Annotated in this window: 48 protein-coding genes and 2 pseudogenes (1 of these 50 running past the window's edge); 33 read left to right on the top strand and 17 right to left on the bottom strand. The window is 70.7% G+C overall.

Annotated elements, in window-relative coordinates; genetic code table 11:
• The 10 genes and pseudogenes from AB0903_RS13885 to AB0903_RS13840 all read left to right on the top strand — a co-directional run.
• A protein-coding gene (locus tag AB0903_RS13885) for an alpha/beta hydrolase-fold protein (RefSeq protein WP_366702326.1) crosses the window boundary here: on the top strand, window positions 1–1,001 show its 3' portion. The gene continues 28 nt to the left of window position 1, outside the view; 1,001 of the gene's 1,029 nt are visible here — the last part of the coding sequence; its start codon lies off the left edge, out of view; its stop codon occupies window positions 999–1,001.
• Window positions 1,002–1,205: 204 nt separating this feature from the next.
• Window positions 1,206–2,321: an alpha/beta hydrolase-fold protein gene (locus AB0903_RS13880; protein ID WP_366702324.1), complete on the top strand. Its 1,116-nt coding sequence runs from the start codon at window positions 1,206–1,208 to the stop codon at window positions 2,319–2,321.
• 35 nt (window positions 2,322–2,356) lie between these two features.
• Window positions 2,357–3,445 (top strand): RICIN domain-containing protein, encoded by a 1,089-nt coding sequence (locus AB0903_RS13875; protein ID WP_366702322.1) that lies wholly within the window; start codon window positions 2,357–2,359, stop codon window positions 3,443–3,445.
• 271 nt (window positions 3,446–3,716) lie between these two features.
• The gene (locus AB0903_RS13870; RefSeq protein WP_366702320.1) at window positions 3,717–4,139 is read left to right on the top strand and encodes a hypothetical protein; all 423 of its coding nucleotides are present in this window, start codon (window positions 3,717–3,719) and stop codon (window positions 4,137–4,139) included.
• Entirely contained in the window at window positions 4,129–4,794 is a 666-nt protein-coding gene (locus tag AB0903_RS13865) for a hypothetical protein (protein ID WP_366702318.1), read from the top strand. The genes AB0903_RS13870 and AB0903_RS13865 overlap by 11 nt, the downstream gene beginning before the upstream one ends.
• A 2-nt stretch (window positions 4,795–4,796) precedes the next feature.
• Window positions 4,797–9,569, top strand: coding sequence for a putative T7SS-secreted protein (locus AB0903_RS13860; protein ID WP_366702316.1), 4,773 nt, complete (start codon window positions 4,797–4,799; stop codon window positions 9,567–9,569).
• Window positions 9,570–9,582: 13 nt separating this feature from the next.
• Window positions 9,583–10,341, top strand: a complete 759-nt coding sequence (locus AB0903_RS13855) for a hypothetical protein (RefSeq protein WP_366702314.1) — start codon at window positions 9,583–9,585, stop codon at window positions 10,339–10,341.
• 34 nt (window positions 10,342–10,375) lie between these two features.
• Window positions 10,376–11,131 (top strand): hypothetical protein, encoded by a 756-nt coding sequence (locus tag AB0903_RS13850; RefSeq protein ID WP_366702312.1) that lies wholly within the window; start codon window positions 10,376–10,378, stop codon window positions 11,129–11,131.
• Between the two features lie 279 nt (window positions 11,132–11,410).
• Window positions 11,411–11,629 (top strand): annotated as a pseudogene (locus AB0903_RS13845) (transposase); the annotation flags it as partial.
• A gap of 61 nt (window positions 11,630–11,690) precedes the next feature.
• Window positions 11,691–12,422 (top strand): annotated as a pseudogene (locus AB0903_RS13840) (IS3 family transposase); the annotation flags it as partial.
• Here the strand turns inward: AB0903_RS13840 and AB0903_RS13835 are convergent.
• Window positions 12,414–13,178 carry an IS5 family transposase gene (locus AB0903_RS13835; RefSeq protein ID WP_366702310.1) on the bottom strand — a complete coding sequence of 255 codons (765 nt, stop codon included), beginning with the start codon at window positions 13,176–13,178 and terminating at the stop codon, window positions 12,414–12,416. The pseudogene AB0903_RS13840 and the gene AB0903_RS13835 overlap by 9 nt on opposite strands.
• Here AB0903_RS13835 and AB0903_RS13830 point away from each other — a divergent pair.
• From AB0903_RS13830 to AB0903_RS13815, 4 genes are all read left to right on the top strand, one after another.
• Window positions 13,177–13,497 carry an IS3 family transposase gene (locus AB0903_RS13830; protein ID WP_366702308.1) on the top strand — a complete coding sequence of 107 codons (321 nt, stop codon included), beginning with the start codon at window positions 13,177–13,179 and terminating at the stop codon, window positions 13,495–13,497. The genes AB0903_RS13835 and AB0903_RS13830 overlap by 2 nt on opposite strands.
• A gap of 63 nt (window positions 13,498–13,560) precedes the next feature.
• A complete protein-coding gene (locus AB0903_RS13825; RefSeq protein WP_366702306.1) occupies window positions 13,561–13,965 on the top strand; it encodes a hypothetical protein in 405 nt (134 codons plus the stop codon).
• 28 nt (window positions 13,966–13,993) lie between these two features.
• A complete protein-coding gene (locus AB0903_RS13820) occupies window positions 13,994–14,506 on the top strand; it encodes a hypothetical protein (RefSeq protein WP_366702304.1) in 513 nt (170 codons plus the stop codon).
• 122 nt (window positions 14,507–14,628) lie between these two features.
• Window positions 14,629–14,985 carry a contact-dependent growth inhibition system immunity protein gene (locus AB0903_RS13815; protein ID WP_366702302.1) on the top strand — a complete coding sequence of 119 codons (357 nt, stop codon included), beginning with the start codon at window positions 14,629–14,631 and terminating at the stop codon, window positions 14,983–14,985.
• Between the two features lie 42 nt (window positions 14,986–15,027).
• On the opposite strand, the gene AB0903_RS13810 is transcribed toward AB0903_RS13815, so the two are convergent.
• The 4 genes from AB0903_RS13810 to AB0903_RS13795 form a co-directional block, all read right to left on the bottom strand.
• Entirely contained in the window at window positions 15,028–16,845 is a 1,818-nt protein-coding gene (locus AB0903_RS13810) for a hypothetical protein (protein WP_366702300.1), read from the bottom strand.
• A 197-nt stretch (window positions 16,846–17,042) separates the two neighbouring features.
• Entirely contained in the window at window positions 17,043–17,369 is a 327-nt protein-coding gene (locus tag AB0903_RS13805) for a hypothetical protein (RefSeq protein WP_366702298.1), read from the bottom strand.
• Between the two features lie 46 nt (window positions 17,370–17,415).
• On the bottom strand, window positions 17,416–18,294 hold the full coding sequence (locus tag AB0903_RS13800; RefSeq protein WP_366702296.1) for a helix-turn-helix domain-containing protein: 879 nt from the start codon (window positions 18,292–18,294) through the stop codon (window positions 17,416–17,418).
• 353 nt (window positions 18,295–18,647) lie between these two features.
• Window positions 18,648–19,079 carry an ATP-binding protein gene (locus AB0903_RS13795; protein WP_366702294.1) on the bottom strand — a complete coding sequence of 144 codons (432 nt, stop codon included), beginning with the start codon at window positions 19,077–19,079 and terminating at the stop codon, window positions 18,648–18,650.
• Window positions 19,080–19,223: 144 nt separating this feature from the next.
• Between AB0903_RS13795 and AB0903_RS13790 the strand changes: the two genes are divergently transcribed.
• The gene (locus tag AB0903_RS13790) at window positions 19,224–20,072 is read left to right on the top strand and encodes a helix-turn-helix transcriptional regulator (protein WP_366702292.1); all 849 of its coding nucleotides are present in this window, start codon (window positions 19,224–19,226) and stop codon (window positions 20,070–20,072) included.
• On the top strand, window positions 20,069–20,275 hold the full coding sequence (locus tag AB0903_RS13785; RefSeq protein WP_366702290.1) for a DUF397 domain-containing protein: 207 nt from the start codon (window positions 20,069–20,071) through the stop codon (window positions 20,273–20,275). The genes AB0903_RS13790 and AB0903_RS13785 overlap by 4 nt, the downstream gene beginning before the upstream one ends.
• A 57-nt stretch (window positions 20,276–20,332) precedes the next feature.
• Here the strand turns inward: AB0903_RS13785 and AB0903_RS13780 are convergent, their stop codons facing one another.
• Window positions 20,333–21,604 (bottom strand): LCP family protein, encoded by a 1,272-nt coding sequence (locus AB0903_RS13780; protein WP_366702288.1) that lies wholly within the window; start codon window positions 21,602–21,604, stop codon window positions 20,333–20,335.
• Between the two features lie 108 nt (window positions 21,605–21,712).
• On the opposite strand from AB0903_RS13780, the gene AB0903_RS13775 reads away from it, so the two are divergent.
• On the top strand, window positions 21,713–22,261 hold the full coding sequence (locus tag AB0903_RS13775) for an acyl-CoA thioesterase (RefSeq protein ID WP_366702286.1): 549 nt from the start codon (window positions 21,713–21,715) through the stop codon (window positions 22,259–22,261).
• Window positions 22,262–22,442: 181 nt separating this feature from the next.
• Here AB0903_RS13775 and AB0903_RS13770 read toward each other — a convergent pair whose 3' ends face one another.
• Window positions 22,443–23,807, bottom strand: a complete 1,365-nt coding sequence (locus tag AB0903_RS13770; protein WP_366702284.1) for an LCP family protein — start codon at window positions 23,805–23,807, stop codon at window positions 22,443–22,445.
• Between the two features lie 265 nt (window positions 23,808–24,072).
• On the opposite strand from AB0903_RS13770, the gene AB0903_RS13765 reads away from it, so the two are divergent.
• Complete coding sequence (locus tag AB0903_RS13765; RefSeq protein ID WP_366702282.1) at window positions 24,073–25,086, top strand: glycosyltransferase family 2 protein; 1,014 nt, start codon at window positions 24,073–24,075, stop codon at window positions 25,084–25,086.
• A gap of 189 nt (window positions 25,087–25,275) precedes the next feature.
• Here AB0903_RS13765 and AB0903_RS13760 read toward each other — a convergent pair whose 3' ends face one another.
• From AB0903_RS13760 to AB0903_RS13745, 4 genes are all read right to left on the bottom strand, one after another.
• Window positions 25,276–26,979 carry an LCP family protein gene (locus tag AB0903_RS13760; RefSeq protein ID WP_366702280.1) on the bottom strand — a complete coding sequence of 568 codons (1,704 nt, stop codon included), beginning with the start codon at window positions 26,977–26,979 and terminating at the stop codon, window positions 25,276–25,278.
• Window positions 26,980–27,029: 50 nt separating this feature from the next.
• Window positions 27,030–28,811, bottom strand: coding sequence for an LCP family protein (locus AB0903_RS13755; protein ID WP_366702278.1), 1,782 nt, complete (start codon window positions 28,809–28,811; stop codon window positions 27,030–27,032).
• 221 nt (window positions 28,812–29,032) lie between these two features.
• The gene (locus AB0903_RS13750) at window positions 29,033–30,634 is read right to left on the bottom strand and encodes an LCP family protein (protein ID WP_366702276.1); all 1,602 of its coding nucleotides are present in this window, start codon (window positions 30,632–30,634) and stop codon (window positions 29,033–29,035) included.
• 184 nt (window positions 30,635–30,818) lie between these two features.
• The gene (locus AB0903_RS13745) at window positions 30,819–31,571 is read right to left on the bottom strand and encodes a TIGR03089 family protein (protein WP_366702274.1); all 753 of its coding nucleotides are present in this window, start codon (window positions 31,569–31,571) and stop codon (window positions 30,819–30,821) included.
• 138 nt (window positions 31,572–31,709) lie between these two features.
• Between AB0903_RS13745 and AB0903_RS13740 the strand changes: the two genes are divergently transcribed.
• The 3 genes from AB0903_RS13740 (at window position 31,710) to AB0903_RS13730 (ending at window position 35,392) form a co-directional block, all read left to right on the top strand.
• Entirely contained in the window at window positions 31,710–33,170 is a 1,461-nt protein-coding gene (locus tag AB0903_RS13740; RefSeq protein ID WP_366702272.1) for an N-acetylmuramoyl-L-alanine amidase, read from the top strand.
• A gap of 93 nt (window positions 33,171–33,263) precedes the next feature.
• Window positions 33,264–34,355, top strand: a complete 1,092-nt coding sequence (locus tag AB0903_RS13735) for an NDP-sugar synthase (protein WP_366702270.1) — start codon at window positions 33,264–33,266, stop codon at window positions 34,353–34,355.
• A 23-nt stretch (window positions 34,356–34,378) separates the two neighbouring features.
• On the top strand, window positions 34,379–35,392 hold the full coding sequence (locus tag AB0903_RS13730) for a DNA-3-methyladenine glycosylase 2 family protein (RefSeq protein WP_366702268.1): 1,014 nt from the start codon (window positions 34,379–34,381) through the stop codon (window positions 35,390–35,392).
• A 33-nt stretch (window positions 35,393–35,425) separates the two neighbouring features.
• Here the strand turns inward: AB0903_RS13730 and AB0903_RS13725 are convergent, their stop codons facing one another.
• The 3 genes from AB0903_RS13725 to AB0903_RS13715 are packed head-to-tail and all read right to left on the bottom strand — an operon-like array spanning window position 35,426 to window position 38,202.
• Window positions 35,426–36,724: a coenzyme F420-0:L-glutamate ligase gene (locus AB0903_RS13725; RefSeq protein ID WP_366702267.1), complete on the bottom strand. Its 1,299-nt coding sequence runs from the start codon at window positions 36,722–36,724 to the stop codon at window positions 35,426–35,428.
• Window positions 36,721–37,677: a 2-phospho-L-lactate transferase gene (gene cofD / locus AB0903_RS13720; RefSeq protein WP_366702265.1), complete on the bottom strand. Its 957-nt coding sequence runs from the start codon at window positions 37,675–37,677 to the stop codon at window positions 36,721–36,723. The genes AB0903_RS13725 and cofD overlap by 4 nt, the downstream gene beginning before the upstream one ends.
• A gap of 30 nt (window positions 37,678–37,707) precedes the next feature.
• The gene (locus AB0903_RS13715; RefSeq protein ID WP_366702261.1) at window positions 37,708–38,202 is read right to left on the bottom strand and encodes a cysteine dioxygenase family protein; all 495 of its coding nucleotides are present in this window, start codon (window positions 38,200–38,202) and stop codon (window positions 37,708–37,710) included.
• A 639-nt stretch (window positions 38,203–38,841) separates the two neighbouring features.
• Between AB0903_RS13715 and AB0903_RS13710 the strand changes: the two genes are divergently transcribed.
• The 3 genes from AB0903_RS13710 to AB0903_RS13700 all read left to right on the top strand — a co-directional run bounded on the left by AB0903_RS13710 (window position 38,842) and on the right by AB0903_RS13700 (window position 44,736).
• Entirely contained in the window at window positions 38,842–39,105 is a 264-nt protein-coding gene (locus AB0903_RS13710; RefSeq protein WP_053557226.1) for a WhiB family transcriptional regulator, read from the top strand.
• 259 nt (window positions 39,106–39,364) lie between these two features.
• A complete protein-coding gene (locus tag AB0903_RS13705; RefSeq protein WP_366702259.1) occupies window positions 39,365–43,180 on the top strand; it encodes a glycosyltransferase family 2 protein in 3,816 nt (1,271 codons plus the stop codon).
• Window positions 43,177–44,736 carry a DUF5719 family protein gene (locus AB0903_RS13700; protein WP_366702257.1) on the top strand — a complete coding sequence of 520 codons (1,560 nt, stop codon included), beginning with the start codon at window positions 43,177–43,179 and terminating at the stop codon, window positions 44,734–44,736. The genes AB0903_RS13705 and AB0903_RS13700 overlap by 4 nt, the downstream gene beginning before the upstream one ends.
• 258 nt (window positions 44,737–44,994) lie before the next feature.
• On the opposite strand, the gene AB0903_RS13695 is transcribed toward AB0903_RS13700, so the two are convergent.
• Window positions 44,995–45,423 (bottom strand): metallopeptidase family protein, encoded by a 429-nt coding sequence (locus AB0903_RS13695; RefSeq protein ID WP_366702255.1) that lies wholly within the window; start codon window positions 45,421–45,423, stop codon window positions 44,995–44,997.
• 274 nt (window positions 45,424–45,697) lie between these two features.
• Between AB0903_RS13695 and AB0903_RS13690 the strand changes: the two genes are divergently transcribed.
• From AB0903_RS13690 to AB0903_RS13655, 8 genes are all read left to right on the top strand, one after another.
• Entirely contained in the window at window positions 45,698–46,126 is a 429-nt protein-coding gene (locus AB0903_RS13690; protein WP_366702254.1) for a DUF3499 domain-containing protein, read from the top strand.
• Between the two features lie 195 nt (window positions 46,127–46,321).
• A complete protein-coding gene (locus AB0903_RS13685) occupies window positions 46,322–47,683 on the top strand; it encodes a phosphomannomutase/phosphoglucomutase (RefSeq protein WP_366702252.1) in 1,362 nt (453 codons plus the stop codon).
• 747 nt (window positions 47,684–48,430) lie between these two features.
• Entirely contained in the window at window positions 48,431–48,613 is a 183-nt protein-coding gene (locus tag AB0903_RS13680) for a Trm112 family protein (protein ID WP_366702250.1), read from the top strand.
• Between the two features lie 146 nt (window positions 48,614–48,759).
• Window positions 48,760–49,902, top strand: coding sequence for an SIS domain-containing protein (locus tag AB0903_RS13675; protein WP_366702248.1), 1,143 nt, complete (start codon window positions 48,760–48,762; stop codon window positions 49,900–49,902).
• Between the two features lie 92 nt (window positions 49,903–49,994).
• Window positions 49,995–51,173 carry a mannose-6-phosphate isomerase, class I gene (gene manA, locus AB0903_RS13670; RefSeq protein ID WP_366702246.1) on the top strand — a complete coding sequence of 393 codons (1,179 nt, stop codon included), beginning with the start codon at window positions 49,995–49,997 and terminating at the stop codon, window positions 51,171–51,173.
• Window positions 51,174–51,266: 93 nt separating this feature from the next.
• The gene (locus AB0903_RS13665; protein WP_366702244.1) at window positions 51,267–52,241 is read left to right on the top strand and encodes a cation diffusion facilitator family transporter; all 975 of its coding nucleotides are present in this window, start codon (window positions 51,267–51,269) and stop codon (window positions 52,239–52,241) included.
• A 520-nt stretch (window positions 52,242–52,761) separates the two neighbouring features.
• Window positions 52,762–54,219 carry an adenosylhomocysteinase gene (ahcY, locus tag AB0903_RS13660; protein ID WP_366702242.1) on the top strand — a complete coding sequence of 486 codons (1,458 nt, stop codon included), beginning with the start codon at window positions 52,762–52,764 and terminating at the stop codon, window positions 54,217–54,219.
• Between the two features lie 193 nt (window positions 54,220–54,412).
• Window positions 54,413–55,027: a hypothetical protein gene (locus AB0903_RS13655; protein WP_366702240.1), complete on the top strand. Its 615-nt coding sequence runs from the start codon at window positions 54,413–54,415 to the stop codon at window positions 55,025–55,027.
• Between the two features lie 78 nt (window positions 55,028–55,105).
• Here the strand turns inward: AB0903_RS13655 and AB0903_RS13650 are convergent, their stop codons facing one another.
• The gene (locus AB0903_RS13650; protein WP_366702238.1) at window positions 55,106–56,041 is read right to left on the bottom strand and encodes an RDD family protein; all 936 of its coding nucleotides are present in this window, start codon (window positions 56,039–56,041) and stop codon (window positions 55,106–55,108) included.
• A 145-nt stretch (window positions 56,042–56,186) separates the two neighbouring features.
• Here AB0903_RS13650 and AB0903_RS13645 point away from each other — a divergent pair, with 145 nt between their 5' ends.
• Window positions 56,187–57,194, top strand: coding sequence for a stage II sporulation protein M (locus tag AB0903_RS13645; protein WP_366702446.1), 1,008 nt, complete (start codon window positions 56,187–56,189; stop codon window positions 57,192–57,194).
• Window positions 57,195–57,440: 246 nt separating this feature from the next.
• On the opposite strand, the gene AB0903_RS13640 is transcribed toward AB0903_RS13645, so the two are convergent.
• The coding region (locus tag AB0903_RS13640; protein WP_366702236.1) for a hypothetical protein at window positions 57,441–57,671 on the bottom strand (231 nt) is incomplete at its 5' end.

The raw sequence follows: 57,671 nt of genomic DNA, 5'->3' as shown, positions 1-57,671 counted from the left end.
ACATCCTGAAGGCCGTCGGCGGGGTCTCCGCGGCGGTGGCCCTCGGCGGCGCGGGAGTCGTCGCGTCGGCTTCGACCGCCGGCGCTGCCGCCAAGGGCGCCGAGGGCGCCAAGGGCGCAGCGGCCGGTGACGGCTTCGGCCTGCACATCGTGGACCGCATGGAGACCGACCCCCGCATGTGGTACTACCGGTTCCAGACGGGTGCGATCGGCGGCTGGGCCCCCGCCGTCAACGTCCTGCTCCCCGACGACTACCACTGGAGCGGACGCACCTACCCCGTCCTCTACCTGCTCCACGGCGGCAAGGAGGACTTCATCTCCTGGGACCGCAAGCGCATCCGGGAGATGACCGCCGGCAAGCCCATCATCGTGGTGATGCCCGACGGCGGACAGGCGGGCTGGTACTCCAACGCGGTCAGCTCCAACGTGGGCGCCCGGAACTGGGAGCACTTCCACATCGAGCAGCTGCGCCCGTGGATCGACGCGAACTTCCGGACGTACGACGAGTACGACGGCCGGGCCGTCTCCGGCTTCTCGATGGGCGGCTTCGGCGCGCTGAAGTACGCGGCCAAGTACTGGGGCCACTTCGCCTCGGTGAGCTCCCACTCCGGTCCGGCCAGCCTCCGCGGTGTCGCGATGGGTATCAGGGGCGGGGTCGTGCACTGGGCCAACGTGTCCTCCGCGGCCGTGGAGCTGGGCGGTGGCACGGTCTACGGCGTTCCGTGGGACCAGAACAGGGTCAGCATGGACAACCCGGTCGAGCGGGTCGAGAGCTACCGGAACAAGCGGGTCTTCATGGTCGCCGGCACCAGTCCCGAGCCGACCTTCTGGGACACCTTCAACGAGGTCGGTGTCCTCGACACCCAGCGGGAGTTCCGCGGCTTCCTCGACCGGGCCGGCATCCCGCACGAGTCGCACGAGGTGGGTGGAGGCCACTTCGTCCGCGAGGACCTGTTCATCCACGACCTCAACGGCATCATCGGCCGCCTCCGCAAGGCGTAGCGCTGCCCGGCAGCGGCGTTGCCGGCGGCTGCCCCGGGTGCTGCCCGGGGGCGGCCGCCGTGCCCTGCGCCGTGCTGGGCCGCCGTGCCCTGCGCTGCCCGGGGGCGGCCGCCGTGCTGCCGGAGCGGCCGGCGCCGGCTGCGAACCAGAACCCTTCTCCAGAAAAACTCTCCACAGAGGCCGACCATACGGGGGACTCGAGCCATGACATCCAGACCATCTCCACACCACGCGTCCGGACCGCTCCCGCGGGCCCTGCTCCTACGGGTCAAGGCGGCGCTGGCCGCCCTGGCCACAGCCGTCCTGCTCCTGGGCGCTCCCCCCGCCCAGGCCGACACCCCGGCACCACCGGAGATGACCGACGGCTTCGGCCTGACGCAGGTCGGTGCCGCGACCGGCACCGCCACCAACTTCGTGATCACCGTCTCCACGCCCGAGGTCTCCGGCGAGCACCGGATCCGCATCCTGCTCCCGGCCGACTACGCCGCCGGCCCCACCAAGCGGTATCCGGTCTTCTACTTCCTGCACGGCGCCTCCGACGACCCGGGCAACCCGGCCCTCGCCTATCCCGCCCTCACCGAGGCCCGGTCGATGATCACGGTCATCCCGGACGGGGGCCGACGGGGCTGGTACGCCAACTGGCTCGACCAGAAGACCGCCGCGGGCGCGCAGAACTGGGAGAACTTCCACATCGCCCAGCTGATCCCCTTCATCGACGCCAACCTGCGCACCGTCGCCACCAAGCAGGGCCGGGCGGTCGGAGGGATCTCGATGGGAGGGTTCGGCGCACTGCACTACGCCCAGGGCCACCCCGGTCTCTTCAGCCAGGTCGCCACCTTCTCCGGCGCCAACGAACTCTCCCGGAACCACGCCGTCATCCGCGCAGCCGTCGTCGCCACGCTGACCAATATCGGGGCGCCGCTGTGCGGATCGAGTTCCGCACCCGTCTGCGGACTCGACTTCGGCCCTTCCGTGTCCAGTGACGCGATCTTCGGCACGCCGTACCCGGTGTTCGACGCCGACTGGCGCTGGAACGAGGCCGACCCCGTCGCGCACATGGACCGGCTGGCCGGCATGGGCGTCGCGATCTACACCGGAAACGGCAACGGCGATCCGGCGAACATGGAGTTCTGGGTCGAGTCGGCGGCACAGCACTCGAAGGACCGCCTGGACGCCCTCGGACAGCCGTACCACTACGTGAACTACGGCGACGGGTCCGGCTGGGGCGAGCACTGCGACGGCGGCCACAACAGCGGCTGCTGGTCCCAGGACCTCGTGGACTACGTGCCACGCCTCGAAGCGGCGTTCGCGGCCGCATGACCGTCCACGCACCGACCGACAAGGAAGGAACAACCATGGCACCGTCCTCCGCCCACCCGCGGACACGCCCCGCGGCCGCGCTGCGCCTACTCGCGACCGCCCTGGCGACCTGCTGCATCGCTCTGGGCGTCATGGCCGCCCCGTTCACCACGCCCACCGCCCGGGCGGCGGCCGCGAACTGCGACTCCCCGCTGCGCTGCGAGACCATCACCTCCGCGAGCAACGGGCGGCAGCTCGACGTACAGAACGGGTCCACCGGTGACGGCGCCTTCATCGTCACCAACTCGGCTCCCGGCCACCACCAGTCCTGGACGCTGAACGTCGACCCGGCCGAATCCACCTTCACGATCCTGAACGACGCGACCGGCAAGTGCGTCGACCTCGGCTGGCCCGCCCTGCGCCAGCAGACGTGCCGCGGGCAGGCGAGCCAGAAGTGGTACTTCCAGCCGGTCGCCGGGTCCGAGTCCGTCTTCCTGATCCGCAACGCGAGCGACAACTCGTGCCTCGACCTGGTGGCGAACGCGCAGTACGACGACGCGTGGACCGGGAAGTCCAACTGCCACGGCAACACCAACCAGCGGTGGACCACCACGTCGGCGGCCGCCTGGAACCTGGCCGTGGAGCGCGGCGCCCGCATGTGCCAGAAGACCCCGTCCAGCTGCTCCTGGTCGCTGGAGAGCGAGGCCCCGGCCGCCCCGCTGCCGACCGTCTGTGCCTCCGCCGTCTGGTACAACAACACCGGCTCGCCGGTCTCCCAGACCTTCTCGGTGAACGAGACGACCGGCTGGTCGAGCAGCATCACGACGGCACTGTCGACGACCGCCGGTTCCGGGGGGCCGTCGCCCCTGACGGCGTCCATCGAGTCGACTCTGACGTTCGAGAACGTCTGGAGCGGCTCCACGACGGTCGGCGACGGCATCGAGGTGTCCGTCCCGCCCGCCCACTACGGCTGGGTGACCCTGTCGCTGCTGGCGAGGAAGGTGACCGGCACCTGGACGTTCGACGCGCACGGCCTCCCGTGGACGGCCCACGACACCGTGACCGTCCCGGTCAAGGACGACCCGGCCGGCGGCGCGACCCTCTACATCGCGAACACGAGCCCGACGTTCAGCTCCTGCGCCTGACCCGTCGTGCCTGACTCCGTCGCCCGCCGCGGGACGCCCCGCGGCGGGCGACGGCTGCCGTTCGGTTGAAGCACGGCCTCCACCGGTGCCGGGCCGGGCCGTTCGAGCCGCTGCCGTCGGCACCACGTGTCCGTCGGTGGCCGTCGGCACGCGCCGGTGGGCGCCAGAGGCCGACCCGGCCCGGCGTCGGCCGGCGTACGGGGAACCCGCCATGCCGTCTGCGCGTCCCCATCCACGGACACCGGAAGTCACCCAGGAGGGGGAAGCGGCCGTGGAGCAGCCGAGGACCGCGCTCGCGGAGCGGATCGCCGAGCGGAGAAGGGGCGTTGGTGACCCGCGCGCTCTGGTCGGTGAGATGCGGCGCTCCGTCCTGCTGGTGCCGACGGCCGGTGGAGGTCTCTGGTCGGCCCGCTCGGGCGGGGTGCGGTGGGTGTGCGGGTTCACCGACGAGGCCGCACTCGCCCGGTTCGCCCTGCAGCACGGTCCGGGCGATCAGCCGTTGGACTACGCGGCGCTGCTGGGGGCGCGCATCGTCGACGAGATCGTGCCGACACTGGGTGAGCCGGCCGGTCTGGCCGTCGACATCGCGACGGAGGACGGGTCGATGTTCTTCCCGCCGGTCGCGGGCATCGTTCCGGACGGTGTGGCCGTCGACACCGACAAGGGTGGGGAGGGGCACGGCCATGGGCGGTGACGGTGCGGACCTGAACTTCGACAAGGCGTCGGTCGCGAAGTTCACCAAGGGCGTCGGCGCGACCATCGACCAGCTCGGTGACCTCGGTGGCGCCACCGGTTCGGTGATGGGCAAGGGCTTCTCCGAGCTGTCGATGACCGGCATGGAGGCCGGGCACCACGGGCTGTCCGTCGACTTCGAGGACTTCTGCGAGCGCTGGGAGTGGGGTGTGCGGGCCCTGGTGCACGACGCGAGCGCGCTCGCGAACCGCCTGGGCCTGGCGGCGGGCACGCAGTGGGAGCACGACCAGTACGTCGAGGGCACGATCAAGGTGGGCGTCAACTCCGTGATGGGCGGCAACCCGCATGCCACCGAGGAGGAGATCGCCCGGCAGGACTGGGGCGAGGTGTTCACGCCGGACTCCCTGGACCCGGACTGGAGCGCCGAGTCGTTCGAGCAGGCGGGGCAGGACATCGAGCAGACCTGGAAGGACACCGGCCGCGCCGTCCTCACCGAGGGGCAGGGCGGCCAGCGGTCGGAGATACTGGGCGACGCCCTCGGCATCTCCGACGACCAGTGGAACCGGGCGCTGGACGACACCTTCGGCCCCTCACCGGAGGAACGCGCCCGGCAGGCGCAGCAACAGGCCGACCAGGGCGCGGACGGGGGCAACTGAGCATGGGTATCGGCGACATCATCAGTGACGTCACTCCCGACTCGGTCGAGAAGGTGATCGAGGGCGGTGTCGAGTGGGCCGGCAACCGGGTCGAGGACGCCGGGAACTGGACCGCCGACCGGCTGGACGACGTCGGCTGGGAGTCCGGTGCGGACTGGGTGCGCGAGCAGTCCCGCTCGGTCGCCAACCGGATGGGCGCCGAGGTCGACGAGATGGACCTCGGGCAGACCGAGGACAAGACCAAACTGATCTACGGCAGCCCCGACAAGATCCGCTCCACCGCCAAGCAACTCCGCGGCTTCCGGACGGCCTTCGACAACGCCGGCGAGGGCCTCAAAGGACTCGAGTCGTCCGAACTCAAGGGAGAGGCGGCCGAAGCGCTGCGCACCGCCGTGCGCACCCAGCCCCCCAAGTGGTTCACCGGCGCCGACGCCTGCGAGGACGCGGCCGCCGCAATGGAGGCGTTCGCCGGCACGGTCGCCTGGGCACAGGGGCGGGCACAGGCGGCGATCGACAAGTGGAAGGAAGGCACCAAAGCCTCCGCGGACGCCGCCGACGCGCACCGCAAGCGGGTCGACAACTACAACAACGCCGTCGACCGCTACAACGCCCAGCCCGCAGACCAGCGGGACCCGTCCACCCTCCCACCCTGCCCCGCCCCGACGTTCGACGACCCCGGCAAGAAGCTGATGCAGGAGGCGCAGGACATCCTCGCGGAGGCGCGCAAGCAGCGGAACACAGCGGCCGAGACGGCGCGTACCGCAGTCCGCGCCGCCCGCGACAAGGCCCCTGAGAAGCCCTCGTACGCCGAGCAGTTGGGCGACGGCATGCAGGAGCTGCAGATCGTCGGGGACCATGTCGGTGGCGGCATCGTCAAGGGCACCGCGGGGCTGCTGAACTTCGTCCGGGGTATCAACCCGCTGGACCCGTACAACATCACGCACCCGGCCGAATACGCGACCAACCTCAACAGCCTGGCCTCCGGCCTCGTCCTGGCCGCCAATGACCCGGTCGGCACGGGCAAGCAGATGATCAACGACTTCATGAAGGACCCCTACGAGGGCTTCGGTCGTCTGCTGCCCGACGCCGCGCTGACCGTGGCCACCGGTGGTGGAGGCGCCGCCGTCAAGGTGGTGCGCATCGCCGAGAACGCCGCCGACGCCGCGAAGGCGCGCAGGCTGGCCGACAACACTCCGGACGGCACCCACAACACACCGGACGGCGACCGCACCGCGGGCGGTGACCCGGTGGACCTCGCCACGGGCCGGATGTTCCTCCCCCAGACGGACGTCGAGGTGCCCGGCATCCTGCCGCTGGTCTTCACCCGCCGTACGGAGTCCGGTTGTGCGGTGGGCCGCTTCCTGGGGCCCGCCTGGACGTCCACGGTCGACGAGCGGCTGGAGATCGACGCGGTCGGCGTGGTCCACGTCACCGCCGAGGGGCTCCTGATCACCTACCCGCACCCGGTACCCGGCGCTCCCACCCGCCCGGAGACGGGCACCGCCCGCACGCTGCTGGCCCGCGACGGCAACGGCGACTACACCGTCACCGCCCTCGACAGCGGCCTGACCTTCCACTTCACCGCCCCGTCCGACAGCGACCCCGGGGGTGACGGCCGCGCCTGGCTGTCCGCCGTCACCGAACGCAACGGTCACTCCATCACCGTCGACCGCACCGAGGACGGGCTGCCGACGGCCCTGGTCCACTCGGCGGGCCACCAGGTGAAGCTGTCCGTCGCCGACGGCCTGATCACTGCTCTTTCCCTGGCAGGCGGGGGTGAGGGCGGCGCGGACCTCCCCCTGATGAGCTACGGCTACGAGGACGGGAACCTCACCGCCGTCACCAAGCCTTCCGGGGCCACCACCACCTTCGTCTACGACGACCGGCGCCGCGTCACCGCCTGGATCGACTCCAACGCCAGCCGCTACGACTACGTCTACGACGACCGCGACCGCGTCGTGGCAGAGGGCGGCGAGGCCGGCCACGTCCAGATATCCCTGTCCTACACCGAACCGGACCCCGAGACGGGCCACCGCACGACCACGCTCACGACCGCCGACGGGCACGCGACCCGCCATCTGTTCGGCCCCCGCTGCCGTCTGCTGGCGCTCACCGATCCCCTCGGCCACACCACCCGGTTCACCTACGACCAGCGCGGCAATCTCCAGTCCCGGACCGACCCGCTGGGCCTCACCACCGTCTTCTCCTACGACGAGGACGGGCGGCTCGTATCGGCCACCCGCCCGGACGGCAGCGAACTGCACACCGTACGCGGCCCGTTCGGTCTGCCGGTGGAGGTCGTCGGGCCGGACGGCACCCGGGTGCTTCATGAGTACGACGAACGCGGCAACCGCACGGCAGTCACCGACCAGGCCGGCTCCACCACTCGTTACACCTACGACCACGCCGGCCGGCTCACCTCCGTCACCGACGCCCTCGGGGCCACGACGCGGGTGGTGTGCGACGCGGCGGGGCTGCCCGTGGAGGTGACCGGCCCGTCCGGCGACGTCAGCCGCACGGAGCGCGACGCCCTCGGCCGCCCCGTCCGCACGATCGACCCGGTGGGAGGGGCGACGCACCTCGAGTGGAACGCCGACGGGCAGCTCGCCCGCCGCACCGGCCCCGACGGCTCCGCCGAGTCCTGGACCTACGACGGCGAGGGCAACTGCCTCGGCCACACCGACGCGTCCGGCGGCGTCACCCGCTTCGAGTACACCCACTTCGACCTGCCTCTCGCGCGCACCCGGCCCGACGGCGTCCGCCACGAGTTCGAGCACGACGCGGACCTGCGCCTCACCCGCGTCACCGACCCGCAGGGGCTGACCTGGGACTACGAGTACGACGCCGCCGGCAACATCGTCTCCGAGACCGACTTCGACGGACGCACCCTCACCTACCGGGTGGACGCCGCAGGCCGGCTCGCCGCACGGACCGACGCGCTCGGCGGCACCATCTCGTTCGAGCGCGACCGGCTCGGCCAGGTGATCCGCAAGGACGTCGACGGCCGGGCGACGACCTACGCATACGACCGGGCCGGACGCCTGCTGGAGGCAGCCGGACCGGACAGCGAGCTGCGCTACCAGTACGACCGCCGGGGCAAGGTCAAGGCCGAACTGGTCGACGGCCGTCCCGTCGTCTACGCCTACGACGCCCTGGGTCGCCGCAAGCGCCGCACCACACCCACCGGCCATGTCACCTCCTACGCCTACGACGCCGGAGGCATGCCCGAACGCCTGACCACCGGCGGTCGCCGCGTCGACTTCACCCACGACGCCGCCGGCCGGGAACTCGCCCGCGTCTTCGGCGACGCGATCACCGTGACCTCCGCCTGGGACGAGGCCGGACGGCTCGCCGAGCAGCACATCACCGCCGGAGCGCGCGCCGTCAACAGCCGGGCCTACACCTACCGCGCCGACGGCCACCCGACCTCCGTGACGGACCGGCTGTCGGGCACCCGCACCTTCGATCTCGACCAGGCCGGCCGGGTCACCGCCGTCCACGCCCGGGGCTGGACGGAGCGGTACGCCTACGACGACACCGGCAACCAGACCTCGGCGTCCTGGCCGTCCCGTCACCCGGGCAACGAGGCCACCGGAGAACGCGCCTACACCGGAACCTCGATCACCCGCGCCGGCGACGTGCGCTTCGAACACGACGCACTCGGCCGGATCACCCTGCGGCAGAAGACCCGCCTCTCCCGCAAGCCCGACACCTGGCGCTACGAGTGGGACACCGAGAACCGCCTGACCTCGGTTACCACCCCCGACGGAACACGGTGGCGCTACCGCTACGACCCCCTGGGCCGCCGCACCGCGAAACAGCGCCTGGCGTCCGACGGCGAGAGCGTGGTCGAGGAGACCCGGTTCACCTGGGACGGTCTCACCCTGTGCGAACAGACCACCCACCGGCCCGATCACCCGCACACGATCGCCCTCACCTGGGACCACCGGGACGTCGTCCCCCTGGCCCAGACCGAGCGCATCCTCGGCGCCGACGGCCGGCAGGAGGAGATCGACCGCCGGTTCTTCGCCATCGCCACGGACCTCATCGGCACGCCCACCGAACTGGTCGACGAGTCCGGCGACATCGCCTGGCGGTCCCGCTCCACCCTCTGGGGAACCACCGCCTGGGCCCGCGACAGCAGCACGTACACGCCGCTGCGCTTCCCCGGCCAGTACTACGACCCCGAGACGGGGCTCCACTACAACCTGTTCCGCCACTACGACCCCGAAACCGGCCGCTACACCTCCCCGGACCCGCTGGGCCTGGCTCCCGCGCCGAATCCGGTCGCGTACGTGGACAACCCGTACAGCGGGTGCGACCCGCTGGGCCTGATGCCCAAGTACACGAAGGAGGAGAAGGCCGCGAAGGCCAGGGAGGACGCCCACAAAACCACGGACGAGGTCATCCAGAGGGCACAGGAAGACAAGTGGAAGAAGGGCGGCGACTACCACGGGGACACTAAGCACGGCTTCAGTGACGAACGGGTCCTGGAGATCCTGAAGAACCCCGACGCGGTGTACCACTCGACGGCGAACAGCGGAAACCTGATCTTCCGGCAGGGGGAGGACATCGTGGTGACGAAGGGAGGCGGTGCCGGAGCGGGCAACGCCATCACGGCATACGGCCCTTCGGGTATCAAGGGCGAATCCGGGGTGAAGGCGCTCGGCGGCCTGCCCACTGACCCTGGTGGGCCGATTACCCACACCGACGTCGTGGAAGGCAGGATTCCGGCCAAGAACGGCTACATGGCTCCGGCCGTACAGATCCGATGAGGCGGCATTCACCATGAGACTCACCCTCGACGACGACTGGACCGCGACAGTTACGGGTGAACCCCTGCGCATCACCCCGCGCTTCGACTTCGCGGGCCAGTGTGTGCGCGTCGCGACATACACGGACGTGAAGGAACACGAGCGGTTCCAGTTGGACACCTTCGGCAGCCAGGACTGGCTGTGGGACACGCCTGACGAGGTCCGGTTCGACCCGTCCGGCCGGGAACTGGTCGGCGCCCAGTTTCAGTTGCCCTATGAGGCCGTCGATGCCGAGGACGCCGCCCGCGTTCCCGCCACACCCCCAGTCCATCCGGGCGGCCTTCGCGCGGACGAGGTCCGGGACTTCCGCCTGGAGGTGACCACGGAGCTCTGCCGCGCCCCTGGAGACACCGTGCTGACCTGTCTGCGTGATCTCGATGTCCTGGACGAGCCGTTGGAAGCCCGCATCGGTATCGCCCCCGACGTGGCGCTCCTCGTCCAGCACGGCACCGTCGTCGGCTGGAGCCTGACCGACCCGGTTCGGTACCTGACCACGGGTTTCGCCGCTCCCGACCCGGCTCCCGCCACCCCGGCCACCCGGCTGCTGTTCACCGAAAGCCTTGACTTGACCACCACACCGCTTCTCGACGAGGTGAGGGACCGGGACCCGGCCGCCCTGGCCCGGCTCCGCGCACTCGACGAGGCACTGCGTAACCAGCGTGAGGACCGTCACCGGGCCGATGCCCTCCTCGCGCTCATCGGGGACCTGGTCGAGGACTACGGCAGCTCGTGACGGCGGTCACATCAGGCGGTGGGATGAGGCAGGAATGACCACAGATCTGTCGTTCGACGGCGACTGGCGCGCAACGGTGACAGGCGATCCGCTGCGGATCATCCCTCGCTTCACAGGCGGTTCCGTGCGCCTCATGGACTACGCGGACGTGAACGAGCGTGAGCGGTTCCTTTTGGCCAGCTTCGGTAGTCAGGAATGGCTGTGGGACGCGCCTGACGTCATCCGGTTCGACAAGACCGACCGAGTGCTGGTCGGGGCAGAATTCCACTGGCCGGAAGAGTCCGCCTCCGCCAAGGAAGTCGCCCGCCTGCCCCTCACACCTGAGGTACGCCCGGGTGGAATCCGAGCCGATGAGGCCCGGGATTTCCGCCATGAGAGGTGCACGGTGCTGTGCCGCGCCCCCGGGGACGCCATGTTGACCTGTCTGCGTGACCTCGGCGTCATGGACGAGCCGTTGGAGGCCCGCGTCGGCATCGCTCCCGATGTGGCGCTCCTCGTCCAGCGCGGCGCCGTCGTCGGCTGGAGCCTCACCGATCCCGCGCGGTACTTGACCACCGCGTATGCCGACCCGGACCCCAACCCGCCGTCGCCTGCCACCCGTCGGCTGCTCACCGAGTGCCTGGACCTGGTCACTACGCCGGTGGTCGACGACCTGGTGGATGGTGAGCCGGCCGCCGTGGCCCGTCTCCGAGCCGCTGACGAGACCCTGCGCGCCCAGCGCGAGGACCGGCACCGGGCCGACGCCTTGCTTGAGCTGATCGCGACCTATGTGGAGGACTACGGGAGCTGATGACAGCCGACGGTGCACGCCATGGGTCTCGACCGCCGGCCTGGCACCACCCTGAAGACGTAGACCCGACCAGTGCGGCAGCGCGGCAACTGGCGTTGCTGAACGCCTCTACCGACGGGCTCTGCAGCGCCCCTGACTTCGCTCATGGCTGGTGGCAGGCACGACGCACCTCCCAGGCGAACGGCGAACGAGTTCTGGGGGCACTCGGCGACTGAAGCTTCCCCTTGATGTTGGACACCTGGAGACTGGGACGTGAGGTTCCAGAGGAAGTAGTGCCAGGTGGGAAGCAAGAGCAACCGCAGCAGACGGTACTCGGAGGAGTTCAAGCGCGACGCGGTCGCGCTGGTCCGCTCCTCCGGCAGGACCGTCACCGAGGTGGCCCGGGAGATCGGGGTCAGCGCCGAGGGTCTGCGGAACTGGGTCAAGCAGGACACGATCGACCGCGGGCAGGGGGCGCCGGGCGAGCTGACGAGCGCGGAGCGGGAGGAACTGCGTCGGCTGCGGCGGCAAACCGTGAGCAGGCCGAGACGATCGAGGTGCTGCGAAAAGCGGCGGTCTTCTTCGCGAAGGAGAGCGATCGATGAACGACGTGTACGCGTTCATCGAGGCGGAGAAGACCACCCACCCAGTCGCTCTGCTGTGCCGGCTGCTGAAGGTGGCCCGCTCCTCCTTCTACGCCTGGATGGCCGGCGAGCAGGCCCGCGCCGCCCGCCGGGCCGCCGACGACGCCCTGGCCCACGAGATCAGCGTCTTGCACATCGCCTCCCGGTGCACCTACGGGGTGCCGCGCGTCCATGCCGAACTGCGCAGGCTGGACCGGCGGGTCAACCGCAAGCGGGTGGAGCGGATCATGCGTGAGCGCGACATCGCCGGGGTCACCCGGCGCAAGCGCCGGTCGCTGACCCGTCCGGCGAAGAAGGCGGTGCCCGCTCACGACCTGATCGGCCGCGACTTCACGGCCGACGCCCCGGGCAGGAAACTGGTCGGTGACATCACCTACATCCCCACCGACGAGGGCTGGCTGTATCTGGCGACCTGGCTGGACCTGGCGACCCGCGAGATCGTCGGCTACTCGATGGCCGACCACCACCGCTCACCCCTGGTGGTCGACGCACTGGCAATGGCCGCCGGACGTGGCCGGCTCCAGCCCGGCTGCATCGTGCACTCGGACCGCGGATCGGAGTACACCTCTGACGAACTCCGCCGGAGAATAAGCAGGTTGGGGCTACGGCAGGGCATGGGCCGAACCGGCTCGTGCTACGACAATGAGCCTTTTCCATCCTCACTCTGAGCTGGCCAGATGCAGGACGAGGACGGCCTGGACGAGGCTGGTGATGCGGGTGGTCGAGCACCGGAGCCTGCGGAGGAGCCGCCAGGCTTTGAGGGTGGCCATGGCCTGCTCGACGAGTGCGCGGATCTTCGCGTGGGACCGGTTGACGGCCTTCTGACCGGCGGAGAGGGTTTCCCAGCGGCCCCAGTAGGGAGTGCGGACGTTTCCGCCGGAACCCCGATATGCCTTGTCCGCCCAGCACTTGATGTCGGCTGCGGCAAGGGCGTCGACGATGCCGTGCTCGCGGGCCGCGCGGACATCGTGGACGGCGCCGGGCAGGGCCGGCGAGGCCCACAGCAGCCGGCCGAAGGGATCCGTGAGGACCTGCAGGTTCATCCCGTGCTTCTTGTGTTTCCCGGAGTAGAAGGGCCGGTCCGCGGCGATGCGGTCGATCGGCAGGAGTGTGCCGTCGAGGATCACGAACGCCTTCGTCGACGCGACCCGGATCGCTTCGGCCAGGGTGGGCGCGAGACCTGCCAGGAGTTCGACAGCCTCGGTGGCATACCGGTAGGCGGTCGTGGTTCCGATACCGAATCCGGCCGCGAGCTGGGCATACGTGTGTCCCATCCGCAGGTGGGCGAGTGCGAGCAGGGCCTGGCGGCCGGGGTTCAGACGCCTCCAGCGGGAGCCGATCGCGCGACGGTGCTGCCGCAGACGGGCGGACAGGAAGCGCAGGGCAGAGCTGGACACGTCGACGCCCGACGGGTAGACAAGCATGCGAAGCCTCTGGTGGAGACGGTTCTCTTGGTCGAAAACCCATCTACCAGGGGCTTCACCACGTTGTCAGCCCAACCGGCTCGCTGCTGCTGCAAGTTGGAAAGGGCTCAATGCCGCCGCCGAAAGCTTCTTCGCACTGCTCAAAGAGGAGATCGGCACCCGCCGCTGGCCCGACCGGACCGCTGCCCGCGCGGATGTCTTCGCCTTCATCGAGACCTTCTACAACCGCAGACGGCTGCGGAAGCATCCAGTCTGGGGCTACCTCACCCCGCTGGAGATCCGACAGCGACACGAGCAACAACACGCCCTCGCAGCGTAAGCAACGAGTGTCCAGCATCACGGGGAAAGTTCAGGCCTCGTCTACCCCCGGTACTCGGACGACATGGTTTTCTCGGGCGGGACCACCCCGTTCTCCCGGTCTGCGGCGGTCGCGCTGCTCAGGGAGTTCAGCCACACCGTGCAGGGGTTCCGCTTCACCGTCAACACCCGCAAGACCCGTGTCGTCCCGCCGGGCGCCCGCAGGGCCGTGCTCGGGCTCCTGGTCGACGGAGACGCCCTGCGTCTCACCCCGGACTTCAAGGCACGGCTCCGCGGCCACCTGTACGGCATCGAGAAGTTCGGGCTCCGGTCCCACCAGCAGCACCGCGACTTCGCCTCGCTGGCGGGCATGGTCAATCACATCGACGGTCTGATCGCGTACGCCCTCGGCGCCGAGGCAGAGTGGGCCCGTCCGGTCCGTGAACGGTGGCAGGCTGCGTTGTGTGCACAGGGCTGGACGTTCGACTGACACCACAAGGGCGGGGCGGAGCAACGGCATGCGCTACAAGAACGAAGACCAGATCAAGAAGGCGCTGGGGATCGATTCCTGGAGGCACCTCTCCAAGGACAAGATGGTCCGATTCGTGGCCATGATGCCCGACATGAGCACCGAGGTGGCTCTGAAGATCGTCGAGCAGTTCCCCGCGTTCAAGGACTTCGCCAAGAACGCCGTGGACATGATGCAGAAAGCGCACGAGTCCACGCTCACGGCCAACGAGCGGAGCCAGGAGCATGTGCACCAGGCCTTCCGGGAGATCAGGGAGATCCTCTCCGGGGAACTCGACAAGGGTGACCTGACGTGGGAGCAGCGGATGTACCTCCTCGAGCGGATCCAGGAGACCGGCAGACAGCAGTCGCAGAAGGACAGCGAGAACAAGAAGTTCCTGGACGGGACCCTTGGCAAGACGCTCGCCGGCGCGGGGGTGCTGGCGGCCCTGGCCGTGGCCTTCGTCGGCGGAAGAGTGATGGCCGAGAGCAAGGACGACTCCGAGGACTCCCTGGAGGCTTGACCTTGATTCTTCAACCTGGGTACTGCCCTCCCCTCTGTCAGCCTTGGACCTTCGCGCCTCGTGCGGCGAGTCCGAGCAGGTACTCGGTGGTAGAGGCATGCCTTCTCCTCGTCCGTCAGCATGTGGCTCATTTTCTTGAGGCACCCGAGCGGCCGACCCTGGTCACGCCCCAGACGGCTTGGGAGTGGAAGGGGCGCTTCCCTGAACTGTCACACTTCCTGAGCGCCTATTTCCATCAAGATTTCGAGACTGAGTACGTTTCGCACAGGGAGGCGGTCGATGATTATCTTGATGGCGTTTCAGAGACCGACCTGCGCAGCGTCATCACAGAGATCCAGGATTTTCTGGCCATGAATTCAGACGATAATTCTCTGCGTGAAGCCAGCCGGACACTCGGTCTGCGTATCAGTCCGCCAAAGGGCGTCTCCTTGCGGCGCTGGCTGAACGACGTACGCGAGATAATCGCTCATCGCAAGTAGCCTCTTCGGCGATGTCAGGGCGCCCTGGTCCGATGGACTCGATCACGACCTTCTGGTCGCCGATGCCCGCGGGATGCGGCGTGGTGGCATCTCCGTCGGCGGCGTGCCGTGGGCTGCCCAGGCGCGTTGCTGCTCCTGCCGCCAGACGATCGCCAGTACCTGGTTGGACACGGGTCGGACGAACCCCAGTCGGGCGAGGATGTCCCGGGCTTCGGTCGGGGGATCGCCCGCCTGGGTAGTGATCAGGGCACTCAGGATCGGCACGTCGTCCGTCACCTTGCCCTCGGCCCGCACGAGGGTACGGAGGAGTCCGGCGGGCGGGAGTTTCGTCGCCACGGCGCCCTGTGGGCCGAACAGGTCGGCGACGGTGACCGTGCCACGACGGTGTGCCACCGTGACCAGATGGCGCCGCAGCTCCCGTAGGAGCGTGTCACCCCGCCGGACCGACTGTTCCAGAGCGGTGATCCGCTTGCTCAACTCCCTCTGCTGGTCTTGGGCCTTCCAGGCGCGGTAGGCGACTCCGCGCCGTCCGGCCTCGTGCCATTGCTTCTCCCAGGACCGGGCCTGCTCGATCGCGTTCGTCAGCTTCCGCCGATCCTCCTCGCCCGCGACGTCCAGCAGGTCGTGTGCCGTGGCCAGAAGCCTCTTCATGAGCGCTGTGTCGCGCCGGATCGCCTCCTGTCGATTGCGGTCACCGCCCTGCGGTGACCCATGGTGCGCCGAGAAGAGCCTCCGTGTCTGCTGGGCGCACCACTCGTCCCCGGCGTGTCCGCCGGGCACGAGGCGGCCGAGTGACCTCGCGTGGTCACGGAAGTACGGAAGGGCGTAGCCGTTGTCCCTGCGGATCAGGGCGGACAGCAGCGGTTCCGCCGGGCGGGTCGCGGCGTCCACCATCCTGAGCAGTGTCTGGCAACGGGAGGGGGCAAAGGTGTGGAGGTCGAGCCCGGTGATCTTTGCCAAGTCGCGCCAGGTCGTGGTCTCCCGGTGCGCGGCGCAGTACTCCAGGTAGTCCCGCACCACGAAGGCGGCCTCCTGGATGGGCGTTGCCGGGGTCGCCGGGGTCGCGGGCCGGCGCGGGTGGCGTGCGCCGTTCGCCGTGCTCTCCTGCGGCTCGGGGCGGTACGGGGTCTTCTGGCAGTAGCGCGCGACGGGTGTTCCGGGTGGGGCGGCCTGGCGGGAGGCCGGTGTCATCAGGCCGGCTGACGTGATCCAGCAGGTGTCGAGGTCCTGCCATGTGACACGGCGTCCGGGTAACTCGGTGCCGATCTGGACGCGTCGCTGCAACAGACCGTCGTTCCGGTTGCTGACCATGCGAAACCGCAGGGCGTACCCGCGCCGGGCGAGGAGTTCGCGGGGCGCCGGGGTGTGCTCCCCGAGGAGCACGTCGTCGTAGCCGCCGCTGATCGCGAAGTCCGCCGCGGCGCGCGGCAGGGACGACCCGGCGTAGGGGCAGTAGAAGCGCAGCTTCAGCCCGGGGGCGGGGAGGAAGGCGTCCAGGTACGTCCAGTCGCCGTCGATCTGCTTGCTCAGTTCGAGCCGGTGGTCGAGCCCGCACGCCTCCAGCCAGCGGCGCACCCCACGCCGGAGATACAGGTGATCCCCACTGTTCTCGCCGGTGAATCGCCGCACGCACCGGTCCCCGGGCCGGTGCGCGAAGTGGCTGACACTGCGGTGGCACACCCGCACGGTCAGGATGTTGCCGCAGCCGCCGAGCAGCATCCCGCACCAGAAGGCGTCCGTGCCGTGGCGCCGCTTCAACAGCATGGCGTCGTCGTGCTCCTGGGGAAGGATCACCGGCTGGTCGGACGTACGGCTGCCGAGCACGGCGACTTTCACCAGTCGGCTGTCTTCGGTGAACACGCGACCCCCCTCGCTGTTCTTCAGCGGGCCGCGCAGCCAGTGCCGAGGCCCGGAACGACGAGTATGCACGGTTGGGGGCAGCACGGGGACCGTTTTGTCGTGTTCTTGGGAAGGGGGCCTGCCGTCCTGTCGCGTCGTACGCGTGAGCCCTCCCGCACCGGGCGGCGGTGTCGTCCGAACTCCAGGGCGGTGGGGTGTCAGGCGGGTGGGGCGGTGTCGCCGACCAGGCGCAGGGGCGGGGGTTCGGGGGCGAACTCGCCGGTTTCCAGGGCTGCTTCCCGCCACTGTGCGGCGAGGGTGAGCAGGTACTCGCTGTCGTGGCGGTAGCCGGGTGGTGGAGAGCCCGGGGTGGTGGGCCAGAGCATGGTGACGGCGAAGCGGACCGCGTGCAGGGCCGAGCCGACGTGCGCGTCGACGCTCTTCGGCAGGCGTACCAGCAACTGGAGCCGGTCGGCGAGGTCGGCGAGTTCGTCGTAGACCTTGGTGCGCTGGTGCGCGCGGGCGGTCTCGATGTCTTCGTTCACAGGTCCTCCGGTGTGTGCGGGCGTGGGGTGGGGAGCCCTGGGCCGGTCAGGCCACCTCGGTTCGGGGCTCACCTGAGGGTTCGGCTTCGGCGTCGGCCTTGGTCTGGGCTTCCATGCGGCAGTCGCGGCAGAGGCCTGGTTCCGGGGCGCGAAAGACGCGTGTGCAGGTGCCCTGGCAGTCCTGGAGGGGGTGGATGACTTCCGGCGCGGGGAGATCGGGGAGCGGTGGTGGGAGGAGCGCGGTGAGGCGGTGCGCGAGCAGGCCGGCCGGCTGCTTGAGGTGTTCGGGGAGGTCGCTGGTGAGGGCGTGGCGGACGGCGTCCGGGGTGGCCTCGCGCTCCAGCCAGGCGGCGACGGCCGGGGCCAGGCGGCGGACGTCCCGCTCGCCGAGGAACAGCCGGGGCTCGTCGCGGCGCAGGCCGGCGAGGAGGTCGGCGGCGACGCGGTGGCGCTCCAGGTCGGCGCTCTGCGGCTGGGGGAGCGGCGGGCGCGCGGGCGGAGGTGCGGGGGCGGGGGCCGGTTCGGGTGCGGGCCCCGGCGCCGCCGGCTCCGGTTCCCCCTCCCGTACGGAAGGCGGGCACGGCGCCGGAGCCGGAGCTGGAGCTGGAGCTGGAGTGGCGGTGGCGGCCGCCGCCTCCGGGTGGTTGTACGAGATCGTGCGCGTCACGAGCTTGCCGCCGGGCAGGCGCTCCAGCGTGCGCGCCAGGTAGCTGTGCTCCTCCAGCTCGCGCAGCGCCGCCGCGATCCTGGCCTCGCTCTCCGGGAAGCGGTCGGCGAGCACCTTGATGCCGACCTTCGCCCCCTCGGGCAGCGACTGGATGTGCACGGCCAGCCCGATCGCGGTGAGCGACAACTGCCCGTGCTGGGCGAGGTGGTTGCCGACGATCGTGAAGCGTGTGGTGTGGATCGAGTTCACATGGATCACACCGAAAGCGGTGGCGCGACCGGGAACGCGGGACGAGGCGCGCGAGGGCGCGCTAACCTGCTGGGTATCCATCGGGAAGCTCCGAACTTCCTCGTGGTCAGGCCCTCGATCGGGATTGCAGTCCCGGCCGGGGGCCGTCGCATGTCTGGTGTTGTCGCGGCGAGCATATGCCCGCCAACCGGCCCGAAAGCCAGCCCGATTGGCCAATGTCACCCGGGAGAGTGATGGAGGAGGGGTCGGGTGGGGTGGGTGGTTTCTCCCGTTTCTTTCAAGCGTTCTTTAAAGCTTTTGCATCGCGCGGACCCGCGTCGCACACAGCCGGGTCGCGTGTCCCCGCGACCCGGTCCCACCAGTCACGGAGCGAGATCCAGCTCGGCCCAGACGGTCTTCCGGGGCACGGGCCCGAGCGCCACACCCCACCGGTCGGCGAGCGCCTCGACGATCACCAGACCGCGTCCGCACTCGGAATCGTCGGCGGCATGAGTGGAGGCGCGGGGCAGACGGTCGCCACGGGTGTCGCTGACCGCGATGCGTAGCCGCTTGCCGCAGGCCTCGACGGCGAGTTCCAGCCGGAAGTCCCGGCCCGGAACACGCCCGTGGACCGCCGCGTTGGTCGCCAGCTCGGCGACGATCTGCGCGGCCGACTCGGACGGCAGGCCCCAGGAGCCCAGCTGGGCGGTGGTCAGCAACCGCGCCAGCCGGGCACCCCGGCGGGTGGGGGAGAGCAGCACGGTGAACTGGCGAGCAGGAGCGGAAGGTTCGGTTCGAGTGATTTCCTGATTCACGTGACTCAGCGTGGCCGGTTCGCGCTTACGCTGAACAGAGCGACGCGTGTACGGACAGTGACTGTCCTCGCGGTGTACGGGCCTGTCCATCCGATACGACGTCGGCCAAGTCGTAGTACAGGTACGGGCGGAGGCGGATTGCGTATGACGGAGGGCACGGACGAACCGGACCAGGACATCGCCCTGGAGGACGACGACTCCGGAGCGGTGATCGCGGCGGTCGGCCGCCAGGTCCGGCTTTGGCGCGAAGCGGCGGGCATGCGGGCGGCGGAGCTGGGCGCGGCAATCGGTTACGGCGAGAACCAGGTCTACAAGGTCGAGGCGGGCAAGCGCATCCCCAAGCCGGAGTTCCTGGACAGGGCGGACGAAGTCCTGAGCGCGGGCGGCAAGCTGGCCGCGATGAAGAAGGACGTCGCGGAGGCGAGGTACCCGAAGAAGGTCCGGGACCTGGCGAGGCTGGAGGCGGATGCCGTCGAGATGGGCGCGTACGGCAGCGACAACATTCACGGCCTGTTGCAGACGGAGGAGTACGCCCGTGCGCTGTACGGGGAGCGGCGGCCTGCCTTCAGCGAGGACCAGGTCGAGCGCCTGGTCGCGGCTCGCATGGCCCGGCAGTCCGTCTTCGAGCGGCAGCCCGCCCCGCTGCTGACGTTCGTCCAGGAAGAGGCGCTGCTGAGGCGGCCGACCGGGGGCAGAATGGTGTTGCGCCGACAGCTCGAACGCCTGCTGGAATTAGGGGCGTTGAGGCACGTTGAGATCCAGGTCATGCCGACGGAGACGGAGGAACACGCGGGACTGGCTGGCTCACATCGGGTGCTTAAGCTGAGCGACGGCACGGCTGTGGGGCACAACGAGGTCCAGCTCACCAGCCGTCTGATCACCGAGCCCAAGGAGGTCCAGATCCTTGAGATGCGATACGGCATGATCCGGGCCCAGGCGCTCACGCCTCGGCTGTCGCGGACCTTCATCGAGAAACTTCTGGGAGAGACATGAACGTCAAGCCCTCAGCCGGATCTCCTTCCGGGCTGACCTGGGTCAAGAGCAGCTACAGCAGCAACGACGGCCCTGATTGCGTCGAGGTTGCGTCGGCCCCCGCCACGGTCCACGTACGCGACTCCAAGACCGTGCCCGGCCCCCAGCTCGGCTTCACGCCCACCGCGTGGACGGACTTCGTGACGTACGCGTCCGGAAGCTGACCCGAGTACGCGCGCCCCGGCGAGGCCGGGGCGCGCGTACCGCCGTCCGTCCGTCCGTCACTTGGCCGTGACGGTGACCTTCTCGTCGTTCTGGATCTGCTTCACCAGCTGCTGCACCTTCGCCTTGTCCCAGACGAGGTTGCCGCCGCGGCTGCCGGAGATCGGGATGTTCATCGACGTGCCGTCGCCGCTGCTGACGCCCTTCATCGCGAAGAACATCGACCCCAGGTCCCACAGGGACATGTCCTTGTCGACGATCAGGGTGTCGAGCCCCGCGCCCAGCGTCGGGTACAGCTTGAACGGGTTGAGGATCGTGCCCGGGGTCGCGGCCTGGTTGGCCAGCGTCGAGAGGAACTTCTGCTGGTTCTTCGTCCGGTCCAGGTCGCTGCCCGCGAACGCGTAGCGGGTACGGACGAAGGCCAGCGCCTGCTCGCCGTCGAGGGTCTGCTTGCCCGCCTTGAAATCGGCGCCGGACTTCTTGTCCTTGAAGCCCTTCTCGATGTTCATCTCGACACCGCCGAGCGCGTCCACGATGTTCGCGAAGCCGGCGAAGCCGATCTCCGCGTAGTGGTCGATGCGCAGGCCCGTGTTGTGTTCGACCGTGCGGACCAGTAGCTCCGGACCGTCCTCCGCGTACGCGGCGTTGAGCTTGACCCGGCGGCCGGTGCCCTGGAACGTCTTGCCGGACTCCGATCCGACGAACGTCGGTATCTCGACGTCCGAGTCACGTGGGAGCGACACCATCGTGTTCCCGCTGCCGCACTTGGCGAGGATCATCATGGAGTCGGTGCGCTTGCCCTCGGCGGAGCCGGTGCGCAGGCGCTTCTTGTCATCGGCCGACAGGCCCTCGCGGCTGTCCGAGCCGACGATCAGATACGTGGTGCAGTCACCCTCCGCCGGGCGCTCGATGACCTTGGAGAGGTCGACCTCGCGCCGCACCTTGGAGTCTGCCCAGAAGTACGTGCCGATGGTCGTGCCGAGCACCGCCACCAGGACGACGACCGAGCCGACCTTGAGCCGGCGCCGCCAGTCGGGCGCCGGGCCCGGCTGCCGGTAGGGGGCACCGCCCTGCGGAGGGATGTGGCCGCGGTCACCGCCGCCGTAGACCTGGCCGGTGTTGTAACCGCTGTCGTACCCGGGCTCCGCATGGCCCTGGCCCTGGTCGTAGCGCTGCTGCGGGGGGACACCGCCGTGCGGGGGCGCGGCAGGTCGCTGGACGTGGCGCATGACACGCGCGCTCTCCGGCTGTGCACCGGCGCTGCCGCGCCCGTAGCCGCGTGCGTCGCCGTTGCCGCCGTTGGCGGGCCATCCCTCGGGCCAGTCATTCATGGCGAACAGTGTGCCGGTCGGGAGGCCCGCCCAGACAGGGCGGGTGGGGAATCGGACCAGGGCTGTAGCGAAGCTGATGCATTCATGGCCCGGCATAAGGTGGACGGTATGACAGATCAGGCCCCCCGCCCGGCGGATGAAATTCCGGGCAAGCCCACTTCGGCATCCCGTACCACCCTGAGCCATATCATGACCGGCAGTGACACGAACCTCCTCGGTACCGTGCACGGCGGCGTGATCATGAAACTGGTGGACGACGCCGCCGGAGCGGTCGCGGGCCGGCACTCGGGCGGGCCGGCGGTCACCGCCTCGATGGACGAGATGGTGTTCCTCGAGCCGGTCAGGGTGGGCGACCTGGTCCATGTGAAGGCACAGGTCAACTGGACGGGCCGGTCGTCGATGGAGGTCGGTGTACGGGTCCTGGCCGAGCGTTGGAACGAGTCCACGCCGGCGACACAGGTCGGCAGCGCGTACCTCGTCTTCGCGGCGGTGGACGCGGACGGCAAGCCCCGTCCCGTACCGCCGGTGCTGCCCGAGACGGAGCGGGACCAGCGGCGTTACCAGGAGGCGCAGATCCGGCGCACGCACCGGCTGGCCAGGCGCCGGGCGATCCGGGAGCTGCGGGAGAAGCGCACCGCCGAGGGCATGGGGGACTGACCCCGCCTGGTGGTCAGGGGCAGACGACCTGAACCTGGACCTGGTCGCCCGTCGCTCACCGGCGGACGACCTGGACCTGGACCTGGTCGCCCGTCGCTCAGGGGCAGACGACCTGGACCCGGACCCGGTCGCCCGCCGCTCAGGGGCAGACGACCTGGACCCGGACCCGGTCGCCCGCCGCTCAGGGGCAGACGACCTGGTCGCCCGTCACCGCGCCGAACTCCCCGCGGTGCGTCTCGCGGGCCCGTACGGCCGCGACACCCTTGTAGTCCTCGCCCGCCATCACCTTCAGCGTGGCGCCCTGGTCCTTCACCGGGCGCAGTTCCGAGCCCGGCAGCGCGGCATGGAGCGACTTCGCCGAGCGGTCCCAGCGTGGGTCGTACATCACATAGGTCCGCTTCACCTGCCCGCTGCCGCCGTTCCGCGGGGCGCGGGTGGTGTCGAAGCCCATGCCGTGCAGCGCCTCGTCGACCGTGTCCCCGAGCCCTGTGACGTGCGTCCCGTTGTAGACCTGCACCCGGATCTGCTTCGGGTCGACGTCGACGGCGGTGGCCTTGGGACGCTTCGGGCGGTGCGGCGCGAGGGGCTTGTCCCGGCGCAGCAGCTCGAAGAGCTTCTTCGCCTTGGCGTCGTCCCACTTCACGGTGGAACCGACGCCCTTGACATGGAAGTTGACGTCACCGACCGGTACGGACGTGAACTCGGACGAGGCCGGGGAGAAGCTCCTCATGGCCTTGCCGAGAGCGAGCATCTCGCGGGTGCCGAATCCTTTGTCCGCACGGACCGCGCCGAGCACGGTCGAGGTGACCTTCCGGAACTTCACCGGGTTGAGCAGCACACCGCCGCTGGTCGCACGGTCGACGAGAGCCGCGAGGAAGCGCTGCTGGCGCTGCATCCTGCCCAGGTCGGCGGCGCCGTCGATATGGCGCGACCGCACGTACTGCAGCGCCTGGCCGCCGTTGAGCTCATGGGTGCCGACCGGCAGGTCGAGGCCGGTGTACGAGTCCTTCATGGGCCGCGCCGTGCAGATCTCCACACCGCCGACCACGTCCACCGTCTTCATGAAGCTGGTGAAGTCCACCTCGAGATAGTGGTGGATCTTCACCTCGGTCATGTGCTCGACCGTCCGCACGGTCAGGGCGGGACCGCCCTCCGCGTACGCGGCGTTCAGCTTCACCGGGTGCGGCTCGTGGCGCTTGCCGGTGGTGGTGTCGGTGTGCGCGGGGAGCTTCGCGTAGCTGTCCCGGGGGAGACTGACGACGCTGGCCCGCTCCCGGTCCTGCGAGACGTGCACCAGCATGATCGTGTCCGTGCAGTTGCAGGGCGCGCCGCCGAGGCGGTACTTCTTCCGCTCCTCCGCGGTGATCTTGTCCCGGCCGTCCGTGCCGACGATGAGGATGTTCGTGCCGCGGCCGCCCTCCGGGCGGTTCTTCATGTCACGGAACGGGTCGACCCGGTCGATCCCGGTGTCGAGACCGGTGACCACGGCGTGCCCGATGCCGCCGACCCCCAGCACCAGCACCGAGAGCGACGTCACGATCCGCACGCCCCAGCGCCGCGGACGCGCGGGGCGCCCGTCCCGGCGTCCCGGCCGTCCGCCACCGCCCGCCCGCCGTGCCGTCTGCCGTGCGGCAGGCCGCCCGGTGCCGCCACGCTGCGGGACCGGACGGGGGCGGGGGCGCGGGCGGGGCGGTGGGGGCAAGAGGACACCTCCGCGGACGACAGGGGATTCCCCGCACCGTAGGCCCATAGAATCCGCGGCACCGGCCGCCGCGCCTCGGTGTCCCCCGTTCGCGGTAACGTGGCGGGCGATGAACGCCACGCCCGCTGTCTCCGTGATCATGCCGGTCCTCAACGAGGAGCGGCATCTGCGCAACTCCGTCCGCCACATCCTCGAGCAGGAGTACGACGGAGAGATGGAGGTGGTGATCGCCCTCGGACCGTCCACGGACCGCACCGACGAGATCGCCGCCGAACTCGTACGGGAGGACTCCAGGGTCCACACCGTGCCGAATCCGACCGGCCGCACCCCCGCCGCGCTGAACGCCGCGATCAAGGCTTCGAGCCACCCCGTCGTGGTGCGCGTCGACGGGCACGGCATGCTCTCGCCGAACTACATCGCGACCGCGGTCCGCCTGTTGGACGAGACCGGTGCGCAGAACGTCGGCGGCATCATGCACGCCGAGGGCGAGAACGCCTGGGAGGACGCGGTCGCCGCCGCGATGACCTCGAAGATCGGCGTCGGCAACGCGGCGTTCCACACCGGCGGCCAGGCCGGTCCTGCCGAGACCGTCTACCTCGGGGTGTTCCGCCGCGAGGCGCTGGAACAGCAGGGCGGGTACAACGAGGAGTTCATCCGCGCCCAGGACTGGGAGCTGAACTTCCGCATCCGCGAGGCCGGCGGGCTGATCTGGTTCTCGCCGGAGCTGAAGGTCCAGTACCGGCCGAGGCCCTCCGTGCGGGCGCTCGCCAAGCAGTACAAGGACTACGGCCGCTGGCGCCACGTCGTCGCCCGCTACCACCAGGGCTCGATCAACCTGCGCTACCTGGCCCCGCCGACCGCCTTGCTGGCCATCGCCGCGGGCGTCGTCAACGGAGTCGCGCTGACCCCGTGGGCGTTCGTCGTCCCCGGCGGCTACCTCGCGGCGATCACCGCCGGCTCGCTCCTCGCGGGCAAGGGCCTGTCCCTCAAGGCCCGGCTCCAGGTCCCGGTGGCGCTTGCGACGATGCACATGTCGTGGGGGTACGGCTTCCTCACGAGCCCCCGCTCGCTGGCGAGGAAGGTCATCGCGAGCCGCCGGCCCTCGGTCAAGGCCGCGGCCTGACGCTCGTACGGACACGGCGCGGGGCCCGGTCGCACGCGACGACCGGGCCCCGCGCCGTTCCCTGCTGCCGGGTCTCTCCTGCCGGGTCTCCTGCTGCAAGGGCCTCTCCCGCAGCCGGGGCCCGACCACCGGGGTGTGTGACCGCCGGAGTGTGCGAGTACCCGGGCGTCCGACTACCAGAGTGTGCGACTACCAGGTGAAGCCCGGCTGCACCGGCATGCACTCGTCCTCGTCGTCGCCCCGCAGGACGTTCGCGGTGTCCGGGGTCTCGTTGTCCGGCTTGGCGGCCGACTCCGGATAGGTGTCGCCCTGGCGCCAGTCCGCGCCGACGATCAGCTGGATACCGGTGGCGTCCGTGGACTTCCGCACGGAACTCGGCGGAATCCCGAGGGCCTTGGCGATCGCCTGGGCGTCGCCCTCCAGTTCGGCGTTGGAGAACCGGACGACCGTCGTTTTCTGCGGTTCGAGCGTGGTGTCCGCCTTGGCCATGGCGAAGCCCTTGCCGGTCAGCAAGTCGGTGACGGCCGTCGCGCGGTCCCGCTCGGCGAACTGTCCGTCGCCGCCGGTGCCGTTCAGCACCATGACGGCGATCTCCTCCGGCGCCGCCGCCGGATCCTTGGACGCGGCGGGCTCGGCCGGGGGCTTCTTCGGCGCCTTTCCGTCCAGCGGGACGTCCTCGCGGACCATACGGAACAACTGCTCGGCGTCATCCGGCATGGGCTCCACCTTGCCCGTGAAACCCGGCCGCTGACTGTAGACGTTCGGCATGGTCGTCATCGTGATACGCGAATTGGGGACGCTCTTGAGCTGTGTGCCCAGGTCGAAGAGGTCCTTGACCGTGTCGATCCCCTTGTCGACGGTGAGCGCGTCGATGGCGGCCTCGGCGAGCCTGCGCAGCTTGTTCGGGTCGGTGAGCTTGGTGTTCCTGCGCAGCTCACGGACCATCGAGTTCATGTACATGTGCTGACCGTGTGCGCGGGCCAGGTCGGTGCCGTCGTCGAATCCGTAGCGGGTCCGGAGCCACTCCAGGGCCTGTTCACCCTGGATGTAGGTCGTGCCCTTCTCCAGTTTCAGACCGGAGCCCTTGCCGTCGCGGGTGCGGGAGTGAATGTTCTGCTCGACGCAGACCGGCACACCGCCGATCGCGTCGGCCATCGAGACCACACCCGCGAAGTCGATCATCATGAAGTGGTCGATGGTGATACCCGTGAGCTCGTACCAGGTGGCGACCGTGCATCCCGGCCCGCCGCGGCCCAGCGACTCGTTGGCCAGCGCGAGTTCGGAGGCGGGAGAGGTCTTCTCGGGGGCGTCCGGGTCGGTGCACTCCGGGATCTTCACCAGCGTGTCGCGGGGCATGCTGATGACCGAGATGTTGCTGCGGTCCGCGGACAGGTGCACCAGCATCTGGACGTCGGCGAGCGGCGGCGAGCCGAACGTGTCCTTGGCGCCACCGAGCTTCTGGTTCGCTTTGGAGTCCCGGGCGTCGGAGCCGATCAGCAGGATGTTCAGCGGTGTCTGCCCGGCGGCGTTCGCCTTGTGGTCGGGCATCGCGTTGCCGAGTGTGAGGTCGTCCTTCTTGAGCTTGCTGTTCAGGTGCTCGTAATACAGATACCCGGCCCCGGCCGTGCCGAGCACCACCACCGACACCGTGATCGCGATGCCGCGGAGTATCCGGCGCTTGCCGCGCTTCGCGCGCCGCCGGGAACCGCCGCGCTGGTGACCGCCGCCGCCGACGCCCGACGCACGGCGCGCCACCCGCTCGTCGTCCGGAGCCGTACGGCTCCTGGGAACACGACCGGTCCCCTCTCCGTACGGTCCGCCGTCCCGGTCGGGACCGCCGGGTTCCGCCGCGTGCTCCCGGATCCCCTCCCCACGCACGCTGTTCCGTCCCACCCCTGGTTCCCCCTGTGTTCAGGCCCGCGCCATGAGCCGCCCCTGCGACATCACTCGGCGCAGATCTTCTTGTCTGCTTCTACTCGCGCCACGTCGTCCGGCAGCTTCGCCGGACCCGTGATGGGCACCCCTGCGCCCTTGAAGTCGGGCCCGATCGTCAGCGTCATCGCCTCCAGGCCCTCCGCGTCCACCGTGCCGGGCTTCAGCGCGGCAGCCGGCAGGCCCATCAGGTCCGCGACCTTGCGGGCCTGGTCGGCCTGGTTCGGCGCGTACTCCAGCGTCGTCCTGGTGACGTCCGCCGTCGCGTTGCCCTTGTTGGCGGACTTCAGCACGCCCTCGGTGTTCTGCAGCCAGTCGAGGGTCTTCTGTGCGGCGCCCGTCGGTCCGCCGCCGTTGAGGACGTCGACGCGGACGTCGGCTGCCTCGGCCCTGGTGCCCTCGAGAAGGGCGTTCTGCTTGTTCTTGGCGTCCTTCTTCTTCTCCTCGACCTCGGTGAGAGAGACGTCCTCGCGGACCATCGCGAAGAGTTGCTCCGCCTTGGCCTCGCTGAGCACGACCGTCGCCTTGACCTTCTCCGCCGGGTTGTCGACGACCGGCACGGTGGCGAAGGTCAGGTTCTTCATGTCGAACTTGCCCAGCTCCAGACCGAGGTCGCGGAGCTTGAAGACGTCGTCGATCTTGGAGTCGACGGTCAGCGCCTTGGTTCCGGCCTCCGCCAGCTTCACCAGCTTCGTGGGGCTGGTGAGGGTGTCGTTCGACTTCAGCTTGCGCATCAGCGAACTGAGGAACTGCTGCTGGATCTTGATGCGGTCGAGGTCGCCCTGGTTGCCGAACGAATGCCGCGTCCGCACGAAGGCGAGGGCCTCCTCGCCCTTTATCTCGTGCTCGCCCGCCGGCAGCTTCAGATGCGAATCCGGGTCGTCGACGTCCTTCGCCAGGCAGATGGGAACACCGCCGACCGCCGAGCTCAGTGTCTTGACCGCGTTGAAGTCGGCCACCATGAAGTGGTCCGGCTGGATGCCGGTGATGTCGGTGACGGTGCGCATGGTGCAGCTCGGCGTGCGGCCCGACTGGCCGAGGCTGATGTTGAAGCGCACGTTGCGCTGGCCCGGGATGACCTTGGTGGTGCCGTCCTCCTGGGTGGTCGGGCAATCGGGGATGTCGGTGATCAGGTCGCGCGGGATGCTCAACGCCGTCGCGTTGGTGCGGTCCTTGGACACGTGCAGCAGGACCGTGGTGTCGGCGTGGCCGGGGCTGTCCTTGTCGCCGTAGCCCTCGTTGCCGGCGCCGGTCCGTTTGTCGGTGCCGATCAGCAGGATGTTGATCGCCCGGTCCTTGCTGAAGCCGCCGGTGCCCGCACCGTCGTCCGAGACGGACGTGATGTTCGAGTTCAGGTGCTCCAGGTAGAGATAGCCGGCGGCCGCGGTGCCGACCATCACGAGCGCGACGGTGCCGCCCGTCCACAGCAGCACCTTCTTCTTGCGCGGCTTCGCCTGCTTGCGCTTGCGCCGGCCCGCCTGCTGCTGCGCCGCCCGGCCACCGGAGCCGCCACCGGCACGGCGGCTGCGCTGGCGGGGTACCTCGGTGCCGGGGGGCGCCGTACGGCGCCGGGTACCGGTTCCGGCCGTCGTCTGCTGCGTGGCGGCGTGAGCGCTGTCGGTCCCTCCGGCTCCGCCGGGGCCCGCTTCTGTGGACCGGGGACCTCTGGCCGAGGGGATCGACTGCGGTGCGGATTGGTTCAGTCGCAGCTCGTAGTTACCGGTCTGCGGGTTGAGTACCCACTGGTCGGCGGGGTCGATCTCGTCCGCCTGCCCACGGCTTTGCGCATCCACGGTTGCTTGAGTCCTCCGTCGGTGCCACGCGAGGCGCCTCCCCCGTCAGGCGCTCGGTCCTTCGATCCAGCAGTGCGCGACTCAGGGTCGGAAGCACCGGATCGCGTCACACTATCCGCCCAGTTGAGCGCCGAGCGACGCCCGTGACAAATTCCACGCTCCTTATAACTGGGCAATACGCCCATTCCGTCGATACTCTCCGCTTCCGTTTGGCCATCGCTTTACTCGCACATCCCTTGGGCGGCATTGGTGCCGGGAAATGTGGGCGTCGGACTCGGCTCAGCGGTCCCCTCGGCATCCGACTCCACGGTGGCCTCCTCGCCGTTCGGCACGACGGTGACGGGGTCGTCCTCGCGCAGACTCTCGAAAAGTCGGCCGGCTTCGGGCTGGACAAGTTCGTCCCGGTTGGGGTTCGAGGAGTGGGGCTGTCGGGGAACGGTGAGAAACTGGACCTTTTCCGTCGGAATGCTGCGAATCGATCGGGTCAGGTCATACAGGTCCCTGAGCGAGTCCAGACCGGGATCGGTGGTGATCGACTTGGTCGCCGCGTCGAGCACCGGATAGAGCCGCGTCGGATTGAGCAGTACGCCGTTGCTCTGCACCTTCTTCACCAGTGCGCCCAGGAACTGCTGCTGGCGCTCCATCCGCTCGGTGTCGCTGCCGTCGCCCAGCGTCTTGCGCGCCCGTACGAAGCCGAGGGCCTGCTCGCCGTCGAGCGTCTGGCGCCCGGCCGGCAGCTTCAGGCGCGCGTCCTTGTCGTCGATCGGCTGTTCGAGACACACCTCGACACCGTCGACGGCGTCCACCATGTCCTTGAAGCCCTGGAAGTCGATCACCATGTGGTGGTCGATACGGATCCCGGTGAACTTCTCGACGGTACGGATCGTGCAGGCCGCCCCGCCGAACTGGAAGGCCCAGTTGAACTGTGCGACCTGCTCCTTCGTACGCTCGCCGTCGCCTTTGCCGCAGCTCGGGATCGTCACCACGAGGTCACGCGGGATCGACATGGCCGTGGCGCTCTTACGGTCGGCCGCGATGTGCAACAGGATCGTGGTGTCGGAACGCTGGCTGCCACCGCCGCCCTCGTCGCGGCCGTACTTGTCGTTGCCCTCGCCCGCGCGGGTGTCGGAGCCGAGGAGCAGGATGTTCTGCGCGCCGGTGACGACGGGGGTGGGGCGCTCCTCCTCGTACGTTTTGAGTTCGGTGGCGGCGGTGGTGTCGGTGGTGATGTTGGCGTCGAGCTTGCGGTAGAACCACCAGCCGGCACCGGCGGCGGCGAGCAGCACGAGCGACAGCCCGAGCGCGGCCCACCGCATCAACTGCCGGGGCCGCCGTGGGCTCCTGGCGTCGCCGTCGCCGTGTCCGCCCGCGTCGCCGTCGCCGCCGTCGCCGCCGTCGCCGGGGCCGCTCCCATTGCCGCCGTCCGGGCCGCTCGCGCCGTGGCCGTGGCCGTCGTCTCCGTTGCCGTCCGCGCCGCTTCCGTCGCCGGGGCCGTCGTCGCCCGGCCCGTGGCCGCCGTCGGCCCGAGTGCTTCCGCCGGCAGTGGCGTCGACGGGGCCGCTCCTTCCGGGTCCGCCGGCCGCGGCGCCGCCCGGGGTGTCGCCGGCAGTGGCGTCGGCGGGGCCGTCTCCGGAGCTCGCGGACGCGGCCCGGTCGGCGGGCGTGGCGTCGCCGTCCGCGACAGCGGACGCCGTGCCGACCTCGTCCGCGCCAGTGGCGCCGCCCGTGCCCATTGCGGCTCCGGGGGCGGCCGCGTGCTCGGGGTTCGCGTTCTCGTCCGCCGCGGCGGACCCCGCGGGCCCCGTGCCGGCCTTGTCCGTCACGTGTGCGTCCATCCTTCATGGCGTCGGCGGCACGCAGGGCCGCCGATCGCTGGTCTAGACGGCTGAGCCCGGCGCTTGGTTGTGCGTTGAAGCACGCTTGTCGCCGATCATCCACCGCACCCGGCCGCCGGAAGCGGAGGGCTCGACCCGGTTGTGGGCCACACGAGTGCAGGTCCGGCGCTTGTCATACCGCCGTGTCGGTGACCCGCTCGCTCTCGACCCGCTTCGCCAGTCCGTCCTCGGACAACTCGTCCAGATTCCGGCACAGCACGACGGAGCCGCCGGAGGTCAAGGGCGCGAACAGCCCGGCCGACAACCCGTCCCAGGAGTCGTACGGCTTCCCCGACAGCAACCGCGACCCCGGCCCGAGGCCGAGCCGGTCCGCGTCCGCCCGCGCCCGCTCCACCAGTTCGGCGCCGGTCAGCTCCACGGCACCGACGATCAGCGCGGGCTCGTCCGGATCGACCGGCGCGTACGGGGCGAACCGGTCGCCCTGACCGGGTACTTCGACCGCGTAGTCGGCGTAACCGGACGGAGGCGTGGGGAAGCGGCGGCCCAGCGGCGCCAGGGACAGGGCGATCCGCTCGCCGCGGCAGGCGAGCCCCGCCTCGAACTCCCCGGGCCCCGCCACCACAAGGTCCGCGCGCGCCGCTTCACCGCCGACGTCCGCGATCACACCTACGGAGGAACAGGCCAGCAGCCAGACGGCGCTCTGCCAGTGCGCCGGCAGCAGGAGTGCCAGCCGGTCGCCCGGTCCGGCGGAGAGGTCGCCCTGGAGCAGGTTCGCCGTCTTCGCCACCCAATTGGCGAAGGTGGCGACGGACAATTCGACCCGCTCACCGGTGGCATCGTCGTAGAAGGTGACCAAGGGACGTGCGGGGTCCGCGGCGAGCGCGGATCGCAGCAGGTCGGCAGGGGTACGGTCGCTGGCGTTCATCCGCGCAAGCGTACGCCGCCGCCCGTGGCCGAAGCGGCCGCTCGGGTGACGGTGTGGTCCCATCGGGCCGATGGGGTGCCGGCTTCTCAGAGGTTTCCCGACGAGCGCGGTACGACGCCCCGACCCAGGCTCCTTCCCATGCGTGGACATCTGGCTTCTTCCGTCGGAGTGGCGTGCGCGACCGCGCTCGTCATCCCGCTTTCGCTCGCTTCCGGCGCGCTCGCCGCGCCCCTGCCTGCCGCCGTCGTCGCACAGGCCCCGGACGTGCCCGGATCGACCCGGTCCCTGCCGCTGGAGCCTCTCGGCCCCACCGCCTCGGAACGCTCCCACGGCACCACCACCGGTCAAGGACTTCGCGAACAGGGCCTCCCCGAGCAGGACGTCGACCCCTTCTCCCTCCTCGGCGTGGTCTGGGAGGACGCACTCACCGAACTCGAAGGCGTCGTCGAGGTACGTACCCGGGCCATCGGCTCCGGCGCGTGGTCCGACTGGCAGCAGGTCGAGACCCACAACGCGGAGCACGCGGCAGACCCGGGCACCGCAGAGAGCGAGTCCCGTACGGTGCGCGGTTCCACCGCTCCGCTGTGGGTGGGCCCGTCGGACGGTGTGGAGGTGCGTGTACGCGCGGCCGACGGCAGTTCGAGCGGACTCCCCGAAGGACTGCGCCTCGAACTCGTCGACCCCGGCGACGACCCGGCGAACACCGGGCAGTCCACCGGCACGACGCAGACCGGCGCCGCGGGCACCGCCGACCCGGCCACCCAGAACCCCGGGAGCCCACAGGGTCCCGAGAGCCCACAGGACCCCGAAGACCCGGAAAACCCCGAGACCCCGCAGAACCCCGAGACGCCGGGCCCCGGGACCGATCCCGCCGCAGGCCGCGGCCCGCTGGGGGGCATCCTGATCCCCGCCCTCAACCTGGCCGACACGGAGGCCGAGGCCACGGCGGCGGGCGATCTGCTCGTGGGCGATCTCGAGGCCGGCGCCAAGCCGTACATCGGGCCGAGGCCCGCCATCGTCACCCGCAAGGGGTGGGGCGCCGACGAGTCGTGGCGGGAGAAGCAGTTCGTCTACACGACCTCGGTCAAGGCCGCGTTCGTCCACCACAGCGCCACCGGCAACAACTACACCTGCGCGCAGGCCCCCTCCGTTATCCGCAGTATCTACCGCTACCACGTCAAGAGCAGCGGCTGGCGCGACATCGGCTACAACTTCGCCGTCGACAAGTGCGGAACCATCTACGAAGGCCGGGCAGGAGGCGTGGCCGAGCCGGTGCTCGGTGCGCACACCCTGGGTTTCAACACGAACAGCACCGGTATCGCCGTGCTCGGCACGTACAGTTCCTCCGATCCGCCGCAGGCGGCGGTGACCGCCGTGGCCAAGCTGACCGCGTGGAAGCTGGGGCTTCACGGCATCAATCCGAAGGGCACGGTGACGCTCACCTCGGCCGGCAGCGGCAAGTACGCCAAGGGCGTGAATGTCAAGCTCAACGCCATCTCCGGACACCGCGACGGATTCGTCACGGACTGCCCGGGAAGCCGTCTCTACGGCATGCTCGGATCTGCCAGGACGGCTTCGGCCAAGCTTCAGGGCCGCTGACCGGGGACGGGGCCGGGCGCCATCCGTGCGACTCGTAAACTGGCCGGTCCGAACCACGACCGCGCCCGGCCCCAGCAGAGAGCAGAGAACGCATTGAACCTGGCCCCAGAAGCGATTCTCCTGGTCGGAGGCAAGGGCACCCGGCTGCGTCCGCTCACCGTCCGCACCCCGAAGCCGATGGTCCCGGCGGCCGGAGTTCCCTTCCTCACCCACCAGTTGGCACGGGCGCGGGCGGCGGGCGTCGAGCACATCGTTCTCGCCACCTCGTATCTGGCCGAGGTCTTCGAGCCGTACTTCGGCGACGGCTCGTCACTCGGACTGCACCTTGAGTACGTGACGGAGCAGGAGCCGCTCGGCACCGGCGGGGCCATCCGCAACGTGGCCTCCCGGCTGGGATCCGGCCCCGACGACCCGGTCCTCGTCTTCAACGGGGACATCCTCACCGGACTCGACATCGAGGCCCTCGTCGACACCCACGGTTCCTCCGGCGCCGACGTCTCCCTCCACCTCACCCGCGTCGACGACCCCCGCGCCTTCGGCCTGGTGCCGACGGACGCGAGCGGACGCGTCACGGCCTTCCTGGAGAAGCCGCAGACGCCGGAAGAAATCGTGACCGACCAGATCAACGCGGGTGCCTATGTGTTCCGGCGCTCCGTCATCGACACGATCCCGGCGGGCCGCCCCGTCTCCGTCGAATGGGAGACCTTCCCCGAGCTCCTGAGCTCCGGAGCGCACCTCCAGGGCATGGTCGACTCCACGTACTGGCTCGACCTCGGCACTCCGCACGCCTTCGTACGCGGCTCCGCCGACCTGGTCCTCGGGCGCGCCCCGTCCCCCGCCGTGCCCGGCAGGCGCGGCGACCGGCTGGTGCTGCCTTCCGCGACGGTGGCGCCCGGCGCGAAGCTCACCGGCGGCACGGTCGTCTGCGAGGGCGCACGGATCGGCGCGGACACCAGGATCGACGGCAGCACGATCCTGGCCGGCGCGGTCGTCGAGCCCGGTGCCGTGATCTCCGACTCACTCGTCGGCGCCGGCGCGCGTATCGGGGCGCGTACCGTTCTGGCCGGCGTGGTCGTCGGAGACGGCGCGGTCGTGGGCGAGGACAACGAGCTGCGGGACGGCGCTCGGGTGTGGTGCGACGCGGTGCTCCCGGCGGGCTCGGTCCGCTTCTCCTCCGACCAGTAGGGGGCGACCAGTAGCCTGGCCGCATGGCAGGGCGCTTCCGACCGGGTACGAGCCGCGCCACCGTGCACGGTGGCGCGGCGCACCCGACCCCCGCGATACCGCGACAGGCCGCTGCTGCCGCTTCCACCGCAGCCCCACGCACCCGCCGGTGGGCACCGCCGTGGCCGCTCGACCTCGGCCTGGTCCTCGGCCCGCTGCGCCGCGGCCCGGCCGACCCGACCTTCCGTACGACGCCCGACGGCTCGGTCTGGCGGGCCAGCCGCACACCCGCCGGTCCGGGCACGCTCCGGGTCGCGACGCGGGCCGGATCCGTCGAGGCCGAGGCATGGGGGCCGGGCGCGGAGTGGCTGCTCGACGGGCTGCCCGACCTGCTCGGAGCAGCGGACGCCCCTGAGGCGTTCATCCCTCGGCACCGGCTGGTCGCCACCGCGCAGCACCGCCGGCCCGGACTGCGGTTGCTGCGGACCGGGCTGGTGCTGGAGTCCCTGATCCCCTCGATCCTCGAGCAGAAGATCACCACGGACGAGGCGTACCGGGCCTGGCGGCTGCTGGTCCGTACGTACGGCGAACCGGCGCCGGGCCCCGACACCGGCATGCACGTCATGCCGGACCCGCGCGCCTGGGCGCTCGTCCCCTCCTGGGAGTGGCACCGCGCCGGCGTCGACCACAAGCGGGCGTCGACGATCCTGCGCGCGGTGAAGGTGGCGCGCCGACTGGAGGAGGCGGCGGCGATGGCGCCCGAACAGGCCATGGCCAGGCTCGAATTGATCCCCGGCATCGGCCCGTGGACCTCGGCGGAGGTCATCCAGCGCAGCAACGGCGCGGCCGACGCGGTCACGGTCGGCGACCTGCACCTGCCGAGGATCGTCGGCTACGCGCTCGCTGGTGAACGCGACACCGACGACGCGGCGATGCTGGAATTGCTGTCCCCCTACGAGGGCCAACGCCACCGCGCGGCCCGCCTGATCATGCTGGCGGGCCGCACGCCACCGCGCCGCGAGCCGAAGATGCGCCGGGTCGACATCGCCCAGTGGTGACGCCGGGCCGCTGCGGCGCCGGCTCTCCCCTGCCTACCGGACCTCGATGAACGCGGACGCCTCCCGCGCCGCCCGCGCCTTCGGCACCCCCGCCGGGTGCCCGATCGCCACCGCCCCCATCGGGTCCCACGACTCCGGCAGCGACAGCACCTCCCGCACCACGCCCCGGCAGAACATCGTCGAAGAAACCCACGCCGACCCCAGCCGCTCGCCCGCCAGCGCGACCAGGAAGTTCTGCACGCCGGCACCGGCCGCGACGACGAACATCTCGCGTTCGGCCACGTCCCGGCGCTCGTCGCCGTACGTGTGCGCCCCGTCCGTCACCAGGCACGGCACCGCCAGGTACGGCGCGTTGCGCAGGACGTCCCCGCGGCGGACGCGCTTCGCGACGGAGTCCTCGGACTTGCCGTCGCGCCGCAGGTCCGCTATCCACGCGTCGCGCATCGCGTCGAGGAGCCGCAGCCGTGACCGGGCCGATTCGAGCAGGACGAAACGCCACGGCGTCGTGTGGTGCGGCGCGGGCGCCGTCACCGCGGCCGCGACCGCGCGCCGGACGGCGCCGCCGTCCACCGGCTCGTCGGTGAACTCCCGCACCGTACGGCGCAGCGTCACCGCCTCCCGTACGGCCTCAGAGGTCCCCAGCCGGAACATGTCGTCGGCCGCGCTCCTGACCAGCGTGCTCGCGCCGTCGTCCGTGTCAGCCACGACGTGCGGCAATCCGCGCACGACGGCCACCGGCAGCCCGTTGGTCTTGCCCTTCACCAGGTCACCGGCGGCGGCGAGTTCGTCGGCGGTGGCGACCACGGTCGCGCCGAGCGGATTGCCGTGGGTGTCGGTGGCGCCGCGCAGGTCGTCCAGGACGCGTACGCCCGCAGCGCCGATCGCGACATCGGTGAGCCCGGCCCGCCAGGGCCGGCCGAAGGTGTCGGTGACGATCACGCCGATGTCGACGCCCAGCTCGTCCCGCAGCCCTTCACGGATGGCGAGTGCGGAGGCGTCGGGGTCCTCCGGCAGCAACAGCACCGTCCCTGCGGGGGTGTTGGACGCGTCGACCCCGGCCGCCGCCATCACCAGGCCCTGCCGGTTCTCGACGATGCGCAGGGCGCCGCGGCGTGCCACGACCCGGACCGTTTCCGCGTCGATCGCGGCCTCGCGGTCCACCGCCTCGACGATCCGGCCCTCCGCCTTGCTGACGATCTTGGAGGTGACGAGGAGCACGTCCCCGTCGGCCAGTCCGGGGGATGTCGCGGCGATCAGTTTGGCCAGGTTGTCGCCGGGCCGGATCTCACCGAGTCCGGGCAGTGCCCAGACCCGGTACGAGGCCGTGCTCACGCCCGTACCTCCTCGGCCAGGGCCAGCGCGGCGCGTGCCATCTCCGCGGTCGCGTCCGTGTCGGTCATCATCAGCGGCACGGCCCGGCAGACGATGCCCGCCTCCTCGACGACGGGGACGGCGGCCTCGTCGGCGGTGTCGACGAGCCACCCGTCGAGCAGCCCGGAGCCGTAGTGCCGGGCGACGGCCGCAGCGGTCGCCTCGACGCCCACCGCGGCGAGCACCTTGTCGGCCATGCCGCGCACGGGTGCTCCGCCGACGATGGGGGAGAGGCCGACGACGGGTACGCCCGCCTCCGCGATGGCCTCGCGGATACCGGGCACGGCGAGGATCGTGCCGACGCTGACGACCGGGTTGGACGGCGGGAAGAGGATCACGTCCGCGGAGGCGATGGCCTCCAGCACGCCGGGCGCCGGCTTGGCCTGGTCCGCACCGACCGGTACGACCGCCTCCGCGGCCACGGACGCCCGCAGCCGCACCCAGTACTCCTGGAAGTGGATGACCTTGCGCTCGCCGTCGATCGTCACGGCGACATGGGTCTCCACCCGGTCGTCGGACATCGGAAGGAGTCGTACGCCCGGCTGCCACCGGTCGCAGAGCGCCTCGGTGACGGCGCTCAGCGGATAGCCGGCGCTCAGCATCTGGGTACGGACGATGTGGGTGGCGAAGTCCCGGTCGCCGAGGCCGAACCATTCGGGGCCCACGCCGTAGGCCGCGAGTTCGCTCTTGACCTGGAAGGTCTCGTCCTGCCGGCCCCAGCCCCGTTCCTCGTTGATGCCACCGCCGAGGGTGTACATCACGGTGTCGAGGTCGGGGCAGACCTTCAGGCCGAAGAGATGGATGTCGTCACCGGTGTTGCCGATCACCGTGACGTCCGCTTCGGGCGCGGCCTGCTTGAGACCGCGGAGGAAACGGGCGCCGCCGATACCGCCGGCCAGAACCACAATGCGCATGCCGCCATCCTCGCAGGTCCGCCTGAGGCGTCAGACGGGAACGGCCTCGGTCGTGCAGCTGGCGGCCGTGTGCATCGGCATCTCGGTCAGACCCGGGTAGTAGACGTGCAGGCTCACGGCCGGTTCGAGGGAGTCGTTGACGACCTCGTGCGCGTAGCCCGGTGCGAAGACCCTCTGGGAGCCCGGGGCCAGCGACCGCTCGCCGCGCTCGGTGCGCTCGGTCAGTTCGCCCTGGAGGACGGTGAGCACTCCGGAGGACGGGCCGTGGTCGTGGAGCCCGCTGCCCTGGCCGGGGACCCAGCTGAGCAGCCATACCTCGTAGCCGGGGCCGGTGTGCAGCCGGTGATACCAGCGGGAGGTGGCGTCGTACTCGACGAGGTGCTCCCACTGCGCACGGTCGGCGGCGATGGAGCGGGCGAGACCGGCGAACTCGGCCACGGTGGCCGGATGCTCACGGGCGGGCTGGAGCAGGTGCGGTACGGCGAGGATGTCGCCGGCGATCTGGAGGTCGCTGTCGCTGTTCATGGGTGCGGGGGTTCCTCAGCAGGAGTGCATGGGATGTCGCAGAGCGGAAAGGTGACGCAGGGTGCGAGAAGCCGGAGCTCGAAGGCATCAACAGCTGGAACAGCAACAGCAACAGCGCGCCTGGACAGCGCTGCGGAACCCGCGGTGGCGGGTCGCGTGGGGCGCTGAGGTCGCTGTCATGGGATCAAAGGTGACTTGTCCCCTCCTCCACTGTCAACCCAATGACCGATTTGGCGGCAATGTTTCACCTTTTCCGGTCACCGGACACGGAGAAAGGTTTGTGCACCAGGGGAGGCGGAGACATGCGGCAGCAACTCCGCCGGTAAACGTCACCGCGGCTCGAAGTGATCGGACTGTGATCCGGATCGCTTCGGGGGTTCGACCGAAACAAGATCGATGCCTGTGGCGTCTCCCTCCTTGAGGGCGGTGGGGCGCGGAGCAGGCCGCTGGCATGTGTCACGTTTTTGGTGATTTGAACACTTTCCGCATAACCTTGGTTCCGCAGAGTGAATACCGGGCCCAATAGCAGATCTCAGCTTGACTGGCTCGGAGCTACACACTTGTAATTTCACTCGTGTCGTTCGGCCGAAATCGATCGCGGCAACATCACGGGGACGCAAAGACAGACGAGGGGCGCACATGACCGAGCTGTTCGAACAACTGCTGGTCGAGGACGCGGACGAGGAACTCGGCTGGCAGGAGCGCGCGTTGTGCGCCCAGACCGATCCGGAGTCCTTCTTCCCCGAGAAGGGTGGCTCCACCCGCGAGGCGAAGAAGGTCTGCCTCGCCTGCGAGGTCCGCTCCGAGTGTCTCGAATACGCCCTGAACAACGACGAGAGATTCGGAATCTGGGGCGGGCTTTCCGAGCGGGAACGCCGGCGGCTCAAGAAGGCCGCTGTCTGAAACAGCCGCCTGAACAGCCGCCTGAACAACCACGTCGAGAACCGCTTTGAGAAGCGCCTGGACAACCGTCCGGTCGGCGGCCCGCCTGTCCGGTCAAACCGCACAAACACGTGAAATAATGGTGCATGGCGAACGGTCCGCCGTCTGTGGGTTGTCCACAGGCTGCGGACCGTCGACATGCCAGCCGTTAGTGTGGGGCCCCGTCCGTGACGCACCAGAGCCCCTACGGGGTGACCCCGGCCGGAGGGCCCGTACCTCAATGTCCGCCACCACAGCCGCGTTTGTCCCGGCAGTCGTACCCGAGTTCCCCCGGCACGTCGTCACCGCCGTGCTCGTCTCCCACGACGGCGCACGCTGGCTCCCCGACGCCCTTGCCGGGTTGATCGGCCAGGAACGCCCCGTGCAGAACGTCGTCGCGGCCGACACCGGCAGCGCCGACGAGTCCGCGCAACTGCTCACCGACGCCCTCGGTGCCGACCGGGTACTGCATCTCGCCCGCCGTACCGGCTTCGGCACCGCCGTCGAGGAGGCCGCCCGCACCGCCGGCGTGCTCACCGCCGAGGACCTGCCGTATCTGAAGCGGCCCAGCGGTTGGGACCCGGTCACCAGGACCTGGCGCGACGAGACGTACGACATGCCCGAGCTCCCGCACGGCGAGCCCGTGCAGTGGCTGTGGCTCCTCCACGACGACTGCGCGCCCGAGCCCGACGCCCTCGCCGAACTGCTGCGCGTCGCCGACTCCGACGAGTACGCCGCGGTCGTCGGCCCCAAACTGCGCGGCTGGTACGACCGCAGACAGCTCCTCGAGACCGGCGTCTCCATCGCCAACAGCGGACGCCGCTGGACCGGGCTCGACCGCCGCGAGCAGGACCAGGGCCAGCACGACCAGGTCCGCTCCGTCCTGTCCGTGTCGTCCGCCGGCATGCTCATCCGCCGGGACGTCTTCGAGGAACTCGGCGGCTTCGACCGGCGGCTGCCCCTCATGCGTGACGACGTCGACCTGTGCTGGCGCGCCCACGCGGCCGGCCACCGCGTCCTGATCGCCCCCGACGCCGTGCTGCGGCACGCGGAGGCGGCCGCCCGCGAGCGCCGCACCGTCGACTGCGCCGGCCGGTCCGTCGCCGGAGCCCACCGCGTCGACAAGGCGGGGGCGGTCTACACGCTGCTGACCAACACCCGTGGCATCGCGCTGCCGTACGTACTGCTGCGCATCGTCTTCGGAACCCTGCTGCGCACCCTCGCCTATCTGGTCGGCAAGGTGCCCGGACAGGCCGTCGACGAGGTCATGGGTCTCTTCGCGGTACTGCTGCGTCCCGAGCGCATCCTGGCCGGGCGGCGCAGACGCTCCCGGCGGGCCGTCACGGCCGCCGAACTGCGGCCCCTGTTCCCGCCGCCCGGCGCGACGGTCCGCGCCGCGATCGAGCAGGTCGTCTCCAACTTCGGCGGCTCGGAGGCGGACTCGGGCGGCTCCCGCCACGGCGCCGTGGAGACGGGTCCCGGCGGCGACGACGCCGACTTCCTGGAGATCGAGCAGTTCGCCAGGCTCAAGAAGATCGCCCGCAAGCCGGGCCCGCTCCTCTTCGCCGTGCTGCTCGTCGTCTCCCTCGTGGCCTGCCGCGGACTCTTCGCCGGCGGCGCGCTGGCCGGCGGCGCCCTGCTGCCCGCCCCCCCGGACGTCTTCGACCTGTGGGGCCGTTACGCGGACGGCTGGCATCCCGTCGGCACCGGCGGCACCCAGACCGCGCCGCCCTACCTCGCCGTGCTCGCGGTGCTCTCCGCGCTGTTCCTCGGCTCCACCGGCCTCGCGCTGACCGTGCTTCTCGTGTGCTCGGTCCCGCTCGCCGGTCTCACCGCCTACTTCGCCTCCCGCCCCCTCGTCGAGTCCCGGCTGCTGCGGGCATGGGCGAGCGTCGCCTACGCCTTCCTGCCCGCCGCCACCGGCGCGCTGGCCACCGGGCGGCTGGGCACCGCCGTCCTCGCCGTCGTGCTGCCGCTCATCGCCCGCGCGGCCGTCGCCGCCCACGGGCTGCGCGCCACCGGCGGCGGCCGCGGCAGCTGGCGGGCCACCTGGGCGTACGCCCTGCTGCTCACCTTCGCGATGGCCTTCACCCCGGTCGTGTGGCCGATCGCCGTGATCCTCGGCATCGCCGTCCTGGTGCTGCGGCGCGGCGACATCACGGCGTACGGACTGCGTTTCATCGCGGCCGTCGGCACGCCCGTGCTCGTCCTCGCCCCCTGGTCGCTCTCCCTGCTGACCGACCCCGCGGCCTTCTTCCGCGAGGCCGGACTCGCCTACGACGGCGGCGCGGCGAGCGCCACCGACCTGCTCGGCATCAGCCCCGGCGGGCCGGGAACCGTCGGCGGCATCCTGATGATCGGCATCGTGCTCGCCGCGCTGGGCGCCCTGCTGCGCGAGGAGCGGCAGTTCGCGATCCGCGGCGCCTGGGCGGTCGCGCTGGCCGCCCTGGTCTTCGCGGCCCTTGTCAACGGCTCCGGTGACGGCGGTACCGGCTGGGCGGGCCCCGCGACGCTGATCTACGGCATCGCACTGCTCGCGGCCGCCGTGCTCGGCGCCGAGGGCGGCCGCACCCGTGTCGCCGCCCAGAGCTTCGGCTGGCGGCAGCCGGTCGCCGCCCTTGTCGCGCTGGCCGCCGGCCTGGCCCCCGTCATCGCCGCGGCCAACTGGATGATCAGCGGCGCGGGCGGCCCGCTCGAGCGGCGCGACCCGGTCCAGGTGCCGGCGTTCGTCGCCGAGGAGAGCGACACCCAGGACCAGCCGCGCACCCTGGTACTCGGCGGCGCCTCGGCGGCCAAGGTCTCGTACACGCTCGTACGCGGCTCCGGCAGCCGCCTCGGTGACGCCGAACTCACCGAGGCGGGCGGCAGCGACGCCCGTCTCGACAAGATCGTCGCCAACCTTGTCGCCGGCTCCGGCGCCGACCAGACCAGCCAGCTCAGCGGATACGCCATCCGGTACGTGCTGGTGCGCGACGGCGCGCCCCGCGAAACCAGCCACGTCCTCGACGCCACACCCGGTCTGAGCCGGCTCAGCCAGCTCGACGGCAGCGCGCTGTGGCGGGTGGACCGCCAGGTCGCCCGTGCCACGATCGTCAGCGGTGAGGACGAACCGCTGCCGGTGGCCTCCGACGCCGTGGGAGCGCGCGCCGAGATCCCCGTCGGCGGGTCCGGCCGCATCCTGCGCATCGCGGACCGCGCCGACGAGGGCTGGCAGGCCACGCTCGACGGACGCCCGCTCGAGAAGACCACGGTCGACGGCTGGGCCCAGGGCTTCGAGCTGCCCGCCGAAGGCGGCCGCCTCGAGCTGACGTTCGAGGCCCCGGCCACGCACACGGCTTGGATCTGGATCCAGGGCTTCCTCACGCTGGTGCTGGTGGTACTCGCACTCCCCGGGCGTCGTCGGGAGATCGACGACGACCTGCCCAACGAGCCGGTCGCGATACCGGACCAGCCGGTGCCGGGCGAGGGCCGCAGGGCGCGCAGGCTGCGGGCCCAGGCGGAGTACGAGGCCGCGGAGGCGGAGGCCGCGGGCGGCGAAACCGTGGAGCCGCAACCGGATGCGCAGGGCGCGGAGCAGCCCGCGCCGTACGCGGCCGTGCCGCAGCAGCACGGCGAGTGGGAGACGCAGACGTACCCCGACGCGAGCGGCTACGGCACTTCGTACGGTCAAGGCGGCTACCAGGACGCCCCGTACGCCGACGGCCGCGGCTACGGCGAGGGGCAGGGCTACGGCGAGGGGCAGCAGCAGTACGGCGGGGACCAGGCGTACGGCGACACCCCGTATCGGCAGCCGTACCCGGCCGACCCGTACCAGGCCGGGTCCTACGGCGACGGGCAGTACCAGCCGGACCCTCCGTACCAGCAAGACCCTCCGTACCAGCCGGACGGCGGCCGGGGCCAGTACGCGTCGGAAGGTCAGTACCGGCCGGACGGCTCGTACCGGCAGGACGGGCAGTACGACCCCTACTACGGCGGCCGGAACGGCGCCTCGAACGGCGACCCGTACCCAGAACCCCCGGCGCAAGCCCCCGGCACGACGCGAGGCGAGTCAGAGTGAAGCGCACGACCATCTCCCTGATCGCGGTCGCCACGGCCCTGGCCGCCGTCACCGGCTTCGCCTCGCTCACGGCACCCGACGGCGAGGCCGAGCCGGTGGCCGCGGTCCCGGCACGTCTGCCCGTCGAGCGCTCCAGCCTGCTGTGCCCGGCCCCGAGCAGCTCGGACCTGGCGGAGACGCGGTACACGTCCTTCACGCCTGCCGCGAAGGACGGCGCGCAGCAGCCCGGAGACGAAGGTGCCGAGGGGGACACGGCGGAACTGCGGCCGTCTGTGGTCGCCTTGTCCGACCCTGATGCCGGCGCGGACAAGAGCGACAAGGACAAGAAGGGCGACGAGGCGAAGAAGCCCGCCTCCGACAAGCCTTTCCTGGCGCTCAAGGAGCCCGGCAAGCCCGTCTCGGCCGAGGAGGGCGGGGGGCAGGCCCAGGCGCTCGTCGGCACGGCCACCGGCAGCCTGGCACCCGGCTGGACGGCGCAGCAGACCACCGTGGTCGCCGCGGGCAGCGGCCGCGGTCTGCTCGGTGTCGGCTGCACCGCGCCGGACACCGACTTCTGGTTCCCCGGCGCCTCGCTCGCCGACCAGCGCCAGGACTACGTGCACCTGACCAATCCGGACGAGGCCACGGCCGTCGTCGACGTCGAGATCTACGGCAAGGAAGGTGTCCTCAAGAGCACCGTGACCGAGGGCATCCCGGTCCCCGGCGGAGCCGGCGTTCCGGTTCTGCTGTCGACACTGACGGACGGTCCGGCAGAGGACGTCACCGTGCACGTCACCACCCGCACAGGCCGGGTCGGGGCCGTCGTACGGTCCGTCGAGGAGAACGTCGGCAGCGACTGGCTCAGCGCCGCCGCCGACCCGTCCGGCACGGTCGTCCTCCCCGGCATCCCGGCGGACGCGACCTCCGTCCAGCTCGTGGCCTTCGCCCCCGGGGACGACGACGCGGAGCTGAAGGTCCAACTGGCGGGCGCCACGGGCACGATCACCCCGGCCGGTCACGAGACGCTGCACGTCAAATCCGGGATGACGGCGAGCGTCGACCTGAAGGACGTCACCCGCGGCGAGCCGGGATCGCTGATCCTCAGCCCCGCGGCGGGCGGCACGGCCAGTCCGGTCGTGGCCGCCCTGCGCGTGACCCGTGGAAAGGGCGACGACAAGGAGATCGCTTTCATCCCGGCCGCCGCGCCGGTGGGCGAGCGCGCCACGGTCGCCGACAACCGGGCCAAGGGCTCCCAGCTGTCGCTGACGGCACCGGGCCAGGCCGCGAAGGTGAAGGTGACCGCGTCGGCGGGCACGGAGGCCGGCACCCAGGTCGTCAAGGAGTTCTCCGTGAAGGCGGGCACGACGACGGCGGTGCCCGCACCCGTACCGGCCGGACTCAAGGGCTCCTACGCGCTCACGGTGGAGACGGTTTCGGGCGGGCCGGTGCACGCGTCGCGGATGCTGGAGATCCCGGAGGACGGCATCCCGATGTTCACGGTGCAGACGTTGCCGGACGACCGGGGGACGGTCACGGTGCCGGAGGCGGAGCAGGACCTCTCTGTGCTGGACGACTGAGGGACCGACCACCGGCTCACGGAGAGCCGCGCCGGCGCGGCTCTCCGTGAGCCGGTGGTCGGTGGGCGCGGCGGACGGCGCTGAGAGGCGATCGGTGGGCGTGGCCGGCACGGCGGCCGAGAGGCGGTCGGTGTGCGCGCCGAGAGGCGGTCGGGAGATGCCGGAGGGAGCGCGACCGGGCCGTAGGCGGCTCGGTCGGGTGGGCGGCCGCCGGGGACGCGGCCGGGTGGGCGGCCGTTGGCCCGCACCTCGTGTGCGTCAGTCCTGCCCGTAACGCGGATCGACCGATTCCGGAGCCAGTCCGAGCAGCTCCGCCACCTGCTCGACGACCACTTCGTGCACGAGGAGTGCTCGTTCGTCGCGGTTCTTTGTCCGGATCTCGACGGGCCGGCGATAGATCATGATCCGTGCGGGCCGGTCCTCTGCGGCGGGGACGGCACTGCCCAGGGGCACCGACTCGTCGGGTGTTCCAGGGACCTCCAGGACCAGGAAGTCGACATCGGCCAACTGCGGCCAGTGCCGCTCCAGCCGCTCCACCGAGTCCTGGACCAGGTCACGGAAGGTCTCGGCGCGGCTGGCGGCGAGCGGTACCTGGGGCGGGGCGACCGGGCCGCGCATACCTCTTCCGTGCCGGTCGCGGCGGCGGGGCCTCGGCTCTGCCGGTCGGGGGGGTACAGGACTGTCCATCACTGACGCAGGGTAGCTCTCCGGGGCCGGCGGCGATCGACACGCTGTCGCCGGGCGTAGGTATGTCGCTAATTGAACATTCCGGCCAATGTTTGGGCTCGATTCGGCGGCACTCGCGACCGTCGTACTCGAGGCGATTGACCTGATTCACTCCGACTCGTGACCGCAGGGCGTGCGGCCGTCGCCCGTGTGGTTCTCTTTCCCCGCAGGTCAGGCCAGTTGCTCGAACTGCCGATATGTCCGATGTCACACGACGACACGGGGGAGTGACCTGGTGGAGAGTCGTCGCAGCCCGCTCAAGAGTGCGGTACCGTCCAACGTCGTGAGCCCTGTACGTCGCTGTTCGCGCACCGCGTGCGGCCGCCCTGCCGTCGCGACACTGACGTACGTCTATGCCGACTCGACTGCGGTCCTCGGTCCGCTCGCCACCTACGCCGAGCCCCATTGCTATGACCTGTGTGCCGAGCACAGCGAGCGGTTGACGGCCCCGCGCGGCTGGGAGGTCGTACGGCTCACCGACGGCTCCGCCCCCGCGCGGCCCAGCGGTGACGATCTCGAAGCGCTGGCGAACGCCGTCCGCGAGGCGGCACGGCCCCAGGGGCGTACGGCGGAAGCGGGCGGCCCGAGCGGCCGGCGTTCCGCCGACCCGATGGAGGTCGCTCGCCGCGGCCATCTGCGGGTGCTGCGTTCCCCCGACTCCTGACCGGTTCGCGCTCGGGCCCCGCTGCGGCCCCGCGGCTGCCCCGGTCAGGGCTCGTTCAGGCGCCATGCTCCCGGCCGGGCGCACGGCCCACCCGGCCGCTCTCCTTCGCGACGGCTTTCCGACAGGGGAAGGTCGGCGCCCCCAGCCGTACGGGTAGTTTGTGGTGACCGTATGGACTTCAGAAGGGGTTGGGAAGTGGCTGCTGATCTGTCGCAGATCGTGAAGGCGTACGACGTCCGCGGGGTGGTGCCGGATCAGTGGGACGAATCGCTCGCGGAACTGTTCGGGGCCGCCTTCGTCCAGGTGACCGACGCGGACGCGATCGTGGTCGGCCACGACATGCGGCCGTCCTCGCCCGGACTGTCGGGTGCGTTCGCCCGTGGCGCCGCCGCCCGTGGCGCCGACGTCACCCTCATCGGGCTGTGCTCGACGGACCAGCTCTACTTCGCCTCCGGACGCCTCGGGCTGCCGGGTGCCATGTTCACGGCCTCCCACAACCCGGCGCAGTACAACGGCATCAAGATGTGCCGGGCAGGCGCGGCCCCCGTCGGCCAGGACACCGGGCTCGCGGAGATCCGTGAACTCGTCGAGACCTGGTCCGAGCAGGGCGCGCCGGCCCCGGCGGCGACGCCGGGCAGCGTGACCGAGCGCGACACGCTCACCGACTACGCGGCCCACCTGCTCTCCCTCGTCGACCTCTCCGGCATGCGGCCCCTGAAGGTCGTCGTCGACGCGGGCAACGGCATGGGCGGCCACACGGTCCCCACCGTCTTCGGGTCCCTGCCGCTCACCCTCGTTCCGATGTACTTCGAGCTGGACGGCACCTTCCCCAACCACGAGGCGAACCCGCTCGATCCCGCCAACATCGTGGACCTGCAGGCCCGTGTGCGCGCAGAGGGCGCCGACCTGGGCCTGGCCTTCGACGGCGACGCGGACCGCTGCTTCGTCGTGGACGAGCGGGGCGACGGCATCTCGCCCTCGGCGATCACCGCCCTCGTCGCCTCCCGTGAACTCGCCAAGCACCCCGGCGGCACGGTCATCCACAACCTGATCACCTCGTGGTCGGTTCCCGAGGTCGTGCGCGAGAACGGCGGCACCCCGGTGCGCACGCGCGTCGGGCACTCCTTCATCAAGGAGGAGATGGCCCGAACCGGTGCGATCTTCGGCGGTGAGCACTCGGCGCACTACTACTTCCGCGACTTCTGGAACGCCGACACGGGCATGCTCGCGGCCCTCCACGTCCTGGCGGCGCTCGGCACCCAGGACGGCACCCTGTCCGACCTGGTCGCGCAGTACGACCGGTACGCGGCCTCCGGCGAGATCAACTCCAAGGTCGCGGACCAGGCCGGCCGCGCGGCGGCGGTGAAGGCCGCGTTCGCCACCCGCGAGGGCGTGGAGGCCGACGAGTTGGACGGGCTGACGGTGACGGCCGCCGACTGGTGGTTCAACCTGCGTGCCTCGAACACGGAGCCGCTGCTGCGCCTGAACGTCGAGGCACGCGACGAGGCCACCATGGCCAAGATCCGCGACGAGGTACTGGCGCTCGTACGGGCCTGAGCCGCCGGTACGGCCGGGTCACCCGCGGGTCCCCGCACCGGCGGGGACCCGGCCGCCCAGGGCCGTGCACGGGGCCGTCCGCGGCTGTGCCGGCGTGATCCCGCCCCGGGCCGCGCGCGGCCCGTACGCGGCCTGTGGCGACGCGCGCCCCGGTCGCCCCGCGTGCACGTGCGTACGTGGCCGAGCCGTCGTGCTCCCGTCCGTACCGGGCGGGAGGTCCGGCTGCTCCGGCGTGCCCCGGCGCCGGGCATCTCCGGTGGGTGCGCCGCCCCGGGTGTTCCCGGGCCGTGCGTCGCCGCACTGCCCGGCGCACGGCCTGTACGCCGCCTGCCGGATGCCCCGTCGTGCTGTGGGTTCCGCGCCGTCTTCGGGTCGTGCGCCGTCGTGCCGTGCGTTCCGCGCGTGATCTCGGCCGTGCCGTGCGTCCCTGGGGTGCGTCGCCGTTCGCGCCGTGTTCGGGCCGTACGCTGCCGGGCCGGGCCGTCCCGCGGTGCGCGCGTCGCCGTGTCCGGCCGTCCAGGTCCGTGTCGTGGTCCGCGCCGCCCCGGAGTGGTCCGCGCCGCCGTGCCGGGTAGGTGTCCCGCGGTGTCCTGTTCGGCGTCGCCCGTCCACGCCGCCCAGAACGAGCCGCACCCGGCTCCCCGGCGGTAGGCTGGCGACGCCTGATCCGCAAGACCGTGACCGTATGTCCGACGCGATCGCCATCGCTCCGTCGGTCTGCGGCGTGCCCGAAGGGACACCGCTGTTATGCCGCTCGAAGCCGGCCTCCTGGAGATCCTCGCCTGCCCGGCCTGCCACGCCCCGCTCGACGACCGCACGGCAGCCGACACGCCCGAGCTGATCTGCACCGGCAAGGACTGCGGCCTCGCCTACCCGGTCAGGGACGGCATCCCCGTCCTGCTCGTCGACGAGGCACGCCGCGCGACATGAGCGGCCGGGAGGACCGTATGACGGGCCGAGCGTCCGTCGGCGGGCCTCCCGGCCGCTCATGTCGGCACGAACCGTGTCCCTGACCGAGTTCCTGACAACCGCACAAGACCCCTCGCCCGCGTACGGCGATCGGAGGCCCATCCCTCATGCTCGACGAGTCGCTCCTCGACGCTCCGGACGCCCTGGCCCGCGCCGACCGCCGGGGCTTGTTGCGCGGCGCGGCCGAGGCCGGGGCCCGCGTACGCGCCGCGGCCCGGCACGCCGACGAAGCCGGTATCGCCGAACTCGCCCCGGAGGGGCGGCCTCGGGCCGTCCTCGTCGCGGGCCCCGGCACAGCCGCCCTCGGAGTCGCGGACCTGGTCGGCGCCCTCGCCGGCGCCTCCGCGCCCGTCATCCCACTCCGCCCCACCGGCGTCGCCCACGCGGCCGGAGCCCTGCGCTGGGCCATGCCGGGCTGGGCGGGGTCGGTCGACCTCCTGCTGCTCGCGACCACCGACGGCAGCGAACCCGGCCTCGCGATGCTCGCCGAGCAGGCGTACCGGCGCGGCTGCACCGTCGTCGCCGTCGCTCCGCAGCGCTCACCGCTCTCCGAGGCGGTCGACGGCGTCCACGGCCTCGTCGTCCCGATGGCCACCGCGCCGTACGAGGAGGCGTACGAGGAGGTCCTGGCGGCCACCCCCGGCGCCCTCTGGGCGCTGTTCACCCCCCTGCTCGCGCTCCTCGACCGGGTCGGGCTGCTCGAGGCCCCGCCGGAGATGCTGGCCAAGATCGCCGACCGCCTCGACATCACGGCCGAACGCTGCGGCCCCGCCGTCGCCACGTACAGCAACCCGGCCAAGGCGCTGGCCGCGGACCTCGCCGACAGCCTGCCTCTGATCTGGACCGAGGGCGGGGGCGCCGCTCCGGCGGGCCGCCGCTTCGCCGCGGTCCTGGCGGAAATCGCCGGCCGGCCCGCGCTCGCCGCCGAACTGCCGGAGGCGCTGCCCGCCCACGGGGTGCTCCTCGCGGGCGACTTCGCGGCCGGTGCCGATCCGGACGACTTCTTCCGCGACCGGGTCGATGAGCCCCAGGCGCTGCGGGCCCGCGTCGTCCTGCTGCGTGACCGCCCGGCCGGCGGTCTCACGGCGGCGCCCGCCGCTCGCGAGCTGGCGCTCAGCCACGACACACCCATCAGCGAGCTCGAACCGGAGGACGGCTCGGAGCTCGAGTCGATGGCCGAGCTGCTGGCCGTCACCGATTTCGCCGCCATTTACCTGGCGATCGCGGCGTCGGGCGATCATCCCGTCTAGTCGGGCGATCATCCCGTCCGGACGCACCCGCCGTCGCACCGCATGTGACGCCCCGGCGCCACGACCGCACCGACGAAGGACCAAGGAAGATCATGGACCGCCTCGCCAACACCGTGCGCCCCTACGCCTGGGGGTCCACGACCGCCCTTCCGGAGCTGCTCGGCGTCGCCCCCACCGGCGAGCCGCAGGCCGAGATGTGGATGGGCGCCCACCCCGGGGCGCCGTCCCGGATCACCCGTGGCGCCGAGGCGGACCGGCCCCTGTCCGAGGTCATCGCCGCCGCACCCGACCGCGAGCTGGGCGAGGCGGCCGTCGCCAAGTTCGGCCCGCGGCTGCCCTTCCTCCTCAAGATCCTCGCGGCAGGCGCTCCGCTCTCCCTCCAGGTGCACCCCGACCTCACTCAGGCGAGGGACGGCTACGGAGCGGAGGAGAACGCCGGCGTTCCCCTCGACGCGCCGCACCGCAACTACAAGGACGCCAACCACAAGCCGGAACTGATCTGCGCGCTCACGCCCTTCGACGGCCTGTGCGGCTTCCGTCCCGCCGCCGCGGCGGCGGAACTGCTCGCCGGTCTCGAAGTCGACTCCCTCAAGCCGTACGTCGACCTGCTGCGCGCCCAGCCGGAGGAGGCCGCCCTTCGCGAAGTGCTCACCGCCGTACTGACCGCGGACCCGCAGGACATGGCTGCCACCGTCGCGGAGGCCGCGGCGGCCGCCGAACGGCTCGGCGGCGACTACACGCCGTACGCGTCGGTCGCGCACCACTACCCCGGTGACCCGGGTGTCATCGCGGCCATGCTGCTCAACCACGTGCGACTGCAGCCCGGCGAGGCCCTGTTCCTCGGCGCCGGCGTTCCGCACGCCTACCTCAACGGCCTCGGCGTCGAAATCATGGCCAACTCCGACAACGTGCTGCGCTGCGGCCTGACGCCCAAGCACGTGGACGTGCCCGAACTCCTGCGCATCGTCCGGTTCGAGGCGACCGAACCCGGCATCCTGCGCCCCGAGGTGTCACCCTCCGGCGAGGAGGTCTACGACACCCCGATCGACGAGTTCCGGCTGTCGCGCTACGTCCTCGCACCCGACGCCGAGCCCTGCGACGTGACCGCCTCCACGCCGCAGATCCTGCTGTGCACGGCAGGCCGCGTCACCGCCGGCGAACTGGCCCTGGCGCCGGGCGAGTCGGCGTTCGTGCCCGCCGGGGAGAAGGCGGAGATCTCGGGCGCCGCCGGCGGGGCCGGCACCGTTTTCCGCGCGACGGTGGTGGCCTGACTCGGCGCCGCACGACGGTGCTGCAACAATGGCGCACCGCTGAGACCGGGCACGGGACCGGTCGGCGTACGGACGAAGGGACATCCGGCAAGCATGAGCGCGTCAGGCGGTACCAAGGCGATCGTGGCGGCACTCGCCGCCAACCTCGTCATCGCGGTGGCCAAGTTCGCGGCGTTCCTGTTCAGTGGGTCGTCTTCGATGCTCGCGGAGAGCGTCCACTCGCTGGCGGACTCGGGCAACCAGGGCCTGCTCCTCCTCGGCGGCAAAAAGGCCCGGCGTGAGGCGACGCCGCAACACCCCTTCGGGTATGGGCGTGAACGCTACATCTACGCCTTCCTCGTCTCCATCGTGCTCTTCTCCGTCGGTGGCATGTTCGCCATCTACGAGGGCTACGAGAAGATCAAGCACCCGCACGGGATCGAGGCGTGGTACTGGCCCGTCGGCGTCCTCGTCTTCGCGATCATCGCTGAGACCCTCTCGTTCCGTACCGCCATCAAGGAGTCCAACGCGGTACGCGGCAAGCTGACCTGGACCCAGTTCGTTCGCCGTGCCAAGGCCCCCGAGCTGCCGGTCGTCCTCCTCGAGGACCTCGGCGCGCTGGTCGGTCTGATCCTCGCCCTCTGCGGCGTCAGCCTGGCGCTGGTCACCGGCGACGGCGTCTGGGACGGCATCGGTACGCTCTGTATCGGCGTGCTGCTGATCCTGATCGCGATCGTGCTCGCCGCGGAGACCAAGTCGCTGCTGCTGGGCGAGGCCGCGGGCACGGACGACATCGAGAAGATCCAGGCCGCAACGGTCGACGGCGTGACGGTCACCCGCATCATCCACATGCGCACGCTGCACCTCGGGCCGGAGGAACTGCTGGTCGCGGCGAAGATCGCGGTCGAGCAGCACGAGACGGCCGACGAAGTGGCGGAAGCGATCAATGCCGCGGAGGAGCGCATCCGCGCGGCCGTGCCGATCGCGCGCGTGATCTACCTCGAGCCGGACATCTTCAACGAGTCCGCGGCAGCGGCCGGGTCCACCGACACGGCAAGTCCCCAGGGCGGGTCCGGATCGGGCCACTGAGCAGCCGGAACCGCGACTGGGGCCCCGCGCCTCGTGAGCGGGTGAAGGCCCCCGACCATGCTTGCATGCCCGGTCGGGGGCTTTCCCGTTCCGACCCGAGGCCGACCCGGCGATCGAGTGCCGTGGTCCGTGGCGGGGGCGTGCGGTCCCGTGCCCGGGGCAGTGGGGCGCGCGGCCGGGGGAGGATGCGCACCGTCGGCCCCCGCCACCGGCCTGCCGCAATGCGGACACGGCAGACTGGCTGGAATACGGGCCCGGGCGGGCTGGGGACGGCTGGGCCGATCGGTGTAGATTCGTAACCAGTCAGACGTCGCTGCTGATGGCGGTCGGGCGGTCCCGCGCGGACCGACCGAGGGAGAGAGGGCCTCCGACGGACTGTCCTGCGGACTTCCCGGGCATTCGTATGCCGTGTTCCGTGCCGTGCCGCCGTGCGGTACGACGCGGAAGCGGAAGGTGCGACGTCCAGGCCGCCGCAGAGTCAGCCGTAACCACCTCGACCGAACCACGAGGAGCAGCTCGTATGCCGACCGTCGCCAATGGCCAGGACTTCAAGGTCGCCGACCTTTCGCTCGCCCCCTTCGGCCGCAAGGAGATCACTCTCGCCGAGCACGAGATGCCCGGCCTGATGTCGATCCGCCGGGAGTACGCCGAGGCGCAGCCGCTCGCCGGCGCCCGCATCACCGGCTCCCTGCACATGACGGTGCAGACCGCCGTCCTCATCGAGACGCTCGTCGCGCTGGGCGCCGATGTCCGCTGGGCCTCCTGCAACATCTTCTCCACGCAGGACCACGCGGCCGCGGCCATCGCCGTCGGCCCGAACGGCACCCCCGAAAACCCGCAGGGTGTCCCGGTCTTCGCCTGGAAGGGCGAGACCCTGGAGGAGTACTGGTGGTGCACGGAGCAGGCCCTGACCTGGCCGAACACCGCCACCGGCGGCCCGAACATGATCCTGGACGACGGCGGTGACGCCACTCTCCTCGTCCACAAGGGCGTCGAGTTCGAGAAGGCGGGCGCGGCCCCCGACCCCTCGACCGCGGACAGCGAGGAGTACGGCTACATCCTGCGGCTGCTGAACCGCACCCTGACCGAGAACCCGCAGAAGTGGACGCAGCTGGCGTCCGAGATCCGCGGTGTGACGGAGGAGACCACCACCGGTGTCCACCGTCTGTACGAGATGCACCGTGACGGCACGCTGCTGTTCCCCGCGATCAACGTGAACGACGCGGTGACCAAGTCGAAGTTCGACAACAAGTACGGCTGCCGGCACTCCCTGATCGACGGCATCAACCGTGCCACCGACGTACTGATCGGCGGCAAGACCGCGGTCGTCTGCGGTTACGGCGACGTGGGCAAGGGCTGCGCCGAGTCGCTGCGCGGCCAGGGCGCCCGGGTGATCATCACCGAGATCGACCCGATCTGCGCGCTGCAGGCGGCGATGGACGGCTACCAGGTCACCACGCTGGACGAGGTCGTCGAGACGGCCGACATCTTCGTCACCACGACCGGCAACAAGGACATCATCATGGCCTCGGACATGGCCAGGATGAAGCACCAGGCCATCGTCGGGAACATCGGCCACTTCGACAACGAGATCGACATGGCCGGTCTCGCCGCGATCGACGGCGTCGTCAAGGATGAGGTCAAGCCGCAGGTCCACACGTGGACCTTCCCCGACGGCAAGGTCCTGATCGTCCTGTCCGAGGGCCGCCTGCTGAACCTGGGCAACGCGACCGGCCACCCGTCGTTCGTGATGTCCAACTCCTTCGCGGACCAGACCCTGGCCCAGATCGAGCTCTTCACCAAGCCCCAGGACTACCCGACCGACGTCTACGTGCTCCCCAAGCACCTCGACGAGAAGGTCGCCCGTCTCCACCTGGACGCGCTGGGCGTCAAGCTCACCACCCTGCGCCCGGAGCAGGCCGCGTACATCGGCGTCGAGGTCGACGGCCCGTACAAGCCCGACCACTACCGCTACTGATCGCCACCGCGCAGCGCCCGAGTGGGCACCGGGCAGCCCCGGGCCCGAGCAGGCTCCGCGCAGACGCACCGTACGAGCGGTGCACCCGAGCAGTACCAGGCAGGCCCCCGCACCCCCGTGTCGGGGGCCTGCCCCGTACCCTCCTCGAACGGCTTCGGCTGACGCCTCACCGCACAAGGACACCTACGCCCCCATGCCCCGCGGCCGCTATTCGCTCCACGATCCGCACGATCACACCCCCCTCGGCGAAGAACACTTCCAGTGCGCCCCCGGCCCTTCCGGCTGGCGTTACGTCTCCCGAACCATCACCCCCTCCGGCGACGAGGCCGGCTCCCTCGACCTGGCCCTCGACGAACTGGGCCGCCCCATCCGGCTCGAACTCCACGCGGCGAGCCGGCAGATCCGGGGCGCGGCCATCGACGGCGTCACGTGGGTCCGCACCGACCCCACCGGCACCGACGCCACGGAAGGCAACGCCCCCGCTCACGCTTTCACCGGAACCTCACCGGCCTTTCTCGTCGCAACCGCCCGTCTGCTGCGCCTCGCACCCGGCGCTCCGGCCACTCGCGTCCGCCTCGTCGCCTTCACCGACCCCGTATTGGCACCCCTGACCGTCGACCGGTCCTGGGCACTGGTGAAAAGTGAAGCGCACACCACTGACAACGGACCCCTGACAGTGGACGAATACCAGGTCAGCGCCTTGGACACGGGCGAGCAGCATGCTGTTCACATCGCCGGGGACGTGGTCCTCGCGGCTCCCGGCATCGAACTCGAGGACCTGGAGAGCCCGCCCTCGACCTTCCGCTGAGCCCTGGCCCCCGGACCGCCTGCCGCCGCCGATGTCGGCGCCGACGCCGGAGCGGGAGCGGACCGCGGTGTGGGCGTCTCAGGCGGGAGGGGCGAATCCACCCGACGGCGCGGGCGGCCGAACGTCGGCAGGCGGTTCCGCCTGGGGCGGCTGGACAGCCGGCCGTCGTGCGGGCCCAGGCCCCGTTCCCGGGCGGTCGAACGGCACTGCCGTCTGCGTGGCCGGCCCCGGATCGAGGTCGGCAGCGGCGTCCGCGGACGAGGACGCGGCGAAGGCACGCCGGGCGTCACGGGCCTGCCGTTCGTTCACGACTGCCGCCAGATACGCCGCAGGCGGGACGCCCACCGGCGCGGGTGTCCCCGTACGGTCCGCCAGATCAACGGCCAGTCGCTGCGCCATGGACCAGCTCACCGCCGGATCCAGTTGCCTCATGCGCGTCAGGTACTGGCGTATCGCCAGCCACAGAGTGTCCGGCACGCCCGACAGGTCGAGTCCGGCGAACCTGCCGACCAGCCACGGTGGCGGCGGAGGCGGGCCCATCGGGCCGCGAGCCGCGGGCACCCGCTCGCGTACGACGAGGGTTCCGGCGAAGACGTCCCCGATGCGCCGTCCCCGTTCCGACACCAGCGAGGCGATACAGGCGATGACCCCGAACGTGAGGAGGACCTCGACCACCCCCATCGCGCCGCGGACGAGAGCGTGCCGGAATCGGATCGGCCCTCCGTCGTCCCTGACCACCCGCAGCCCGCAGGCGAGCTTCCCGAGCGAACGCCCATGGCTGAGGGTCTCCACGGCTATCGGCCCGCCGACGAGGACCAGTAGGAACGAGGCGATGGACATCGCCGTGACGGCAGCCTCGTCCAGGGACGCAGTGGCCACGGCCAGTCCGATCGACACCAGCAGATAGACCGTCCACACGACGACGAGATCGATCACGAGAGCGAGAGCCCGGCTCGGCAGTTTCGCCGGCTGCAGCCCCAGTACGACCGCATCCCCCGTCACTATCCCGCTCACTGCTGCCCCCTTCGTGATGCCCGGCCTTCCCTGCTCCCTGATCTCTCAGTCTGCCAAGCTGACCGACAGCGTGTCGCAGCAGAGCAGCAGTGAAAGTAGTACGGACAGTACGCAACACACCCAGTGCCTGGAGCAGCAGCCGACCATGGACCTCGATGTCTTCGTCACAGCCCACCGCGCCGAGTGGGACCGCCTGGACCATCTCCTTCGTCGTGGTCGCCATCTGACGGGTGCGGAGGCCGACGAGCTGGTCGCCCTCTACCAGCGCACGGCCACTCATCTCTCCCTCGTCCAGTCCAGTGCTCCGGAACCGGTACTCACGGCAAGGCTGACCCAGCTGGTGGCACGCGCACGCGCCGTCGTCACCGGCACCCGGCGGTCGAGCTGGAGGGACGCCGCCACATTCCTCACCGCCGGATTTCCGGCAGCGGTCTACCGCTCCCGCCACTGGTGGATACCGACCGCAGTTCTCTCCACACTCCTCGCCGCTGTCATCGGCTGGTGGATAGGCACCCATCCAGAGGTGCAGTCCGCCATCGGGGCACCGGAGGAACTCCGCCGCATGACCCGGCCCGGCGGTGAGTACGAGACCTACTACTCCAGCCACCCCGCGGCCTCGTTCGCGGCGCAGGTCTGGACGAACAACGCCCAGGCAGCCGCCATGTGCCTGACCCTGGGGGCGTTCCTGTGCTTCCCGGTCATCTGGATCCTCTTCCTGAACATGCTGAATCTGGGTGTCGGCATCGGCCTCATGTCCTCCGCCGGCCGCCTCGACGTCTTCCTGGGCTTGGTGCTGCCGCACGGCCTGCTTGAGCTCACGGCCGTCTTCGTCGCTGCCGGCACGGGACTGCGGCTCGGCTGGACGGTCATCGACCCGGGTCCGCTGACGCGTCGCACGGCGCTCGCCCAGCAGGGACGGGCCGCGCTCGGCATGGCGATCGGGCTGGCGCTGGTGCTGTTCGTATCGGGCCTGATCGAAGGCTTCGTAACGCCGTCCGGCCTGCCGACCTGGGCACGGATCACCGTCGGTGTCGTCGCCGAACTGGCGTTCCTCGCGTACGTCTACATCCTGGGGGGCCGGGCCGCCCGCGCCGGAGACTTGGGGGACGTGGACGAGCCCGACCGCAGTGCCGAGCTGCCCACAGCGGCGTGACGCGCCTACGCGATGTGCGTAGCGGTCCGGTGAGCTGCTAGTCTCCTCTTCGCCTCACCACACCCGTTGACACGGGAGACGTGGGGAGGTAGATTTTAACGGTTGCGTCGGACTGGACAAGTTCGACGGTGAACATTTAAAGTCTGTCTGGCTTTCGCAGGGAGTTATTTCCGCGGAGCCGATCCCCGATTCATTCAGGATCACGAAGCCGATTAGGTCGGCAGAAATGCTTCTGATAAAGTCGGATCAGCCGAAAGGCAAAAAGGCCCCCAACGGCCACCAGGAATGGATTCCATACCGGAAACGGAATGGAAAACGGATCTGGTAAGGTTGGAAACGCAAGACCGAAGGGAAGCGCCCGGAGGAAAGCCCGCAGGAAAGTCTGAGGGTGAGTACAAAGGAAGCGTCCGTTCCTTGAGAACTCAACAGTGTGCCAAAAATCAACGCCAGATATGTTGATACCCCGTCCATCTTCGG

Origin of the sequence: Streptomyces sp. NPDC048389 (assembly GCF_040706335.1) — a bacterium.
Lineage (GTDB): Bacteria > Actinomycetota > Actinomycetes > Streptomycetales > Streptomycetaceae > Streptomyces.
This window is presented reverse-complemented; position numbering and strand designations above follow the sequence as displayed.

Excerpts from the sequence above, each read along its gene's own strand:
- AB0903_RS13880 (WP_366702324.1), top strand. The coding sequence starts at position 1,206 with ATGACATCCAGACCATCTCCACACCACGCGTCCGGACCGCTCCCGCGG.
- AB0903_RS13875 (WP_366702322.1), top strand. The coding sequence starts at position 2,357 with ATGGCACCGTCCTCCGCCCACCCGCGGACACGCCCCGCGGCCGCGCTG.
- AB0903_RS13865 (WP_366702318.1), top strand. The coding sequence starts at position 4,129 with ATGGGCGGTGACGGTGCGGACCTGAACTTCGACAAGGCGTCGGTCGCG.
- AB0903_RS13860 (WP_366702316.1), top strand. The coding sequence starts at position 4,797 with ATGGGTATCGGCGACATCATCAGTGACGTCACTCCCGACTCGGTCGAG.
- AB0903_RS13855 (WP_366702314.1), top strand. The coding sequence starts at position 9,583 with ATGAGACTCACCCTCGACGACGACTGGACCGCGACAGTTACGGGTGAA.
- AB0903_RS13850 (WP_366702312.1), top strand. The coding sequence starts at position 10,376 with ATGACCACAGATCTGTCGTTCGACGGCGACTGGCGCGCAACGGTGACA.
- AB0903_RS13830 (WP_366702308.1), top strand. The coding sequence starts at position 13,177 with ATGCGAAGCCTCTGGTGGAGACGGTTCTCTTGGTCGAAAACCCATCTA.
- AB0903_RS13835 (WP_366702310.1), bottom strand. The coding sequence starts at position 13,178 with ATGCTTGTCTACCCGTCGGGCGTCGACGTGTCCAGCTCTGCCCTGCGC.
- AB0903_RS13825 (WP_366702306.1), top strand. The coding sequence starts at position 13,561 with ATGGTTTTCTCGGGCGGGACCACCCCGTTCTCCCGGTCTGCGGCGGTC.
- AB0903_RS13820 (WP_366702304.1), top strand. The coding sequence starts at position 13,994 with ATGCGCTACAAGAACGAAGACCAGATCAAGAAGGCGCTGGGGATCGAT.
- AB0903_RS13790 (WP_366702292.1), top strand. The coding sequence starts at position 19,224 with ATGACGGAGGGCACGGACGAACCGGACCAGGACATCGCCCTGGAGGAC.
- AB0903_RS13785 (WP_366702290.1), top strand. The coding sequence starts at position 20,069 with ATGAACGTCAAGCCCTCAGCCGGATCTCCTTCCGGGCTGACCTGGGTC.
- AB0903_RS13780 (WP_366702288.1), bottom strand. The coding sequence starts at position 21,604 with ATGAATGACTGGCCCGAGGGATGGCCCGCCAACGGCGGCAACGGCGAC.
- AB0903_RS13775 (WP_366702286.1), top strand. The coding sequence starts at position 21,713 with ATGACAGATCAGGCCCCCCGCCCGGCGGATGAAATTCCGGGCAAGCCC.
- AB0903_RS13765 (WP_366702282.1), top strand. The coding sequence starts at position 24,073 with ATGAACGCCACGCCCGCTGTCTCCGTGATCATGCCGGTCCTCAACGAG.
- AB0903_RS13745 (WP_366702274.1), bottom strand. The coding sequence starts at position 31,571 with ATGAACGCCAGCGACCGTACCCCTGCCGACCTGCTGCGATCCGCGCTC.
- AB0903_RS13740 (WP_366702272.1), top strand. The coding sequence starts at position 31,710 with ATGCGTGGACATCTGGCTTCTTCCGTCGGAGTGGCGTGCGCGACCGCG.
- AB0903_RS13730 (WP_366702268.1), top strand. The coding sequence starts at position 34,379 with ATGGCAGGGCGCTTCCGACCGGGTACGAGCCGCGCCACCGTGCACGGT.
- cofD (WP_366702265.1), bottom strand. The coding sequence starts at position 37,677 with ATGCGCATTGTGGTTCTGGCCGGCGGTATCGGCGGCGCCCGTTTCCTC.
- AB0903_RS13715 (WP_366702261.1), bottom strand. The coding sequence starts at position 38,202 with ATGAACAGCGACAGCGACCTCCAGATCGCCGGCGACATCCTCGCCGTA.
- AB0903_RS13710 (WP_053557226.1), top strand. The coding sequence starts at position 38,842 with ATGACCGAGCTGTTCGAACAACTGCTGGTCGAGGACGCGGACGAGGAA.
- AB0903_RS13705 (WP_366702259.1), top strand. The coding sequence starts at position 39,365 with ATGTCCGCCACCACAGCCGCGTTTGTCCCGGCAGTCGTACCCGAGTTC.
- AB0903_RS13695 (WP_366702255.1), bottom strand. The coding sequence starts at position 45,423 with ATGGACAGTCCTGTACCCCCCCGACCGGCAGAGCCGAGGCCCCGCCGC.
- AB0903_RS13680 (WP_366702250.1), top strand. The coding sequence starts at position 48,431 with ATGCCGCTCGAAGCCGGCCTCCTGGAGATCCTCGCCTGCCCGGCCTGC.
- AB0903_RS13675 (WP_366702248.1), top strand. The coding sequence starts at position 48,760 with ATGCTCGACGAGTCGCTCCTCGACGCTCCGGACGCCCTGGCCCGCGCC.
- manA (WP_366702246.1), top strand. The coding sequence starts at position 49,995 with ATGGACCGCCTCGCCAACACCGTGCGCCCCTACGCCTGGGGGTCCACG.
- AB0903_RS13665 (WP_366702244.1), top strand. The coding sequence starts at position 51,267 with ATGAGCGCGTCAGGCGGTACCAAGGCGATCGTGGCGGCACTCGCCGCC.
- ahcY (WP_366702242.1), top strand. The coding sequence starts at position 52,762 with ATGCCGACCGTCGCCAATGGCCAGGACTTCAAGGTCGCCGACCTTTCG.
- AB0903_RS13655 (WP_366702240.1), top strand. The coding sequence starts at position 54,413 with ATGCCCCGCGGCCGCTATTCGCTCCACGATCCGCACGATCACACCCCC.
- AB0903_RS13645 (WP_366702446.1), top strand. The coding sequence starts at position 56,187 with ATGGACCTCGATGTCTTCGTCACAGCCCACCGCGCCGAGTGGGACCGC.